The organism is Variovorax sp. BGA-UO-ETr-C22 (assembly GCF_059567965.1).
Genome location: NZ_JCAQPA010000007.1, coordinates 671,887 through 725,803 on the forward strand (window position 1 = coordinate 671,887; position 53,917 = coordinate 725,803).

Here is a 53,917-nt window from a genome sequence, read left to right on the forward strand (position 1 = left end):
GCGCGCTTCGGCGACGCGAAGCTGGAGCGTGGGGGCGGTCATGGTTCGGGTCCCTTCAGGCCAAGGCGTGCTGCACCAGCGCGGCCTGCAGCTTGTGGCCGTGTTCGTCGGCGAGTGCCGCGTCGCGCAGTTCGCGCAGGGTGGCGGGCGCCAGCGCGGCACCCGCACGCTCGAACGCGCGCATCACGGTGTCGTAGTTGCGCAGGCCGCGCTCGTGCGTGTCGCTGTAGCCCTTGACCAGGCGCTGGCACTGGGCGAGTTCGACGGCGAGCGCGGGGTTGCGTGGCGCGGTGGCGGCGATGCGTTGCAGCCACTCCTCGATGCGGCGGTTTTCGTCGGCGTAGCGCATCGTCGAGCGGCGCCAGCCCTTGCAGGCCGCGACCATGCGCAGCATCAGGTAGCCGCGCAGCGAGCTGGTGCGGATCACGCGGCCGTGCTGCGTGAAGCGCTCGACGATCTTCCTGGGCAACGTGGAATGCATGAGCCAGCGGCCGAGGCCGCCGGGCAGCGTCTCGCAGATTTCCTGCAGGCGCGGGTGCATGTACTCGTGGATGGCGAGCAGCTGGCCCGGCTGCACGCCTGCCTCGCCGTGCACGCGCTCGAAGCGGGTGGCGCGGGTCTTCAGGGCGGCGACGCGGGCCGTGTCTTCGTAGGACATCCACAGCGCGAGGTGGCGCGCGGTTTCGCGCAGCAGGCGGTGGGCGTCGTCGGGCAGCTTGGCAACGGCGTCCATGCGGTCGAGGTAGAGGCCGGCGTAGGCCAGGTCCTGGTAGTCGATGAGGCGGCGCACGCCTTCGAGCAGGAAGTCGTGCGCGGGCAGCGGAAAGTCGCGCTGCACGCGCTCGACCAGCGCGCGCACGGCCGGGTGGCGCGGTTGCGGTGCGGGCGTGGCGGCCGGTGCGACCTTCGCGGGTTCGCCGTCGTCGCCGTCCTGCGCGCGATCGAATGCTGCGCCGAAGGCCTTGAGGCTGGGCTTCACGCCCACACCGCCGCGCTCGATGGTGGCCTCGAACTGCGCACGGCCGAACGGCAGCACGCCCGAGCCCGCGAGCGTGCCGAAGAGCACAGCGCTGATGACGCTGCCCGAGGCTTCGGCGGCCTGCGCCATGTCGAAGCGGATGAAGCGCTTGGCGGCGCGCGCGGTATGGGCAAGCAGCTGCTCGCTGTCGACACGGCCGTCGCCCATGGCGCTCTTTTCGGCGATGGAGAAAACGCGGTGCGTGGAGGCGATGAGCGTGGTGCGGTCGCGCGTGACCAGCCCGCGCTGCACCGCGCGGCCGGCTTCCATGAGCTCGGAGGCGAGCACCACGTCGACGTCGCCCGGCAGCGGCATCAGCGCGAGCACCGGGCGACCGCCGTCGGACTGCGCTTGCGCGTCGGGGTACAGCTCGACGTAGTAGATGGTCGCGCCGGTGCGCTGGGCCACGCCGGGCACCGAGGTGGTCTGGGCGACGTAGCCGTTGGCTTCGCCCATGTCGACGATCCAGTCGGCGAGCACGCCGCCGCCCTCCCCGCCCATGGCGAGGATGGCAATCTTGATGGGTTGAACCTTGTTCGTCATGGCGTCAGAAGGCATAGGCGTCACGGCGGCGCGCGTCACCGCGCTGCAGCCAGCCGATGACGGTGGTGCGCACGCGCTGGCGGAAGCGGTCCCAGGCGGTCGGGTTGCTCACGACCTGCGCCTTGTAGAACGAGGGGCACAGCACAGCGGCGTGCGAGACGTCGCCGCAGTTGCCGCAGCCCACGCAGCTGTCGAGCACGGTGGCGACGGGGTCGATGCGCAGCGGATCGGGGTTCGGCTTGATCGAGAGCGACGGGCAGCCCGACAGGCGGATGCACGAGTGGTCGCCGGTGCAGGTGTCGGCATCGACGCCGAACTTGTCGCGCACCATGCGCTTGCCGTCGGCGATGGCCTTGCGTACCAGCGGCTTCTCGCGGCGCTGCTTGTTGAGCATGCACTCCGACTGCGCGATGAGGACCTTGGGGCCCTTCTTGGTGGTGGTGAGTGCGTCTTTCAGCGCGTCGCGCATGCCGGCGACGTCGTAGGTGCGGCGCATCGTCTTCACCCACTCGACGCCCACGCCGCGCACGGCGCGCTCGATCTCGTGGCCGGTGCTGCGCGTCTTGTTGACGGCGGTCGACGAGAGGATGTCCTGCCCGCCCGTGGCCGAGGTGTAGTTGTTGTCGACGATGATGGTGAGGTTGTCGCTCTTGTTGAAGACCGCGTTGGCCACGCCGCTCGTCAGGCCGTTGTGCCAGAAGCCGCCGTCGCCCATCATCGAGATCGCGCGCTTGCCGGCCGGTGCGTTGAGTGCCGAAGCGCCTGCACCGCCGAGGCCGTAGCCCATGGTGGTGTTGCCGATGTTGAAGGGCGGCAGGATCGAGAACAGGTGGCAGCCGATGTCGGCGCTCACGTGGTGCGCACCGAGTTCGCGCTCGACCAGCTTCATCGCGCTGAAGATGGGGCGTTCGGGGCAGCCGGTGCAAAAGCCCGGTGGACGCGAATGCACCACGTCGCCAAGTGCGCTCGACGGCTCGGCGGGTTCAGGCGCGGCATCGACGCCGATCGCCGCCACTTCCTTCAGCGGAATCACCTTGCGCACCGGTGCAGGCACGGGCAGCGGCGCAAGGCGTTCGTAGCGCTCGCAGAAGGCGCGCGTGCCCTTGAGCAGTTCGAGCGTCGTGTACTCGCCGGCCACGGGCAGCATGTCCTTGCCGTGCAGCGCGGTGGTGGAGCCGGCCTGGCGCAGGATGGTCGCGAGGTTCTGCTCGACGAAGTTGGGCTGGCCTTCTTCCACGATGAGCACGGCGCGCTTGCCTTCGCAGAAGCGGATGACTTCGCTCTCGATGACGGGGTAGGCCACGTTCATCACATACAGCGGCACGCGGGTCTCGCCGTACACGTCGGCCAGGCCCAGGCGTTCGAGCGCACGCAGCAGCGTGTTGTAGCTGCCGCCCTGCACGATGATGCCGATGTCGTCGGCGTCTTCGGAGAAGAACTCGTTGAGCTGGCGCTCCTCGATGAAGCGCACGGCGGCGGGCCAGCGGTCCTTCACCTTCTCTTGTTCATGCACGAAGCTCGCGGGCGGCAGCACGATGCGGCTGACGTCGCGCTGCGGGTTCTCCAGCGCGTCCTTCAGCGTGAACTTGGCGCGCTTGTTGTCGCCGGCGATGAAGTGGCCGTGCACGTGGCAGGCGCGGATGCGCAACTGGAGCATCACGGGCGTGTTGCTGGCCTCGGAGAGATCGAAGCCGGTCTTCACCGCATCGACGATGCTCGGCAGGTTGGGCCGCGGATCGAGCAGCCAGATCTGCGACTTCATGGCGAACGCATGGCTGCGCTCCTGCATGATCGACGAGCCTTCGCCGTAGTCCTCGCCCACGATGATGAGCGCGCCGCCGGTGACGCCGCCCGAGGCCAGGTTCGCCAATGCATCGGACGCCACGTTGGTGCCCACGGTCGCCTTGAAGGTGACGGCGCCGCGCAGCGGGTAGTTGACGGAGGCGGCCAGCGTGGCGGCGGCGGTGGCTTCGCTGGCACTGTTCTCGAAGCGGATGCCGTGGTCGGCCAGGATGTCCTGCGCGTCGGCCAGCACGTCCATCAGGTGCGAGATGGGCGCGCCCTGGTAGCCCGCCACATACGACACCCCCGACTCCAGCAGGGCCTTGGTGACGGCCAGAATGCCTTCGCCACGGAACACTTCTCCACCAGTAAGTCTCAGCTTCTTGACTTCTTCGACGAACGAACGCTCAGCCATGGATGTCCTTCTTCTTTCTCGTGGGAGGATGCGGCCCCGGGGTCACATCACGGTTCCTATAATGTTTAGAAATGAATGTATCCACAATCATGAATTACCCTAGCCATGCAATCCGCATGCCTGCGGCAAACAGGAGGCGCCTTCATGTCTGAACCGCTCAAGGAAACGCATCGCTTCGTCGATGACTACCTGCCCGCGCTGCTGGCGCAGGCCAGCCAGCTGATCTCGTCGGAGTTCCACGAAGTGGCGCGGCAGCAGGGGTTTTCGGTGTCGGAGTGGCGCGTGATGGCGTCGCTGGCGGGCAGCGACGCGGTCAGCATCGGCCAGCTCGCGCAGGTGACGGTGACCAAGCAGCCGACGGTGACGCGGCTGCTCGACCGCATGGAAGCGCGCGGCCAGGTCGAACGCCTGCCCCATGAAAGTGATCGCCGCATCACGCTGGTGCGCATCACGCCCGCGGGGCTGAAGGCGGTCGAACACCTGATGGAACTGGCGCGCGAACACGAGCGCCGCGTGCTCGAACCCTTCGGCCTGCGACGCGCCGAAGAGCTCAAGCAGACGCTGCGGCAGATGATCGACCTGCATGTGCATGTGCCGGTCGAGGTGCCGGACGAAGACTGAGGCGCGGGGCCCGGCTAGGGCACGAGCACCGCGCGACCGCGATGGCCGCGTTGGGCGATCCAGTCGAGCGCGAGGGCTGCATCGGCGAGCGCGAAGGGCTGCACGTCGAGGTGCAGGCGGCCGTCGGCCAGCCTCGCAAGCAACTCTGGAGCGGCTGCGCGGCCCGCGGCTTCGCGCCTGAACATGTTGAGCGGCAGCAGCGCCACGTCGCGCTGCAGGAAGTGCGCGATGTCCAGGTGCAGCGTTGGGCCAGCCGTGTAGCCGACCAGCACGGCGCGGCCACCGGGGCGCACGGCAGGCAAGGCGGCGGCGAGCACGTCGCCGCCGACGGTGTCGATGAGCAGGTCGGCGCTGGCGACTTCAGGCGGTGCGGCCTTTGGATCGACAGGCGTTGCGGTGCAACCTGCATCGCGTGCCAGCTGCATCACCAGAGAACCCACTGCGCCGCTTGCGCCCGTCACCAACACTTGCTCTCCAGACTGCAATCGGGCGACCTCATGCAAGGCGACCCACGCCGATGTGGTGGGCGAGAAGAACGCCGCGCCGAGTGGCATCGGCACCGCATCGGGCAACACGCCGAGTGCGTCGTCAGGCGCATCGATCAGCTCGCACCAGGTGCCGTCGAACAGCGTGCCCAAGCCACTGCCGCGCAACCACACGCGTTGCCCTTCTGCATACCGCTCGCTCGCGACGACAACGCCCGCCGCTTCGACGCCCGGCGTGTAAGGCAGCGGCGGATGCTGCAGGAAGCGGCCTTGCCACACGGTGCGGTCGATGTGGCCCACAGTGGCGGCCTGCATGCGCACGAGGGTGCGGCCGGGTCGCGCCGCGGGGTCAGCCACGTCTTCGAGCACCGGCGCGGCATCGAAGCCATGGATGCGAACGGCCTTCATGGCCGTGTCGCCAGGAAGTCGAGCACCGTGCGCGCGAAGGCCTCAGGCATCTGGTCGGGCAAGGGCACCATGCCGCCGTCGATGTCGACGATGCGCGCCTGCGGCAGCTGGTGCTGCAGCTCCGCCGCATGCGGTGCGGCGAAGGGGTCGAGCGTGGCGCGCACGATGAGCGTCGGCTGCGTCACGCGGCCGATGCGCTCTTCCATGCGGTACGAGGCCACGGCGCGGTGCCCTTCTTCCACGCGGTGGCCGACCTTCATCGCATCGCGCACGAAGGCCTCGAGCAGGTCAGGGCGTCCCGGCGGATAGAAGGCCTGCCGCTTCTGCCACAGCGCGGCGAGGTGGCTGCCATCGTCGCTGGGCGCCACTTCGTCGATGGGCGGACGCTGCGCGCGGGCGCGGCGAAACACCTCGTCGGTGTACGGCGTGGACGAGAGCACGAGACTGCGCACGCGCTCGGGAAACGCCGCGGCCAGCTCGATCGCGATCACGCCGCCGGTATGGTGCCCCACCACGTCGGCCTGCGCGATGCCGAGCGCATCGAGCAGCTCGCATGCGACGCGCGCCCACTGCGCAATGCTTGCCGGCACGCCGCCGTCGGCTGAATCGCCGAAGCCCGCCGTGTCCATGGCGATGGTGCGGTAGCCCGCGCCGGCGATCAGCGGCAGTACCTCGCGGTACTCGGCCCAGCTGCGCGGCGACTGGTGCAGCAGCAGCACGGCCGGCGCCTGCGCATCACCGCACACGGCGTGGTGCACCTGCCCCACCGACAGGTCGGCGAAGGCGCGGCGGATCGTCATGACAGCGTCTCGTCGGCTGGCGCGCGCCACAGGCCCGCGTGCTTGAGTTCGCCGAGCGTGCGCGAGAGCACATCGCGCCGGTAGGCGGCGGTGTCGCGGCCCGCGTAGTCGTAGAAGCCGCTGCCGCTCTTCAGGCCCAGCCGCCCTTCCTCGACCATGCGCCCGACGATGGCCGGCGCGGTGTAGCGCCCTGCGTCGAGCGAGGCCGACATCTCGCGGCTCGCGTGGTGCAGGATGTCGCAACCGCCGAAGTCGATGAACTCGACCACGCCGAGCGCCGCGAAGCGCAGGCCCAGGCCGTAGCGCGTGGCCTTGTCGATTTCTTCCGCTGTGGCAGCGCCTTCTTCGATCATGCGGGCCGCCTCGTTCATCACGAGCGCCTGCAGGCGCGGCACGATGTAGCCGGGCGAGGCGCCGCAGACCACGGGCAGTTTGCCGATGGCCTCCATCAGTGCCTTGGTGCGTGCGAGCACGCCGGCGTCGGTGCCGGGGTGGCAGCTCAGCTCGACCACGGGAATCACGTAGGCCGGGTTGAGCCAGTGCATGTTCAGGAAGCGCTCGGGCCGGCGCACCAGCGCGGCCAGCTGCGTCACGAGGATGCTGCTGGTGGTCGAGGTGAGGATCGCGTCGTCGCGGCAATGGCGGTTGAGCTGCTCGAAGGCCTCGCGCTTGGCCTCCGTGGTTTCGGGCACGCCTTCGAACACGAGCTCGGCAGCGGCCAGCGCGCGCGGTGCTTCGGCTGCATTCACGAAATCCACGCGCGCGGCGATGCGTTCGACCTGCGAGGCATCGATCACACCGAGCTGTGCAAGGCCTGAGAGGCTCGCAGTGATTTCCGCCTGCGCCTCGTCGCGCAGCCGCTGCCAGGCCTCGGGCGTGCGCGGGCGCAGGTCGATCAGCGCGATGCGGTGGCCCGCATAGGCGAACGCGATGGCGATGCCGCGCCCCATGCGGCCGGCGCCCACGGCGGCAAAGCGCGGCAGCGCGGGCTCATTCGCCATCGTGCAGCCTCTGCTTGAGTTGGCTCGCGCTCAGGCTGGCCAGGCCCAGGCTCTCGAAGGTGCGCGGGCCCTGGCGCAGGTCGCGCCCGAGGAAGCCGCCGACGATGGCCAGCAGGCCGTGCGCAATGGGCGCATCCACGCCCGCATGGCGCGCGGCCGAGGCCAGGAAGGCGAGCCCGAGCTCCGTGTCTTCGGTGATGTAGCGGTGCGTGTGCAGGTCGATGTTCTCGCGCCAGTCGCCCGACTTGACGAGCTGCTTGTGGGCGTCGCCGTACATCCACTGGTCGTTGTTGTAGTGGTCGGCCAGCGGGTAGTGCGGCGCGCCCTGCCCGAAGGCCTCGCGCACGGCCATGCGTTCGCGGTCGAGCCGGTCGGTCACGTCGCGCACGGCGCGCTGCGTGCCTTCGTTGTGGATGTCCCAGCGCTCGAAGTGCTGCAGCGGCGCGGCGTTCATCACCATCAGCGGCGGGTGGATGACGGGGCCGGCGTTCATCAGCGCGCCCGAGAGCGCGTCGCCGCAGCCGTGCACGGCCGGGTAGGCGCGGCGGATCACCTCGATGGCCTGCGCCTCCTTGCGCGCCGGGTAGACGCCGGTGGGCAGTCGGATCGCGCGGATGGTGACGTTGACTTCGCGCTCGCCATGCTTGCGCGCAAGGTAGGGCAAGGTGCCGGTCTCGGCCCAGGCCACGTCGGCGCGGTTGCCGGCGGCCTTCACCGCCTGTGCCATCACGTAGCTGCCGAAGGTGCCCGGCGGCAGGAACACGACCTGGCCGTCGACCAGGTGCGGCGCCATGGCCAGCGCGATGTCGTGCTGGGCGATGGCGGGCGTGGGAATGACGATGAGTTCGGCGCCCTTCAGCGCGGTGCCGATGTCGGCAGTGGCCAGCGCGACGGGCACTTCGCGCGCACCGGCAAGGTCTTTCAGCGTGATCGCGCCGGCCTGCACGACGGGTTCGAGCGCGGCGGCGTCGCGGCGCCACAGGCGCACTTCATGGCCGGTTTCAGACAGGTCCGCGGCGGCCGCATAGGCGCCGTGGCCACCCCCAAGAATCGCAATTTTCATGATCGAAAGTCGAGAACAGGTGTCGATGAACCGGCAGCCGCGAACGGACCGGGGAGAAGCAATGCGCTATTACATTACTTTTCATCGATTCAGATGTCAACCAACTTCATGGGCGCCGGAGTGCTCGGAAACCCGACAACGAAAAAGCCCGCGTTCGTGAGAAGCGCGGGCTTTTTGGGGGGAAGCAGCCCTTTTCAGGGCCGTTTGCGGGGGCGATCAGCGGCTGGGCTTGAACGCGCGCTTTTGCGCGTCACGGGGCACGAACACCTTGCCCGGGCCACCGTGGCCGGCGCCGTTGCCGCGCGGTGCGAAACCTTCGCGGGGTGCAAAGCCTTCACGGGGTGCGAAACCGCCGTCGCCGCGACCGCCGCCATGGCCGTGGCCGCCGCGCGGGGCGCTGTCGCCCCAGCCCGGCTTGCGACCGTAGCCGCCGCCATTGCCGCCTTCGTCACGACCGCCGCCGAAGCCGGCGTTCTGGCCGCCCTGGAAGCCGCGCGGGCCTTGGCCCTGGGCCGGGCCGCGCGAATTGCGGTCGTTGAAGCCGCTGGCGCCGGCATAGCCGCCACCGTTGTTGTTGCCGCGGTAGCCACCGCCGCCGCCCGCACCGCCGTTGCCGAACTTGCGATCGCGCGAGAAGTTGTCGCCGCGGCCGCCGCGGTACTCGCCCATCGGGGGGCGCGATTGCGGCATGCGCTGTTGCGGCTCGAGGCCGGCAACCACTTCCGCCTTGAACTGCTGGCGGCTGTAGTGCTCGATGTCCATGATCTTGCGGCGATCGCGGAACTCGGCGAACGTGATGGCCAGGCCATCGCGGCCGGCACGGCCGGTGCGGCCGATGCGGTGGGTGTAGTCCTCGGCCTTCATCGGCAGGCCGAAGTTGAAGACGTGGGTGATGGTCGGCACGTCGATGCCGCGGGCGGCAACGTCGGTGGCCACCAGGATCTGCACCTGGCCCTGGCGCAGTGCCATCAGGCGGCGGTTGCGCAGGCCCTGGCTCAGGGCGCCGTGCAGCGCGACGGCGCTGAAGCCTTCTTGCTGCAGGTCGTTGGCGAGGCCGTCGCACTCGACTTGCGTGCTGGCGAACACGATCGCCTGGTTGATGCTGGTGTCGCGCAGCCAGTGGTCGAGCAGCTTGCGCTTGTGCTGGCTGTTGTCAGCCCAGTACAGCGACTGCTTGATGTTGGCGTGCTTCTCTTGCGGGCTGTCGATGGTGATGCGCTGCGGCTCGCGCATGACGCGCTGGGCCAGCTGCTGGATGCGCGGCGCGAAGGTGGCGCTGAACATCATGGTCTGCTGGCGCTCGATGGTGAGCTGGTTGACTTCAGCCAGGTCGTCGGCAAAGCCGAGGTCGAGCATGCGGTCGGCTTCGTCGACGACCAGGAACTTGACCTGGTCGAGCTTGAGCTGCTGCGAGCGCTGCAGGTCGAGCAGGCGGCCCGGCGTGGCAACCACGAGGTCGGCGTTCTGCAGCTTGGCGATCTGCAGCTGGTAAGGCATGCCGCCCACCACGTTGGCAACGCGCAGGCCGCGGCAATGGCGCACCAGTTCGATGGCGTCGTGTGCAACCTGCTGCGCGAGTTCGCGCGTCGGGCACAGGATCAGGGCGCCGGGGGTGGCGGCCTTGAAATGACGGGCGTTGGTCGGGTCCTTGCGCTTGGGCTTCTTGAGCGGCGCTTCGCCGCGGGCAGCGGCTTCAGCGGCCAGGCGCTGGAACTCGGCCTTGGCTTCGGCTTCGGCTTCGGCCTGGCGCTTGATCAGCGTGTGCAGCACGGGCAGCAGGAAGGCGGCGGTCTTGCCCGAGCCGGTCTGGCTCGAGACCATCAGGTCAACGAAGCGGGCCGAACCGGCTTCGCCCATGGCGATCGGCACGACCTTTTCCTGCACGGTGGTCGGCTGGGTGAAACCCATGTCGGCCACGGCGGCGATCAGTTCGGGGGCGAGGCCCAGTTTGATGAAACCGTTGGGCGCGGCGGGCGCCTCGGCTTCGGCTGCCTCGGGGGCTGCGGCGTCCAGTGCGTCGAGGATCGGAGCCTCGGACACGGTTTCCGCGACAGCGGTGAATTCGTTGTGGGTAGCGGATTGCACAGGCGCGAGTTCGCCCTGCGCTTCAAAAGCGTCGGTCATGAATATCAATCTCAAACGCGAGCGCTGCCGTAGGCGGCGCCCCGTTGGTGGTTAAAAACATCAACCATCCAACGACATTCAACTTCCGGCTTTCGTCGGAGGCTGCGGCCCTTTTTGATCAGCGGATGCGATCGGGCGCGGTGTGCAAGATAGGGAGATGCGAGAGACGCTGATCTGTGTCCAAAGACGCGTTCAAATCAGCGAAGCCTGCAATTATGGCACGGCTTCGGGTTTTTACCTAATTGTTGTCAATCCGCCAAGCGCAGGAAGGTTTCCCGGTAGTGCGCCAGCTCCTCGATGGACTCGTGCACGTCGGCCAGCGCGGTGTGCGCCTGCTGCTTCTTGAAGGCAGCGTAGGCCGCCGGCTTCCAGCGCTTGGCCAGCTCCTTGAGGGTGCTGACGTCGAGGTTGCGGTAGTGGAAGTACGCCTCGAGCTTGGGCATGAACTTGACCAGGAAGCGCCGGTCCTGCCCGATGGTGTTGCCGCACATCGGCGAGCCGCTCCTGGGGATGTACTTGGCGATGAATTCGAGCAGCTGCTGCTCGGCCGCGGCTTCGTCCAGCGTGGAGGCTTTCACCTTGTCGATCAGGCCGCTGCGGCCGTGGGTGCCCTTGTTCCAGGCGTCCATGGCGTCGAGCACGGCGTCGCTCTGGTGAATGACGAGCACGGGGCCGTCGATGCGGGGCGTGAGGTCGGGGCCGGTGACGACCACGGCGATCTCGAGCAAGCGCTCTTTCTCGGGGTCGAGGCCGCTCATTTCGCAGTCCAGCCAGACCAGGTTCTGGTCGCTTTTCTTCAGGGTGGGGGCGGCTGCGGGGGGCGTCGGGTCAAGGGATTCGGGCATCGCAGGATTGTCGTCGAAGGCCTGCACCCCCATGGGCCGCGGACTAAACTCGCCGCTTCATGATGTCTTATTCGCTCATCTTCACCCTTGCCTTCGCGGCGGCGCTCGTGGCGGGCCTGCTCGTGAAGTTCTGGCTGGCCACCCGCCAGGTGCGCCACGTGGCGCGTCACCGCGGCGCCGTGCCGGCCGCCTTCGCCAGCACGATCACGCTGGCCGCCCACCAGAAGGCGGCCGACTACACCATCGCCAAGGCGCGCTTCGGGCTCGTCGAGATGGCCTGGGGCGCCGCCCTGCTGCTGGGCTGGACGCTGCTCGGCGGGCTCGACCTGCTGAACAAGCTGCTGCTGGTGTGGCTGGGCGGCGGCATGGTGCAGCAACTGGCGCTGCTGGCGGCCTTTGCCGTCATCGGCGGGCTGCTGGAGCTGCCGTTCACGCTGTGGCAGACCTTCCGGCTCGAGGAGCGCTTCGGCTTCAACAAGATGACCTGGAAGCTCTGGCTCACCGACACCGTCAAGTCGACGCTGCTCGGCGCGCTGATCGGGCTGCCGATCGCGGCGCTCATCCTGTGGCTCATGGGTGCGGCCGGCACGCTCTGGTGGCTCTGGGCCTGGGGCGCGTGGATGGGCTTCAACCTGCTGCTGATGCTGATCTACCCGACCTTCATCGCGCCGCTGTTCAACAAGTTCAAGCCGCTGGACGACCCGACGCTCAAGGCGCGCGTCACGGCGCTCATGAAGCGCTGCGGCTTCGCCGCCAAGGGCCTGTTCGTGATGGACGGCAGCACGCGCAGCGCGCACGCCAACGCCTACTTCACCGGCTTCGGCGCCAGCAAGCGCGTGGTGTTCTACGACACGCTGCTGCGCCAGCTCAACGCCGGCGAAGTCGAGGCCGTGCTCGCGCACGAACTGGGCCACTTCAAGCACCGCCACATCGTGAAGCGGCTCATCGCGATGTTCGCGCTGAGCCTGGCCGGTTTCGCGTTGCTGGGCTGGGTCTCGACGCAGGTCTGGTTCTACGCCGGCCTGGGCGTGCAGCCCAACCTGTCGCCGGCCGCGCCCAACAACGCGCTGGCGCTGCTGCTGTTCATGTTGGCCGTGCCGGTGTTCAGCTTCTTCGTCGCCCCGCTGCCGGCGCGCCTGTCGCGCAAGCACGAGTTCGAGGCCGACGCCTACGCCGTGGCGCAGACCAGCGGCGCCGACCTGTCGGCCGCCCTGCTCAAGCTCTACCAGGACAACGCTTCGACGCTCACGCCCGACCCGGTGTTCGTCAAGTTCTACTACTCCCACCCGCCCGCCTCCGAGCGCCTTGCGCGCATGACCGCGACGTGACCCTCGACCCACCTTTTCAGCGAAGCCCCTCATGAGCAGCATGTTCAAACCCAAGGACTGGAAGAACCTTCCGCCCCGCAAGGCCTTGAGCGCCACAGAGATCGTCTCGGGCCTGGCCCAGCTCGACGGCTGGAAGCTCACCGGCGACGGCGCCGATGTCGCCATCGAGAAGACCTTCACCTTCGCGAACTACTTCGAGACCATCGCCTTCGTGAACGCGCTGGCGATGGTGGCCCACACGCAGGACCACCACCCCGACCTGTCGGTGCACTACAACCGCTGCGTGGTGCGCTTCAACACGCACGATGTGAACGGTCTGTCGATCACCGATTTCGATTGCGCTCGGCAGGCCGACGCGCTGGTTGCGAGCCCCGCCGCATGAGGACACGCGCCTGTGGCTAAGCCGGGCCGCGCCGCCTTCACCCCCGCTGCGCACAACACGGGGAAGGCGCACCACGACGGCCTCGTCGTCGCCAGCCACGGGCGTCACTGCCTCGTCGAAACGCCCACGGGCGAGCGGCTGATCTGCCATCCGCGCGGCAAGAAGAGCCAGGCCGTGGTCGGCGACCGCGTGCGCTGGCAGGCCACCGAAGACGAAGGCACCATCGAAGAGGTGCTGCCGCGGCGCAACCTCTTCTACCGGCAGGACGAGATCCGCACCAAGTCGTTCGCGGCCAACCTCGACCATGTGCTGATCCTGATCGCGGCCGAGCCCGAGTTTTCCGAACACCAGCTGGCACGCGCGCTGATCGCGGCCGAGGCCGAGCGCATCACGCCCATCATCGCGCTCAACAAGAGCGACCTCGTCGAACCCTTTGCGCGCGCCTGGGCCAAGCTGGCGCCCTACCGCCGCATGCACCACGGCGTGCTGCCGCTGTCGCTCAAGGCCTCGGGCGAGGCGGACTACGCCTCGCTGATGAAGCTGCTGGCAGGCAAGTCGACCCTGGTGCTCGGCCCGTCGGGCTCGGGCAAGAGCACGCTCACCAACCTGCTGGTGCCCGGTGCGAGCGTGCTGACACAAGAGATTTCGCAGGCGCTCAACTCGGGCAAGCACACGACCACCAGCACCACCTGGTACTGGATCGACGAGGCCCGCACCACGGGCCTCATCGACTCGCCGGGCTTCCAGGAATTCGGCCTGAACCACATCGAGCCGATGCAGCTCGCCGGCCTCATGCCCGACATCGCCGAGCACACGGGCGACTGCAAGTTCTACAACTGCACCCACCTGCACGAACCCGGCTGCGGCGTGATCTCGAACGTCGAAACGGCGACGCAACCCGGACCGATCAGCGCCTCGCGCTACAAGATCTACGGCGAACTGTTCGCCGAGCTGAGCCAGACGCGCTACTGATGCAGCACCGAGGGGCTGGTCGCGCTCAGGCCAGCCAGGTGCGGTACGACTTCCAGGTCGGGTCGAAGACCAGGGCCAGCGTCACCGGTAATTCCAGCGCTTCCTGCACCGATTGCGCATGCGCAATGGCCGCCTGCGGATCGGCCACATGGAAGTGCACGGTGCGAACACCCTCTTCCAGCACGATGTGCGTGCAGCAGCCTTCGCCGTGCGTCTGCAGCAGCGCGGTCAGCCGGTCTTCATAGACACGGGCCTCGTCCAGTTCCTCGCCCGATTCGACGGGGATGGCGGCCGAGAGCCGATGGCCCAGGTCGGCACGCCCGAGCAGCGCGTTCGCGGCGTCGTTTCGCATCACGACCGCCTCGACCTCGCTGCCGTCCTCGGCGGTGCGCGTGGCAGTCAGGCCGGACCAACCGTGCTCACCTGCGGGAAACACGCCGGTGTGGCCCAGATCCTCGCGCCAGCACGCATCGAACAGAGGCACGAAGCCATCGAGCGGCACGCCATCGAAATCCGCTTGCGCATCCGCCTCGACGTGATCGACCGGCCCGACCTTCACCGCGAAGTCGTACTCGCCCAGGATGTGGTCGAGCATGATCAGGCTCATGTGGCGCGCGTGATCCTGCATGTCCATCGGAATGGGCTTGGCAAAGCCGATCTCCAGCGCCACCCGCCCCTTGTAGGGCTCGTGCTTCACGAGAACGTCCGAGCAGGCGAGTTCGAAGTCGTTCATGCGCATGCTGAAACCTTCGCGCATGCGCTGCCGGAAGGCCTCCACCTCGACCTGGGGCAACGCCGGCGCGCTGCGCACCAGCGCCATGAGGTCTTCGAAATCGTCTTCGGCGCCGTGCGCCGTCAGCACGAGCGTGAAAGCCGGCGGGTCGCCCAGCACTTCGGCCGCCAGGTTCGGAAAGAAGGGCTGCAGCAGCGCATTCAACGCCTCCACCAGCGCGTGGCCCGACAAAGCATGCAGGCTCTCGAGCCTGTCGCTCAAGGCTTGCCAGAACGATGCGCAGGCCACGGCGCGCGGATCGGCGTGAAGGGTCGGCATGGACTTTCCTCGGGATGTCAGGCCAGGATGTCCTGCAGGCACTGCACGAGCGCGCTGCACTGGTCCCGCGTGCCGATGCTGATGCGCAGGTACTGCGCGATGCGCGGCTGCCTGAAATGCCGCACCAGCACCGCGCGCTCACGCAGCGAGGCAGCCAGTTCGGCCGCGTCGCGCTGCGGGTGGCGCGCGAACACGAAGTTGGCCTGCGACGGCAACACCTCGAAGCCCAGGTCTTCGAGCTGAAGGCTCAGGCCTTCGCGCGTGTCGACGACCTGGTCGCGTGTCTTGCGGAACCACGCCTCGTCGTCGAGCGAGGCCACGGCACCGGCCGAGGCCAGCCGGTCGATCGGGTACGAATTGAAGCTGTCCTTGACCCGCACCAGCGCGTCGATCAGGTGCGCCTGCCCGCAGGCGAAACCGACCCGCAGGCCGGCCAGCGAGCGCGACTTGGACAGGGTCTGCACCACGAGCAGGTTCGGATACCGACTGATCAGCGACAGCGCGCTCTCGCCGCCGAAATCGACATAGGCCTCATCGACCAGCACGACGCGATCGGGGCAGGCAGCAAGCAGCTGCTCGATGCGCGCCAGCGGCTGGCCGATGCCGGTCGGCGCGTTCGGGTTGGCGATGACGATGCCGCCGCAGCCCTGGCGGGCGCGCGCCGCGAACGCATCGATGTCGATGCGCAGGCCGTCATCGACCGGCAACTGCTCGCAGGCGATGCCGTAGAGCTGGGCATAGACCTTGTAGAAGCTGTAGCTCACGTCGGGCATCAGCAGCGGCTGCGCCTGCTGGAAGAAGGCGAAGAACGCGTGCGCGAGCACTTCGTCCGAGCCATTGCCCGCAAACACCTCGCCCACCTGCAGGCCGTGGCGGCGCGCCACGGCTTCGCGCAGCGCGAGCGACGTGGGGTCGGGGTAGCGTTCGAGGCCGTCGGCCGCCGCGCGCTGGATCGCCGCGATGGCGTCCGGCGACGGTGGGTACGGGTTCTCGTTGGTGTTGAGCTTGACGAGGTTGGCGATGCGCGGCTGCTCGCCGGGCACGTAGGGCTCGAGCGCGCCAATGCGCGGGCTCCAGAAGGCCGGTACGGGCGGGGTGTTCATGGGGTCAGCCGAGCAAGCGCGCGAGCGTGAGCAAGGCCAGCAGCACCATCCACATCACGACCGAGCGCCAGACCAGGCCGACCACGCTGCGCAGGTGGCCGGGCTCGGGCTCGCGGCCCGGTGTGCTGCCGCTGTCCAGGCGCCGGCCGACGCTCGGCGACTCGCCGGCCTGCGCGCGCGGCAGCGGATCGGCCACCGGGATCGGGCTCAGCGAGCCGCCGCCCAGGCGCACGTTCACCGCGCCGGACGTGGCCGCGAGGATCACGCCGTCGTTCTCGTTGGGGAAGCGCCGCGCGTCGTTGCGCCAGCAATCGATGGCTTCCTCGAAGCTGCCGACCACGGCGAAGCCGAGCGCCGTGATGCGCGCGGGCAGCCAGTCGACGGCGTGCCAGGCGCGCTCGGCGGCGTCCTGCACCGCCACGCTCGAAGGCTGCACCGGTGCGCCGTTCTTGTGGGCCCAGTAGCGCGCGACGAACTCGCTCATGCGATAGAACACCGCGCCCGCCGGCCCCAGGCCGAGAGCCGCAAGCACCGAGAACCAGGCCAGCACGCCGAAGACATGGCGGTGCGCCGCAATGACCGAATGCTCGATCACGTGGCGCACGATTTCGCTGCGCGGCAGCTCGGCGGCATCGACGCCCTGCCAGTGCGCCAGCAACGAGCGAGCGAGCGGCTCGTCGCCCTCGTCGAGCGCATCGCGGATGTCGGTGAAATGGTGGCTGAACTGGCGAAAGCCCAGCGTCATGTAGAGCACCGCGACGCTCCACAGCACGGCGAACGGCAGGCCCAGCGTGAGCACCAGCAGCCAGTGCACGCCCAGCGACAGCAGCGTGGGCACGAACACCGCGAGCCCCCAGGCGATCCATCCGTGGTGCGGCTTGCCCGCATCGAAATTGCGGCTGGTCCAGCGCGTCCACGCCAGGACGCCGCCGTACACGGGGTTGTGCGGGCCCAGCGGCCGCACCTGCTCGATCAGCAACGCGCACAGGATGGCAAAGAAGCTCATCCTTCGATGATAGCGAGAGCACCTGAAGGTTTTGGCCCCAGGTGGCGCCCGATCCGGCTCAGGCGGCGAGGAAGCGGTAGAGGTTGCGCAGCATGCCCGCGGTGGCGCCCCAGACAAAGCGCTCGTGCGGGCCATCGACGTACGGCATCGAGTACCACTCGCGACGGACCCCATCGGTGGCGCTGACCGCATGGCGGCGGTGATTGGCCGGGTCCATCAGCCAGGCCAGCGGCACCTCGAAGGCCTCGGCCACCTCGAACGGGTTGATGTCGAGCACGAAGTCGGGCTGCACCAACGCGACCACCGGGGTCACGACGAACGAAGTGACGGTCGTGTAGGTCGGCAAGGTGCCGAGCACCTCGATGAACTGCGCCGACAGGCCGACCTCTTCCCAGGCTTCGCGCAGGGCGGCGGCCTGGATGTTGGCGTCTTCAGGGTCGACGCGCCCGCCGGGAAAGGCCACCTGCCCCGAATGGGTCGACAGATGGGTGGTGCGCTCGGTGAGCAGCACGGTCGCGCCTTGCGGGCGCTGCACGATCGGCACCAGCACGGCGGCCTGGGCCGGCACGCGGTCGGTCATGCGGGGCTCGCGGCGAAGCTCGGGCGTCCAGATGGGCGGCGAGGCAAAGCGCGCGCGCAGGGCCGTTGCCGTCAGCTGCGCCGGCACCACCGCCGGCAGACCGTCGCTTCCGTCCACGAAAGGCGCCTGGCGCGGGTCGATCTGCAGCAACGCGGGCGGCACCACGGCATTGACGGGTTCGACGACGGCGGAGGACGTGGGGGCGGAAGTGGATGAGGTCAAGAGAGGATGCGGCCTGTGGCGGAATGAAAGGAGTAGAGCGTAAAAATGGAAAACTGTCTTGAAGCGCGGCGCCAACGCAAAAAGCCGCCAGAGCGGCGGCTTTTTGAGCAGAAAGGACGGCGGCTGATTAAGCGGCCGACGCAGCCTTCTGCGACTTGCCCGGCAGCTTTTCCTTGATGCGTGCCGAACGACCGCTGCGCTCGCGCAGGTAGTACAGCTTGGCACGGCGCACGTCGCCGCGGCGCTTGACTTCGATGCCGGCGATCAGCGGGCTGTAGGTCTGGAACGTACGCTCCACGCCTTCGCCGCTGGAGATCTTGCGCACGGTGAAGCCGCTGTTGAGGCCACGGTTGCGCTTGGCGATCACGACGCCTTCGTAGGCCTGCACGCGCTTGCGGCTGCCTTCGACGACGTTCACGCTGACGATGACCGTGTCACCGGGCATGAAATCGGGGATGGTCTTGCCGAGACGGGAAATTTCTTCCTGCTCGAGGGTCTGGATGAGGTTCATGATTTCCTGGATATCGATCGTTTCGGGCTGCACTAAAGGCGCCGTGGCTTTGGCGGAAGAACCGCTAGAAAACCGGGCGCGGCCGGACAGAGGATCGGGGAACCGCGGATTATAGCTTTTTTTTCAGCGCGGCCTCATCGGCCTTGTTCAGCTTGCCAGCCGCCCTTGCGGCATCGATCAATTCGGGGCGCCGTGCGGCCGTGATGGCCAGGCGCTGGTCGCGCCGCCAGCGCTCGATCTGCGCATGGTGGCCCGAGAGCAGCGGCGCCGGAACGCCCTGCCCGTTCCACTGCTCGGGCCGGGTGTAGTGCGGGCAGTCGAGCAGGCCGTCGAGCGCCGGGTTGAAGCTGTCCTGCACATGGCTGGCCTCGTCGCCCAGCACGCCGGGCTGCAGCCGGGCCACGGCGTCGAGCAATGCCATCGCCGCGATCTCGCCGCCCGACAGCACGAAGTCGCCGAGGCTGACCTGGTGCGTGACGCGCGCGTCGATGAAGCGCTGGTCGATGCCTTCGTAGCGTCCGCAGACCAGCACCGCACCCTCGCTCGCCGACCAGCGCTCGACGGCCTCGTGGCGCAGCGCCTCGCCGATGGGCGAGAACAGCACCACCGGCGCCAGTGTGCCGCGGGCAGCCAGCGCGGCATCGAGGCAGGCCGTCAGCGGCTCCGCCATCATCACCATGCCGGGTCCGCCGCCGAAGGGGCGGTCGTCCACGCGCTTGTAGTTGCCCTGCGCGAAATCGCGCGGATTCCACAGCACGACCTCGACCTGCTTCGATTCGTAGGCGCGGCGCGTCACGCCGCTGGCCATGAAGGCCGCGAACAGTTCGGGAAAGAGCGTGAGGACGTCGAAGCGCATGCGCGCGCGGCCCGGGTCAGAAATCGGGTTGCCAGTCGACCGTGATGAGGCGGCCGGGCAGGTCGACCTTGTCGACGAAGACCGAGACGAACGGCACCATGCGCTCGATGGTCTTGCCGTCTTCTTCGGCCGTCAGCACCAGCGTGGTCTGGGGACCGGTGGCGAGCAGTTCGCGCACCGTGCCGAGCACGACGCCTTCGCGGTTGACGACCGACAGGCCGATCAGGTCGACCCAGTAGTACTCGTCGTCGCCGGCGGTCGGGAAGCTCGAGCGCGGCACGAACACGCGCGCGCCGCGCAGCGCCTCGGCCGCATTGCGGTCGGGCACGTCCTCGGACGAGGCGACGATGCAGTCGGAATGTTCTTTGGCTTCGCGGACCGCGAGCCGGAAAGCGGCGGGCGTGGAGGCTCCGGGAGCCTGCAGGAACCAGCGCTTGGAAGAAAAAAGCGCCTCGGGCTGGGCGCTGTGGGGCAGGACCTTGAACCAGCCCTTGATGCCCCAGGCATCGGCGATGCGTCCGACCTCGATCGCATCCGCCGGCAGTTCGGCGGCTTCGAGTGTGGACAGCATCGCCGTGCGGGCGGCTTAGGCGGCCGCCTTGGGAGCCGCGGCAGCGGCTTGCTTGATCAGGCGCAGCACCGTGGGCGAAGCCTGGGCACCGACGCTCTTCCAGTACGCGAGGCGGTCCTGGGCGATGCGGATGCTTTCTTCGTTTTCCTTGGCGGTCGGGTTGTAGAAACCCAGGCGCTCGATGAAGCGGCCATCGCGGCGAACGCGCTTGTCCGACACGACGATGTTGAAGAACGGACGGCCTTTGGAGCCGCCGCGGGAGAGTCGAATGACGACCATGATTTATCCTTGGGTGGTCAGCGAGCCAGTTCAAATAGAAAGAGGCCCGCTCACGATGTTCTTCCAGCGTCGAGACACGCGACATGGCCACCCGGCCAGCGCACGCTGAAAAGCCCACGATTATAGCCCGACCCGGGTTTTTCTCCGAATTCCGGCCCCGCGCCGCCGCCCTCACCCGCATGACCCTCACCCTCCGCCCCAGCCGCGACGAAGACATCGCAGCCATCACGGCCATCTATGCGCACCACGTGCTGCACGGCACCGGCACCTTCGAAACCGAGCCCCCGTCCGAGGCCGACATGGCCGCCCGGCGCGCCGATGTGCTGGGCAAGAACCTGCCCTACCTCGTCGCTGAAGAAAACGGCGAAGTGTTGGGTTTTGCCTACTGCAACTGGTTCAAGCCCCGGCCGGCCTACCGGTTTTCGGCCGAAGACTCGATCTACATGTCCGAAGCCGCGCGCGGCAAGGGTGTGGGCGCACAGCTGCTGGCGGCGCTCTCGCAGGCGGCCGAGGCGGTCGGCGTGCGCAAGCTGATCGCGGCGATCGGCGATTCGGCCAACGCCGGTTCGGTCGGCGTGCACCGCAGCCAGGGCTTCACGCACGTGGGCGTGCTGAAAGACTGCGGCTGGAAGTTCGACGCCTGGCGCGATGTGGTCCTGATGGAAAAAGTACTCGGCGAAGGCAGCCGCACCAAACCCGAATGATGTGATGAAAAAGATGAAAAGCAAGACCGTGGCCGCCTGGCTCTCCTTCCTCGGGGGCCCGCTGGGCCTGCACCGCTTCTACCTGCGCGGCATGGGCGACTGGCTCGGCTGGCTGCTGCCCATTCCCACGGCGCTGGGCATCTACGGCATCGAGCGCTTGCGCATGTACGGCGTGGACGACGGCGTGAGCTGGGCGCTGATTCCGCTGCTCGGCTTCACGATCGCGGGCTGCGCCTTGATGGCGATCATCTACGGCCTGATGACGCCCGAGAAATGGAATGCCCGCTTCAACGCCGGCGCAGCGCCCGACGCCGCGCCGGGCCAGACCAACTGGCTCACGATCGGCGCCGTGGTCGCGTCTTTGTTCTTCGGCAGCTCGATCCTGATGGCGAGCATCGTGTACAGCTTCCAGCACTACTTCGAGCACCAGATCGAAGAGGGTCGAAAGATCTCGCAGTAGCCGGATCAGGCGCGGCGGCCTCTGCGAACGAGGCGCCGACGCTTCAGTGCTTCAGTGCTTCAGAAAATCTGCCAGCTGAACCAGTAAGCCATCGCCGCGACGAAGGCCGAGGCGGGAATGGTCAGGACCCAGGCCCAGACGATGTTCCCCGCCACGCCCCAGCGCACCGCGCTGGCGCGCTGCGTGGCACCGACGCCGACGATGGCGCCCGTGATGGTGTGCGTGGTCGACACCGGAATGCCCAGCGCGGTGGCCAGGAACAGGGTCAGCGCCCCGCCGGTCTCGGCGCAGAAGCCGCCCACGGGCTTGAGCTTGGTGATCTTCTGGCCCATGGTCTTCACGATGCGCCAGCCGCCGAACATGGTGCCCAGCGCAATGGCGGCGTAGCAGCTCACGATGACCCAGGTCGGCGGCACCGCGTCGCTGGCCGAGGCGTAGCCGGTGGCGATCAGCAGCATCCAGATGATGCCGATGGTCTTCTGCGCGTCGTTGCCGCCGTGGCCCAGGCTGTAGGCACCGGCCGAGACCAGCTGCAATCGCCGGAACCACCGGTCCACCCGAGAGGGCGTGGCACGTCGGAAGCCCCAGGCCACCACGATCATCATCAGCGAGCCCAGCAGGAAGCCCAGCAGCGGCGACACGAAGATGAAGGCCACGGTCTTCCAGATGCCGGAGGCCACGAGGCCGCTGGTGCCGGTCTTGGCGATCACGGCGCCCACGATGCCGCCGATCAGTGCGTGCGACGAGCTGCTCGGGATGCCGTAGTACCAGGTGACGAGGTTCCAGCTGATGGCGCCGATGAGCGCCCCGAACACCACGTGCACGTCGACCACCCCGGGCTGGGCGATGCCCTTGCCCACGGTGGCCGCCACGCTCAGGTGAAAGACGAAGATCGCGATCAGGTTGAAGAAAGCCGCGAACACCACGGCCTGCCCCGGCTTGAGCACGCCGGTGGACACCACCGTCGCGATCGAATTGGCGGCATCGTGGAAGCCGTTCATGAAGTCGAACAGGATCGCGAGCGCGACCAGCACCACCACCACCCAGAGGGCGACCTGCACCGTTGTCATCGGCTGCTACCCGCTCAGGAATTCTCGAGGACGATGCCCTCGATCACGTTGGCCACGTCCTCGCACTTGTCGGTGATCGTCTCGAGCAGCTCGTAGATCGCCTTGAGCTTGATGACCTCGCGCACGTCCGGCTCCTCGCGGAACAGCTTGCTCATGGCGCTGCGCATCACGCGGTCGGCGTCGGATTCGAGGCGGTCGATTTCCTCGCAGGTCTTGAGCGTGGCCTCGGCCACGGCCGGGTCGGCGATCTTGCCGAGGTACTTCACGGCGTCCTTGAGGCGGTCGCAGCACTTCACGCTCAGGGCCGTGAGGCGCACGATCTCGTCGGTCATGTGGCGCACGTCGTACAGCGCCATGGTCTCGGCCGAATCCTGGATCAGGTCGGCCACGTCGTCCATCGTGTTGATGAGCTTGTGGATCTGCTCGCGGTCGATGGGCGTGATGAAGGTCTTGTGGATCAGGCGGTTGACGTCGTGCGTCACGCGATCGGCGGCGCGCTCGGCGTTGTCGACGTCGCGGTTGTACTGTTCGCGCAGGTGCACGTCCGCATAGTGGGTGACGAGCTGCTCGAACGCACGCGCCGCCTCCACGATGCGCTCGGCATGCTGGTTGAACATTTCAAAAAAATTGCCCTCTCGGGGCAGCAGCTTGCCGAACATGGAAAAAACTCCTGGGACGCGCCAATCACAATTTCATGACGCCTTCGTGAAAACTTCCCGAGTTTAACGGGCGCGACCGGAACGACCGGTCGGGCCGACCTTCGGGCCCCGGCGCGACAGGCCCGCTCAGGCCGGCAGCCGCAGTGCCACGACCAACCGCACGCACGCGGCAACGCCGGCGAGATCGGGCAGTTGCGGCCGCATGCCGGCGCCCCCCCGAGGGTCAGCGGATTTTCTGGATGACCTGGCCGGTCACGCGCGCCAGCGCGGCGCGTGGCACCTTGTCGGGTGCGATCTCGGCCAGCGGCTTGAGCACGAAGGCGCGCTCGCGCATGCGCGGATGCGGCAGGGTCAGCGTGGGGCTCTCGATCACCGAGTTGCCGTGCATCAGCAGATCGAGATCGAGCGTGCGCGGCGCATTGGGAAAGGGCCGCTCACGGCCGGCCAGCGTTTCCAGGCGCTGCAGCGCGATGAGCAGCTGCTCCGCGTCCAGCCCGGTGCGCACGGCCACCACGGCGTTGATGAAATCGGGGCCTTCGGCCTCGACCGGCGCACTGCGGTAGAGCGACGAGCGGGCCGTGACCTGGGTGCGCTGCAGCGCACCGATGGCGGCCATGGCCTCCTTCACGGTCGCCTCGGCATCGCCCAGGTTGGCGCCGATGGCGACGAAGGCCTGCACGGTCGGGTAGTCCTCGCGCGGACCGCGTGGACGCGAAGGCGCGCGGCGTGCGGGCGGTCCACTCTTGCTGCCTGCCGATGGCGGCTTGCTTCCCGCACGCGGCGCGGGCTTGCCCCCTTTTGCGGCCTTGGCAGCCGGGGCGCTCTTCTTGCCGTCCTTCGGCCGGTCGGGCGTGCTCATTCGCCTGCGGCGCTCCCGCCGCCCTCGCTGCCGCCACCACCGCTACCGCCGCCCACGGGGCGCGGCTTGCGCCGGCGCTTGCGCTTGCGCGGCGCGGCGGCTTCGCCGTCCGGCGGCACGGCGTCGGCCTCGATGTCGGGGCCGTCGCCTTCGTCCAACTCGGCGGCGGCTTGCTTCTGGCGCGCCGGCTGCTCGCTGCGCGGCTTGGGCGCAGCGGCCGGATCGCGCAGGCGCACGCGCTGGCGCACCTTCTGTTCTTCGCGGACCTGTTCGAGCAGGTCCTGGCGGCGCAGGTCGTCGGCGGTGCTGAACTCTTGCCACCACTCGGCGATGGCTTCACCGACCTCGCCCACGTCGGCACGCAGGCGCATGAAGTCGAAGGCGGCGCGGAAGCGCGCCTGCTCGACCAGGCTGTAGGGCGTGGAGCCGGTGCGCTTGTCGAAGCGCGGCTGCATCATCCAGATCTCGCGCATGTCGGCGGCCAGCTTGCCGCGGCCGGACACATCGCCGATGCGCGAGTTGAACACGTCGTCGATGGCGTCCTGCAGCGCCGGGAACGGCGGCTGCGGGCGCTGGCCGTGACGGCCTTCCTGGCGCTGGGCCCAGCCGTCGCGCACGTCGGCCCACAGCACGCAGGCCAAGAGGAAGCTGGGCGCCACGGGCTTGCCTTCGCCGACGCGACGGTCGGTGTCCTGCAGGGCGGCCTTCACGAAGGGCTGGTCGGCGCGTTCCACCACCACGTCGAGCAACGGGTAGATGCCGGTGGCGAGCCCCAGCTTGCGCAGCTGCTCGACCGTGGCGATGGCGTGGCCGGTCTGCAACAGCTTGAGCATCTCGTCGAACATGCGGCTTTGCGGCACGTCGGCCAGCAGCTTGCTCGATTCGATGAGCGGCGCGGCGGTCTTGGCTTCCATCTTGAAACCGAGCGCGGCCAGCTTGGCCGAGAAGCGGATGGCGCGAATGATGCGCACCGGGTCTTCGCGGTAGCGCGTGACCGGGTCGCCGATCATGCGCAGCGTGAGCTTCTGGGCGTCCTTGATGCCGTTGTGATAGTCGACCACGACCTGGTTGGCCGGGTCGTAGTACATGGCGTTGACGGTGAAGTCTCGGCGCGCCGCGTCTTCTTCCTGCGGGCCCCAGACGTTGTCGCGCAGCACGCGGCCGCTGGCATCCACCGCGTGCTTCATGCTCGCGAGCTCGCCCTTGCTGGTGCGTTCGTTGCCGGCCACCTGCTCGGCGGCGGCGCTGTCCATATAGGCGCGGAAGGTCGAGACCTCGATCACCTCGTGCTCGCGGCCCCGGCCGTACACCACGTGCACGATGCGAAAGCGCCGGCCAATGATGAAGGCGCGGCGAAACAGCGACTTGACCTGCTCGGGCGTGGCATTGGTGGCCACGTCGAAGTCCTTGGGGCGCAGGCCCAGCAGCAGGTCGCGCACCGCGCCGCCCACCACGTAGGCCTCGTAGCCCGCTTGCTGCAGCGTGGTGACCACGTTCTTCGCGCGTTCGTCGACCAGGGCGGGATCGATCTTGTGAACCTCTGCCGGCACCTCCTGGCGCTTGCCGAAGCGGCTCTTGCCCTGCGTGCCGCCGGCGGACTTGCCGAGCAGCTTGTCGATGAATTTCTTGATCATTGGTTGTTTTTCGAGGAGGAGCAGGCGCTTCTTCTTATCTGTCTATTCGTTTTCGAGCATGGAGCGGATCAGCGGAATGGTGATCGCGCGTTGGGTCTGCAGGGCGTAGCCGTCGAGCTGCGACAGCAGCTCCATCAGGCTGCCCAGGTCGCGGCTGAAGCGGTGCAGCATGAAGTCGAGCACGTCGTCGGACAGCATCACGCCGCGCGCGTCGGCCGCCTGGCGCAGCACCGCGCGGCGTTCGCTTTCGCTCAGCACCTGCAGGTGGAAGACATGGCCCCAGCCGAGGCGGGTGCGCAGGTCTTCGCGCAGCGGCAGGTCGGCCGGCGGCAAGGCGCCGGCGGCGACCACGCCGCGCTGCAGGGTCTGGGCGTTGACAAACCAGTTGAAGGCCGCGTGCTGCTGCACCGCGGTGTAGAGGTGGACGTCGTCGAGCAGGACGGCGCCCCAGCGCTCGTCGAACTCGGGCGGCTCCAGCAGGCCGGCGTGCAGCCAGCCCACGCTGGCGCCCTGCTCGGCCAGTGCGACACGCACGGATTCGAGCAGGTGGGTCTTGCCACTGCCGCTGTCGCCCCAGAGGTAGGTCGGCACCGGCGAGTGCAGCGCGGGGCTGCCGTCGGCGCCGCCCACCCACACTTGCAGGTGTCGCAGCGCCGCCTCGTTGGGGCCGGCAAAAAAGGCGTCGAAGCTGGGGCCCGTCGCAATGCCGATATCGAGCGCGAGCTGTTTCATCCCGGGAAGGTTCATGGAGGGGGCCCGGAGGGCCCTTAAAATCGTGAGGAATTCTATCGGCCCGGCCGCCTCGGTCGCCGGCGCCTCCCCTGCCCGCCCTTCCTCGCTGCTTCGCGAACCTTTTCGCTCCTTCTTCTCGACACCGCCCGCCCATGACCTCCTCCACGCCCACCCCGCTCAGCTACAAGGACGCCGGTGTCGATATCGACGCAGGCGACGCCCTGGTCGACCGCATCAAGCCGCTGGCGAAGAAAACCATGCGCGAAGGCGTGCTGGCCGGCATCGGCGGCTTCGGCGCGCTGTTCGAAGTGCCCAAGCGCTACAAGGAACCCGTGCTGGTCAGCGGCACCGACGGCGTGGGCACCAAGCTCAAGCTGGCCTTCGAATGGAACATGCACGACACGGTCGGCATCGACCTCGTGGCCATGAGCGTCAACGACGTGCTGGTGCAGGGCGCCGAGCCCCTGTTCTTCCTGGATTACTTCGCCTGCGGCAAGCTCGACGTGGACACGGCCGCGGCCGTGGTCGGCGGCATCGCCCGCGGCTGCGAAATCTCGGGTTGCGCCCTCATCGGCGGCGAAACCGCCGAAATGCCCGGCATGTACCCGGCCGGCGAGTACGACCTGGCCGGTTTTGCGGTCGGCGCGGTCGAAAAGTCGAAGATCCTCACGGGCCAGAACGTCAAGCCCGGCGACGTGGTGCTGGGCCTGGCCTCGGCCGGCGTGCATTCCAACGGTTTCAGCCTCGTGCGCAAGGTGATCGAGCGCGCCGGTGCCGACCTGCCCGCCACCCTGGACGGCAAGCCCTTCCGCGAAGCCGTGATGGAGCCCACCCACCTGTACGTCAAGCCCGTGCTCGAAGCGCTGGGCAAGCACCCGATCAAGGCCCTGGCCCACATCACCGGTGGCGGCCTGCTCGAGAACATCCCGCGCGTGCTGCCCGAAGGCACCGCCGCCCACCTGAAGAAGGGCAGCTGGCCGCAGACCGAGCTCTTCGCCTGGCTGCAGAAGGTGGCCGGCATCGACGACATCGAGATGAACCGCACCTTCAACAACGGCATCGGCATGGTCGTGGTGATCGACGCGGCCGAAGCCGCCGCCTGCGCCGCCACGCTGCGCGCCGCCGGTGAATCGGTGCATGAGATCGGCGTGATCGCCGAGCGCGGCGACGGCGCGGCCGTGGTCGTCGCCTGATCGCGCGCCCGTTCTTTTTTCTTTTTCTCACCGCACGCCCCGTTCCCCGGATGGCCACGCCGCTGCCCGACGCCACCCTCGCCGCCCCGCCCCCGGCCGCCGCCTCCCGCCACGTGGTACTGGCCAGCTACCTGCTGATGCTCGCGGGGCTGATGCTCGTGATGTGGCAGCACCTGCTGCCGGGGCTGCTGTGCGTGTGCATCGGCTTCCTGGTCGCACGCTGGTTCGCCCGGCTGCTGGGCGGCTGGCTGTCGCGCCTGAAGCCCCTGCGTTCCGCCGCCGGCAGCCTAGCCCGGGTGGTGGCGGTCACGCTGGTGCTGCTGGGCCCGATCGGCCTGGTCACGCTGGGGTTCTCGCAGGCGCGCGAGTACGTGCTCGATGCGCCCGACCAGTACCGCGAACTGCTCGACTACACGGCCCGCACGGTGCTCGAACTGCGCTCCAAGCTGCCGGCCGACATCGCCGTCTACCTGCCGGAGGGCGCGGCCGAGGTGCAGCGCATCGTCGCCAACTACCTGCGCACGCAGGCCGGCTCGCTCGCCATGGCCGGGCGCGCCTGGCTGGGCGGGCTGCTGTTCGCCTACGTGGGCCTGATCATCGGCGCGCTGGCCGCCGTGGCGCCGGCGCCAGCCCAGCGCCGGCCGCTGGCGCAGCAGATGTTCCAGCGCATCACCACCTTCGGCGAGGCCTTCGGCCAGATCGTCGCGGCACAGTTCTGGATCGCCGCCTTCAACACGCTGCTGACCGCGATCTTCCTGCTGTTCCTGATGCCGCTGTGGGGCCTCGAGCTGCCCTACACGCCCGCGCTCATCACGCTGACCTTCGTGGCGGGGCTGGTGCCGATCGTGGGCAACCTGGTCTGCAACTCGGTGATCACGCTGGTGGCGCTGTCGGTGTCGCCGGTCACGGCCGCGGCCTGCCTGGCCTTCCTGATCCTGATCCACAAGGCCGAGTACGTGATCAACGCCAAGGTGGTCGGCGCGCGCACGCAGATGCGCGTGTGGGAGCTGCTGTCGGTGATGTTCGTGGCCGAAGCGGTGTTCGGCCCCGCCGGACTGGTGGCGGCGCCGCTGTACTACGCGTACCTGAAAAAAGAACTGCACGCAGGCGGCCTGGTCTAGGGCCGGCTGATGTCCTGATCTGATCGGTTCCGGTCCGCATCGGCACGGACGAAGCGCTGGCGGCGTCCAAGAATAGGCGGCATCATCCACTTTGCCTTGCCCGCCGCCGCCATGACCACCTGTCTGATTGTGATCGACGCCCAGGAATCGTTCCGCCACCGCCCCTACTGGAACGCCGCCCTGCTCGCGCCCTACCTCGAGGCCCAGAACGCGCTGATCGCCGGCGCCGTGGCGGCCGGACTGCCGGTGGTGCGCGTCTTTCACATCGATGCGCCGGCATCCCCCGCCAACCCCTTCGCGCTCGAATCGGGCCATGTGCGCCCGATCGAGGGCCTCGCGCCCTTCGAGGCGGCCGCCACCTTCACCAAGCACCGCCACAGCGCGCTGGTCAACAGCGGCCTGGACGTGTGGCTCACGCAGCACGGCATCCGCCGCCTGATCGTGAGCGGCATCCGCACCGAGCAGTGCTGCGAAACCACCACGCGCCACGCCTCGGACCTGGGCTGGGAGGTCGACTACGTGACCGACGCCACCCTCACCTTCGACATGGTGCAGCCCGACGGCCGGCCGCTGTCGGCCGCCGACATCAAGACGCGCACGGCGACCGTGCTGGACGGGCGCTTCGCCACGGTCTGCGGCGTGGCGCAGGCGCTTGAGCGCGCCACGGAAGGCGCGACGACATGACCCCGCTGCGCGTGCGCATCCTGGCCTACGACGGTGTCGAGGCGCTCGATTTCGCCGGCCCCTTCGAGGTCTTCACCACCGCCGCCCGCGTCCACCAGCGCCTGCAGCCGGGAGCGCCCGCGCCGTTCGAGGTCGCCTCGGTCGCCCACGCCCGCGCCGGGGAACCGGTGCAGGCGCGCGCCGGCCTGCGGCTGCTCGCCGACCACTCGCTGGCCGATGCCGCCGCCACCGCCGACGTGCTGGTCGTCCCCGGCGGCGTGGTCGATGCACCCATGGCGAGCCCCGACACCCTGCGCTGGATCGCGCAGTGCGCGGCCGGCGCGCAGCTGGTCGCCTCGGTCTGCACCGGCGTCTTCCTGCTGGCGCAAAGCGGCGTCGTGACGCGCGAGGCGGTCACCACGCACTGGGAAGACCTCGCCGACCTGCGCGCCCAGTTCCCGCAGCTCGACGTGCGCGACGGCGTGCGCTGGGTCGACACCGGCCGCATCGTCAGTTCGGCCGGCATCAGCGCGGGCATCGACATGAGCCTGCACCTGGTCGAACGCCTGGCCGGGCGCGAACTGGCCGAGCGCACCGCGCGCCAGATGGACTACGCATGGACCCGCAACGAGCCCCCCTCCGCGTAGTCTTCGTGCTCCTGCCCGACAGCCTGGTGCTCGACTGGGCCGGGCCGGCCGAGGCGCTGCGCATCGCCAACCAGCGGCTGCGCGCGGCGGGCCAGCCCGAACGTTTTGTCATCGAGTTCGCAGGGCCGCGGCCGAGCATGAGGGGCTCGGTCGGCGTCGCGCTTTCGGGGTTGTCGCCGCTGCCGACGCAATGGGACGGCCCGGGCTGGGTGGTGCTGGTCGGCCTGCCGGGCGACACCATCGCGACCGACACCCCCGAGGCGCAGGACCTGCTGCACTGGCTGCGCGGCCAGCGCTTCACGCGCGGCGGCGTCGAACTGGTCACGGTCTGCGCGGGCGCCCTGCTCGCGGCGCACGCGGGCGCGCTCGCGGGCCGGCGCGTCACCACGCACCACCATCACCTGGATGAGCTGCGCGCCGTGGAACCGCGCTGCGAGGTGGTGAGCAACCGCGTGTTCGTGATCGACCCGCCGGTCTACAGCAGCGCGGGCGTCACGACGGGCATCGACCTGATGCTGCACCGCATCGCCGACACCTGCGGCGAGGCGCTGGCCGCCCAGGTGGCGCAGGCGATGGTGGTCGCGCTGCGGCGCGGCCCGCACGACCCGGAGCTGTCGCCCTTTCTCGCCTACCGCAACCACCTGCACGCCGCGCTGCACCGGGTGCAGGACGCGGTCAGCGAACAACCGCAGGCCGACTGGAGCGTGCCGCGCATGGCCGAGGTCGCCCACACCTCGGCGCGGCATCTGACGCGCCTGTTCGTCGAGCATGCGGGCGTGGCGCCGCTGGCCTACCTGCGCCGGCTGCGGCTGGCCGCCGCGCAACTGGCGCTGGCCTCGGGCGCCAGCGTGACGCGGGCGGCCGAGCTGTCGGGCTTCGGGTCGGACACGCAGCTGCGCCGCGCGTGGCACCAGTTCGGGTTGCCGGGCTCGCCTTCCGCGGGCTCATCGGCGCCCGTCCGCTAAGGCTTGTCGCCGCAGGCCTCGGCGCGCGCCCGCAGCAGCGCCTGCTCGCGCGTGTTGCGCGTGAGCGAGGCGGCGCGCTGGAACTCCCGGCGCGCCTCGTCGCGGCGGCCCAGCTTGAAGAGCAGGTCGCCGCGCACGGTCGGCAGCAGGTGGTAGCCCTTCAGCGCGGGCTCGTCCTGCAGCGCATCGACCACCTCCAGCCCGGCCGCCGGCCCGAAGGCCATCGACAGCGCGACCGCGCGGTTCAGCTCGACGATGGGCGACGGCGACAGCGCGGCCAGCGCGTCGTACAGCGCCGCGATGCGGGCCCAGTCGGTCTCGTCCGCGGTGCGCGCGCGGGCGTGGCAGGCGGCGATGGCGGCCTGCAGCGCGTAGGAGCCGAGCGCGCCGCCCAGCGCTTCGGCGCGCGCCAGCGCCGCCAGGCCGCGGCGGATCAGCATCGGGTCCCAGCGCGCGCGGTTCTGGTCGAGCAGCAGCACCGGCTCGCCCGAGGCGCCCACGCGCGCGGCGGTGCGCGAGGCCTGGATTTCCATCAGCGCGACCAGCCCGTGCACCTCGGCCTCGCCGGGCACCAGCTCGGCCACGATGCGGCCCAGGCGCAGCGCTTCGTCGCACAGCGCGGGGCGCATCCAGTCGTCGCCGGCGGTGGCCGAATAGCCTTCGTTGAAGATCAGGTAGAGCACCTCGAGCACCGAGGCCAGCCGGGCTTCGAGCTCGTGGCGGCGCGGCACCTCGAAGGGCACGCGCGCCTCGGCCAGCGTGCGCTTGGCACGCACGATGCGCTGCGCCACGGTGGCCTCGGGCACGAGAAAGGCGCGCGCGATCTCGTCGGTCGTGAGGCCACCCATCAGCCGCAGCGTGAGCGCCACGCGCGCCTCGGTCGAGAGCACCGGATGGCAGGCGGTGAACACCAGGCGCAGCAGGTCGTCGCCGATGTCGTCGTCGAGCGCCGCATCCACCGCCTGCGCGAAATCGGCCTGGGCCATGGCGTGCAGCGCGTCGAGCTCGCGGCCGATCTCGGGCGCCTTGCGCTCGGCCAGCTGCACGTGGCGCAGGCGGTCGAGGGCGCGGTGCTTGGCCACCTGCGTGAGCCAGGCGGCGGGGTTGTCGGGCACGCCGTCGACGGGCCACTGCTCGAGCGCGGCCACCAGCGCGTCCTGCGCCAGCTCTTCGGCCAGGCCCACGTCGCGCACCTTGCGCGCGAGCGCGGCGATGATCTTCGCGGACTCGATGCGCCAGACCGCCTCGATGGCGCGGTGGATGGCGGCGGTGTCTGGTCCGCTGCTCATGCGGCCTCGCTGCGGCCCGGCGGGCCGGATAGCATGCGGCCATGACACCACGCCTCGTCTTGTGGAGCCTGGGTTTCGCGTTCGGCCTCGCCTGCGGCGGCGCCCGGGCGGACGACCTCGCCGTGGAACGCAACAGCCTGGGCATGGCCTTCGTGCGATTGCCGGCCGGCGAATTCCTCATGGGCAGCGACGAGGCGCCCGAGGCGCTGGCACGCGACTACCCCCAACTGCCCAAGGAGCGCTTCACCCAGCTGGCCGACGAAGGGCCGGTGCACAAGGTGCGCATCACGCGGGCGTTCTGGATGGGCCGGCACGAGGTGACGGTGGGCCAGTTCCGGCGCTTTCTCGAAGCCTCGGGCCACGTGCCCGAATCGGTGGCCGACGGCACCGGCGGCTACGGCTGGCGCGCCGACTACGACCCCGCCACCACGCGGCGCGGCGACGCCTTCGAGGGCCGCGACCCGCGCTACTCGTGGCGCAACCCGGGCTTCGCGCAGGGCGACGACCACCCGGTCGTCAACGTGAGCTGGAACGACGCGCAGGCGCTGGCCGCCTGGCTGAGCAAGACGGAGGGCCGGCGCTACCGCCTGCCGACCGAGGCCGAGTGGGAGTACGCCTGCCGCGCCGGCACGCGCACGCGCTACAGCACGGGGAACGATCCGGCCACGCTGCTGCGCGGGGCCAATGTGTTCGACACGCGCAGCGCCGCCCACTGGCCGCGCTGGCGCGCGATGGCGCTCGCGGGCGACGATGGCTTTGCCTTCACCGCCCCGGTCGGCAGCTTCGCGCCGAACGCCTGGGGCCTCTACGACATGCACGGCAATGCGTGGGAGTGGGTGGCCGACTGGCATGGCGACGAATACTACGCGCGCTCACCGGTCGACGACCCCCAGGGCCCGGCCACGGGCACCGTGCGCGTGCGCCGCGGCGGCTCCTGGCACACCTGGGCTTTCTATGCCCGCTCTTCGTACCGCAACTGGAATGCGCCGGACACGCGCTACACGCTGGTGGGCATCCGGCTGGTGCGGGACGACTAGGGTCGACTCACTTCTTCAGGGTCTGCTGCATCGACGTGAACTCGCTCGCCACGTCCTGCACCTCGGGCGAGAAGTCCTCCATCTCCTGTACCTGGCGGATCTCGATGACCTCGTCTTCGCTGCCCGGGCAGCGGCTCGCCCATTCGATGGCCTCGGCGCGCGAGGCGACATCGATCAGCCAGTAGCCGCCCAGCACTTCCTTGGCCTCGGCGAAGGGACCGTCGACAACCTTCGGCTTGCCGCCCGGAAAGCTCACGCGCGCACCCATCGACGGCGGGTGCAGGCCCTCGCAGCCGATCAGCACGCCGGCCTTCTGCAGGGACTCGTTGAAGGCCATCATCGACCCCACGCGTTCGACGTCGTCGGGCACGGTGCCGGGCGCCGCGCTTTCGTAGCCATGGGGAATCATCAGCAGCATGAATCGCATGATCGTTTCTCCTTCGAGGAATGGATGAGGTTCAGCGGCCGGCCTTGGCAGCCGACTCGGCGCGCAGGCGGTCTTCCTGGGCCAGCAGCTCGGGCGTCATGGCGTCGCCGAAATCGGTGGCTTCGAAGACCTGGCGGATCTCGATCTCGCCTTCCTGGAACGGGCTGCGCTTGATCCACTCGATGGCCTCTTCCTTCGACTTGACCTGCAGCAGCCAGAAGCCCGCGAGCAGCTCCTTGGTCTCGGTGAAGGGGCCGTCGATGACGGTGCGCTTCTTGCCTTCGCAGCGCACACGCGCGCCCTTGGACGACGGGTGCAGCCCCTCGCCCGCCAGCAGCACGCCGGCCTTGACCAGTTCCTCGTTGAACCGGCCCATCTCGGTGAGGATTTCGGTGCTCGGCATCACGCCGGCTTCGGAATCCTTGCTCGCCTTGACCAGAACCATGAATCGCATGTCGTTTCTCCTGAAAATGGGTGGGGATCGGGAGACGCCGGAATCTGCGTGCTCCTGTTCACACGTCGCGCGAGCGGGCCACGGATCGACACGGCCGCATCGATCTGCTTGTAATTTTGTGTTTCAGAGATAGCCGCAGAACCGCAGCACGTGGCCGTCGGGTTCGCGGATCGCGAATTCGCGCAGGCCCCAGGGCTGGGACGTGGGCGGCTCGATGATGGTCACGCCGCGCTTCACATAGGCGGCATGCAGGCCGTCGATGTCCTTGCCGACGTGGATCACGATCTCGCCGCGCCAGGGCCGGGCTTCGCGGCTGCCGCATTGCCACAGGCGCAGGTACACCGGGTCGCCATAGCTGCGGTCGCCCTTCATCACGCGGGCGTAGCTGGGCGGCTCGCCGGCGATGAAGTCGATCTCGAACCCCAGCACCTCGGAAAACCAGCGCGCGGCGCGCGAGACGTCGGACACCGGCAGCACCGGCTGCACGCCGTGGAATTCGTGCAGCGTGCCCAGGTCGGGCGCCGCGCTCACGCCGGTGCGGGTGTCGGTCATGGCGTTGGGGCGGTCAGTTGGCCAGGCGCCGCAGCAGCGCCACGCGCTCGGCGATCGCGTCGATGTCGAGCGCGTCTTCGGCGTTGGCGAGGTAGGTTTCGAGGTCGCGCACGGCCAGCGCCGCATGGCCCTGCTCGGCATGCGCCACGCCGCGGTCGCGGTGCTCGCCCCAGGCGGTGGGCAAGAGGGCAATGAGGCGGTTCTGCACCGCGATGTAGCGCGGCCAGTCTTCCTGGGCGTGGTGCACTTCCTTCAGGTTGCGCAGCATGCGCGCGATGATCTCGCGCGGGCTCGCGGGCTGCAGGTACAGGCCCAGCGGCACGTCGAATTCGCCGACCAGCCCGTTGCCGCGCTTGTAGGGCTCGAGCCGCTCGCCCAGCTCTTCGCGCGAGAGCGACTTGCCGGTGAACGGATCGATCACGACCTGCCCCTTGGGCAGCGTGACCTTGACCATGAAATGCCCCGGGAAGCTGATGCCGCGCGTCTGCAGGCCCAGGCCCTGGGCCAGCTCCATCCACAGCACGGCCAGCGAGATCGGAATGCCGCGGCGGGTGCGCAGCACGGCGTTCAGGTAGCTGTTGTCGGGGTCGTAGTAGTCGTTGACGTTGCCGCCGAAATTCAGGTCGCTGAAGAAGAACTGGTTCAGCGCGCGCAGCCGGGCCAGCGGCGCGGCGTCGGCCGGCAGGCGGCGCTTGAGGCGCGCGAGCAGCTGGTCGACGTCGCCCAGCACCTGCTGCACGTCGAGTTCGGGGTATTCGTCCTGCGCGATGCTGGCGGCCGCTTCGAGCAGCGGAAAGTGGTCATCGCTGCCGACCAGCGACTCGAAATATTCCAGTGCCGTGGGAACCTGGTAGCTGAACGTCATATGGCTTTGTAGAGGAGCCCGCAGGGAGCGTCAAGGCAGTGTTTTCCGGCTCGCCAACGGCGCTTCAGCGGCGCATGAAACTGCGCAGGCGCACGCCCGCGGCGGTGAGCACGGCGAAATAGAGCAGCGCGGCGCCGGCGATGAGCGCGGCCAGCAGGCCGATGCGGTGCAGGCGCTGCGCGCGCAGGCCGACCCAGTCGAAATAATGCGCGCCCCAGGCCAGCAGGGCCGCCAGCACCACGGTGCCCAACAGCACCTGCAGCGCGAACTTGCCCCAGCCGGGCTCGGGGGTGTAGCTGCCGCGCCGGATCAGGCCGATCAGCAGCCACAGCGCATTGACCAGCGCACCGATGCCGATGGTCAGCGTCAGCGCCGCGTGCTGCAGCAGCGGCACCAGGAAGAAGTTGAGCACCTGCGTGAACACCAGCACCGTCACGGCGATCAGCATGGGCGTGCGGGTGTCGTGCTTGGCGTAGTAGCCGGGCGCGAGCACCTTCACGGCCACGAGGCCGACCAGCCCCACGCCGTAGCCCATGAGCGCCACGGTGGTGCGGCCCACGTCCTCGCCGGTGTAAGCGCCGTTGTGGAACAGCACCGCCACGAGCGGCTTGGCGAACAGCAGCAGCGCCACGGCGCACGGCGCCGCCAGCAGCACCACGAGGCGCAGGCCCCAGTCGAGCAGCGAGGAGTAGCGCGCGTCGTCCTTGGCGGCGCGGGCGCCCGCGAGCTGCGGCATCAGCACCACGCCCAGCGCCACGCCGAGCATGGCGGTGGGGAATTCCATCAGCCGGTCGGCGTTGGTGACCCAGGTCACGCTGCCGGTGGCCAGGTGCGAGGCGATCTGCGTGTTGATGAGCAGCGAGATCTGCGCCACGCTCACGCCCAGCAGCGCCGGCAGCATGAGCTTCATGACCTTGCGGGTGGTCGGATCGGTCCACGCGGCGCGCAGCGCCTTGAAGCTGGCGCCGATGCGCGGCAGGAGCCCCAATGCGCGCAGCGCCGGGATCTGCAGGGCCAGCTGCAGCACGCCGCCGACCATCACGCCCACGCACTGGGCGTAGATCGGCTCGATGCCATAGCGGCGAAACAGCGGCGCGCCGATGGAGATCGACAGGATCAGCGCGATGTTGAGCAGCACCGGCGACGCCGCCGGCACGGCGAACTTGCGCCAGGTGTTGAGGATGCCGCCCGCCAGCGCCACCAGCGACATGAAGCCGATGTAGGGGAACATCCAGCGTGTCATGACCACGGCGGCGTCGAAGCCCTGCAGGCCGCTGGCCATGGCCCAGACCAGCAGCGGCGCGCCGGCCACGCCGGCCACGCACAGCACCACCAGGGCCCAGGTCAGCAGCGTGGCGACGTGGTCGACCAGCTCCCGGGCGCCCTCCTGCCCCGCCTCGGTCTTGCGCGCGGCCAGCACCGGCACGAAGGCCTGGCTGAAGGCGCCTTCGCCGAACACGCGGCGAAACAGGTTGGGGATGCGAAAGGCGACGTTGAAGGCGTCGGTGAGCGCGCTGACGCCGAACACCGAGGCAAACAGCACGTCGCGCACGAGGCCCGTGATCCGCGAAGCGAGGGTCAGCAGGGAGACGGTGGAGGCGGATTTGAACAGGGACACGGGGGCGAGTGTAGGGCTGCGAAAGGTGGCAAAAGCAGGCAATTCGGCAAAAACCGGAACCCGGCCTATAATGGAGGGCTTTGCTGCATCATCCTCAGACACCTAAGGAACACTAAATATGGCATCCGCCAAGCCCAAGAAGAAGAACCCGCGCCTCGCGTCGGGCCGCAAGCGCGTCCGCCAGGACGTCAAGCTCAACGCTGCGAACACCTCGCTGCGCTCCAAATACCGTACCGCTGTCAAGAACGTCGAAAAGGCTGTTCTGGCTGGCGACAAGACCAAGGCAAGCGAACTGTTCGCGAAGGCCCAGAGCATCGTCGACACCGTCGCCGACAAGGGCATCTTCCACAAGAACAAGGCCGCCCGCGACAAGAGCCGCCTGTCGGCCAAGGTCAAGGCCCTCGCCCTGGCGCCTGAAAAGGCCGCCGCCTGACACCTGTCAGGCAAGCCCGGACCGGAATCCTCCGGTCCGCCGTTTGATCGGGGTGCGCTGCAGCAAGCAAAAGTGAAAAACCGCCTTCGGGCGGTTTTTTCATGGGCGCTCGAAAAGTACCCAGGCCAGAGCGACCCGCCTAGAAAAGAAAAAGGCCTGGAAGTCAGGCCTTTTTGGGAGGGGGCGGCGTGTCCGCCGGGTCGGGCACCAGGCAGGCCTCGGCCACCTGGAGGTTGTTGTCTTTGGCGAAGTTCACGCAGAAGTCCCAGGCCATGGGCTCGGCGTCGCGCAGGGCGCGGTTCACCACCACGCATTTCACGCCGTTGATGGTCGTGGGAATGCACCAGGGCGAATAGCTCAGGTGGCTGCCCGGGTAGGCGCCGCCGGGGCGGAAGGAGCACATGACGCCGGCGAGGCGTTCGGCCCAGTCGCTGGGGCGAAAAGTGCGGCCATCGTGGGTGATGCCCTGGATGAAGATTTCTTTGGCGTTGGGGGAAATCATCGTGAAGTGAGGCGACCGGAACAGGTGCTGCGGTGCAGCAAGCGATTGTATCCGGGGCCCTTTTTGCATCCTGAATGGGGGGCATTGCTGTGATGCGGAATCCTCAACGAAGCCGTCAAACCGCACGCCTAGAATTCGCGTTCCCTATCTGGAGAACCGAATGAGCGCCACCGCCCAGCAACCCACCTCGCCCCACGTCATGAACACCTACGGTCGCCTGCCGATCGCGCTGTCGCACGGCCAGGGCTGCCAAGTCTGGGACACCACGGGCAAGGCCTACCTCGACGGCCTGGGCGGCATTGCCGTGAACACGCTGGGCCACAACCACCCCGAGCTGGTGCCCGCGCTGCAGGACCAGCTGACCAAGCTGATCCACAGCTCCAACTACTACCACGTGACCGGCCAGGAACAGCTCGCCACCAAGCTCACCGAGCTGTCGGGCCTGACCAACGCCTTCTTCTGCTGCACCGGCCTGGAAGCCAACGAAGCCGCCCTGAAGCTGGCCCGCAAGTACGGCCACGACAAGGGCATCGAGCGCCCCGAGATCGTCGTCTACGAAGCCGCCTTCCACGGCCGCAGCATCGCCACGCTGTCGGCCACCGGCAACCCCAAGGTGCAGGCCGGCTTCGGCCCGCTGGTCGAAGGCTTCATCCGCGTGCCGCTGAACGACATCGAGGCGCTGAAGAAGGCCACCGAAGGCAACCCCAACGTGGTCGCCGTATTCTTCGAAACCATCCAGGGCGAAGGCGGCATCAACCCGATGCGCGTCGACTACCTCAAGCAGGTGCGCCAGCTGTGCGACGAGCGCGACTGGCTCATGATGATCGACGAAGTGCAGTGCGGCATGGGCCGCACCGGCAAGTGGTTCGCTCACCAGTGGGCGGGCATCAAGCCTGACGTGATGCCGCTGGCCAAGGGCCTGGGCTCGGGCGTGCCGATCGGCGCCGTCGTGGCCGGCCCCAAGGCCGCCAACATCTTCGGCCCGGGCAACCACGGCACCACCTTCGGCGGCAACCCGCTGGCCATGCGCGCCGGTGTGGAAACCATCCGCATCATGGAAGAGCACAAGCTGCTCGAGAACGCCGCCACCGTGGGCGCGCACCTGAAGGCCGCGCTGGAGCGCGAAATCGGCAGCCTGCCCGGCGTGAAAGAGATCCGCGGCCAGGGCCTGATGCTGGGCATCGAGCTCGACCGCCCCTGCGGCGTGATCCTGAACCGCGCCTGCGACGCCGGCCTGCTGCTGAGCGTGACGGCCGACAAGGTGATCCGTCTCGTGCCGCCGCTCATCCTGAGCATTGCCGAAGCCGACGAGATCGTTGCGATCCTCGCGCCGATCGTCAAAACCTTCCTCTCGGAGCCCGTTGCGCAATGACGACCGCCGCCGCACCGAACGCCCTGCGCCACTACCTGCAGTTCTCGGACCTCACGGCCGATGAGTACGTCTACCTCTTCGATCGCATGGCGATCATCAAGAAGAAGTTCAAGACCTACGAAAAGCACCAGCCGCTGGTCGACCGCACGCTGGCCATGATCTTCGAGAAGGCCAGCACGCGCACCCGCGTGAGCTTTGAGGCCGGCATGTACCAGCTCGGCGGCAGCGTGGTGCACCTGACCACGGGCGACAGCCAGCTGGGCCGCGCCGAGCCCATCGAGGACAGCGCCAAGGTCATCAGCCGCATGGTCGACCTGGTGATGATCCGCACCTACGAGCAGACCAAGATCGACGCCTTCGCCGCGCACTCGCGCGTGCCCGTCATCAACGGCCTGACCAACGAGTTCCACCCCTGCCAGATCCTGGCGGACATCTTCACCTACATCGAGCACCGCGGCTCGATCCAGGGCAAGACCGTGGCGTGGGTCGGCGACGGCAACAACATGGCCAACACCTGGCTGCAGGCCGCTGAAATTCTTGGCTTCACCGTGCACGTGAGCACGCCCAGCGGCTACGAGGTCGACCAGTCGATCGCGGGCATCCGCTCGGGCGACAGCTACAAGGTCTTCCAGGACCCGATGGAAGCCTGCCGCGGCGCCGACCTCGTCACCACCGACGTGTGGACCAGCATGGGCTACGAGGCCGAGAACGAGGCGCGCCGCAAGGCCTTCGCCGATTGGTGCGTCGATGAGGACATGATGCGCATCGCCCAGACCGACGCCCTCTTCATGCACTGCCTGCCCGCGCACCGCGGCGAGGAAGTGCAGGCCGAGGTCATCGACGGCCCGCAGTCGGTCGTGTGGGACGAGGCCGAGAACCGCCTGCACGCGCAAAAAGCGCTGATGGAGTTCCTGCTGCTCGGCAGGCTCTGACAGACACCCGACCGCTGACCGACCCAGGCGCCGCATGGAGCTGATGAACCGCTACCTGCCGCGCTACCAGTTCGCGGAGACGCACAGCCTCCACGTGCCCGCATCGCCCGCGCGCGTGCTCGACGTGGCGGCCCGCCCCGAGATCACCGACGACCCCGTGGCGCGCAGCCTGATCGCGCTGCGCGAACTGCCGAACCGCCTGGCCAGCCGGCTCGGCCTGGCCGCTCCCACGCTGCGCCAGCGCGAGGCCTTCGGTTTTGCCGACTTCACGCCGCTGGGGCGCGACGGCGAGCGCGAACTGGCCTTCGGCCTGGCCGGCCGCTTCTGGCGCTTCGACTACGGCCTGGTCCCGCTGGCCGACGGCCCGGCCTTCGCCGCGCTCGATGCCACGGGCCTGGCCAAGCTGGTGCTTCACTTCACGGCAGAGCCCGAAGGCACGGGCACGCGCCTCACCACGCGCACCCGGGTCTGGTGCGGCGATGCCGCCGCGCAGCGCCGCTTCACCGCCTACTGGCTGCTGATCCGCCCCGCGAGCGGGCTGATCCGCCGCCGCATGCTGCAGCGCGTGCGTGACGCCGCGCTGCTCCCCTCATGAATCCCTGCCAGACCTGCGGCGCCTGCTGCGCCAGCTACCGCGTCGACTTCAGCGTGCACGAGCTCGACGACCACGGCGGCCGCGTGCCCTCGGGCCTGGCGGTCGACGTGAACGACGCCCTGTGCCGCATGCGCGGCACCGACCACACGCCGGCGCGCTGCGCCGCGCTCACCGGCAAGATCGGCCAGTCGGTGGCCTGCGGCATCTACGAATGGCGCCCCAACCCCTGCCACGAGCTGCAGGCCGGCAGCGACGCCTGCCAGCGCGCGCGCCTGCGGCATGGGCTGCCGATGCTGTCCGACGAACTGCACTGACGACAGGCCGACTCAGGCCACGGGCACCGGCAACCCGCCCAGTTGCCCCTTGAACTCCTGCAGCGAGAAATGCGTCTGCACATGGCGCACGCCTGGCAGGCGGTGCAGCTTGCGCTGCAACAAGTCGGAATACGCATCGAGGTCCTTCGCGACCACCACGAGGATGAAATCCGCCGGCCCCGAGATGCCGTGGAACATCACCACCTCGGGAATCGCGCACACCGCGTCCTCGAAGGCGCGCGACGAGATCTCGGTCTGGTGGTCGATGCCGACCATCACGAAGGCCAGCACGCCGAAGCCCAGCGCGCGTCGGTTCAGGCCCGCGTGGTAGCCGCCGATCACGCCGTCGTCCTCCAGCTTCTTCACCCGGCGCCAGCACGGCGACTGCGACAGGTGCGCCATCTGCGCCAGCTCGCCCGAGGTCAGGCGGGCGTTGTCCTGCAGCGCGCGCAGCAGCTGGAGGTCGGTTCGATCGAGGTCGGCTTGCATGATTTGTTCTCCATTTCCTGTCGATTGAATAGATTATTCAATCTTTCGATGATTGATGGATAACTTCTCGACGCAAGGCAGCCACTGCGCATAGCATTCGGCACCCGCCGGCCCCTTGTGGACCGACTCCAACCGGCCCACACTGCCCTTTTTCTTCCTTCGCCCTGCCGCCCGCCATGACCGCCCCGCTCCGACTCTGGGACATCTCCGCCCCCGTGCACGCCGGCAGCCCGGTGTTCCCGGGCGACACGCCGTATTCGCAGCAGTGGTGCGCCACCATCGGCCCCGGCTGCCCGGTCAACGTGAGCGCGATCACGCTGTCGCCGCACGTGGGCACCCATGCCGACGCGCCGCTGCACTACGCCCCCGAGGGCCAGACCATCGGCCAGGTCGACCTCACGCCCTTCCTCGGCCCCTGCCGCGTGATCCACGCGATCGGCCGCGGCCCGCTGGTCACCTGGGAGCACATCGCGCACGCCGTGAACGACACGCTGCCCCCGCGCGTGCTCGTGCGCACCTACCCGGCCATGCCCGTCGACCGCTGGGACCCGCAGCTCGCGGCCTACGCGCCCGCCACCGTCGAGCGCCTGGCGGCCATGGGCGTGAAGCTCATCGGCATCGACACCGCCAGCATCGACCCGGCCGACAGCAAGACCCTCGACAGCCACCAGCGCATCCGCCACCTCGACCTGCGCGTGCTCGAGAACCTCGTGCTCGACGACGTGCCCGAGGGCGACTACGAACTCATCGCGCTGCCGCTCAAGCTGACGAGCGCCGATGCCTCCCCCGTGCGCGCCGTGCTGCGCGAACTTCCCCGCTGAAACCCTCCCTTCCATGACGACGACCCTCGCCGACTGCCGCGCCCTCGACGCGCAAGACCCACTGCGCGCCCTGCGCGACCAATTCACCCTGCCCGAGGGCGTGCTCTACCTCGACGGCAACTCGCTCGGCGTGCTGCCCAAGGCCGCGCCCGCGCGCATCGCCGAGGTGGTGGCCAAGGAATGGGGCGAAGGCCTCATCCGCTCGTGGAACACCGCGAGCTGGTTCGACCTGCCGCAGCGCCTGGGCGACAAGGTGGCCCGCCTGATCGGCGCCGCGCCGGGCGAAGTGGTGTGCACCGACAGCACCTCCGTCAATCTCTACAAGGTGCTGTTCGCCGCGCTCTCGCAGCAGAAGGCGAGCGGCCGCAAGCTGGTGTTGAGCGAGCGCAGCAACTTTCCCACCGACCTGTACATCGCCGAATCGCTGTGCCGTGAACGCGGCTTCACACTGAAGCTGATCGATGCAGCCGAGCTGCCTGCGGCGCTGACCGACGAAGTCGCCGTGCTCATGCTCACGCACGTCAACTACCGCACCGGTGCCATGCACGACATGAAGGCCGTCACCGCCGCCGCGCACGCCGCGGGCGCGCTCACCGTGTGGGACCTGGCGCACAGCGCGGGCGCCGTGCCCGTCGCGCTCAACGACAGCAACGCCGACTACGCGATCGGCTGCGGCTACAAGTACCTCAACGGCGGCCCCGGCGCGCCGGCCTTCGCCTGGGTGAACACGAAGCACGCGGGCCAGTTCGAGCAGCCGCTGTCCGGCTGGTGGGGCCACGCGGCGCCCTTCGAGTTCACGCCGCACTACCGCCCTGCCCCGGGCGTCGGCCGCTACCTGTGCGGCACGCAACCGGTCATCGCGCTGGCCGGCCTCGAATGCGGGCTCGACACCGTGCTCGCCGCCGAAGCCTTCAACGGCACCGGCGGTGCAATGGCTGCGCTGCGCGCCAAGTCGCTCGCGCTCACCGACCTGTTCATCCGCCTCGTCGAAGAACGCTGCGCCGGCCAGGGCCTGTCGCTCGTCACCCCGCGCGACCACGCACTGCGCGGCTCGCAGGTGTGCCTCAGCCGCGAGGAAGGCGCCTACGCCATCGTGCAGGCCCTGATCGCACGCGGCGTGATCGGCGACTACCGCGCCGGCGATTCGCAGATGCCCGACATCCTGCGCTTCGGCTTCACGCCGCTGTACCTCGGCTTCGAGGATGTGTGGCACTCGGTCGAACACCTCGTGCAGGTGCTTGAGACCGGCGAGTGGCGACGCGCCGAATTCAACCGCAAGAACGCAGTGACATGAGCACCGACAACGACAACAACAAGACCCCCGAGTCCATCGTCCACGAAGAGAAGGCGCAGCTGGACTTCAGCAAGTCCATGAGCTACGGCGACTACCTGCACCTCGACGAAATCCTGAACGCGCAGCATCCGCTGTCGCCCGCGCACGACGAGATGCTGTTCATCGTGCAGCACCAGACCAGCGAACTCTGGATGAAGCTCATGCTGCACGAGCTGCACGCCGCCGTGCGCTGCATCGCGCAGGAGCAGTTGCCCGACGCCTTCAAGATGCTCGCGCGCGTGAGCCGCATCATGGAACAGCTGGTGAGCGCGTGGACCGTGCTCTCGACCATGACGCCGCCCGAATACACGGCGATGCGCCCCTACCTCGCCAACTCCAGCGGCTTCCAGAGCGCGCAGTACCGCTGCATCGAGTTCCTGCTCGGCAACAAGAACGCCGCCATGCTCAAGCCCCACGCGCACCGCGCCGACCTGCTCGCGCAGGTGGACGCGGCCTACCGCGCGCCCTCGCTGTACGACGAGTCGCTGCGCCTGCTCGCACGCCACGGCCTGCCCGTGCCCGCCGACCGACTGGAGCGCGACTGGACCCAGCCCTACGAATCGAGCGACGGCGTCGAGGCCGCCTGGCTCACGGTCTATCGCAACCCGCACGACCACTGGGACCTGTACCAGCTCGGCGAAAAACTCACCGACCTCGAAGACGCCTTCCGCCTCTGGCGCTTCCGCCACGTGACCACCGTGGAGCGCGTGATCGGCTTCAAGCGCGGCACCGGCGGCACGGGCGGCGTGAGCTACCTGCGCAAGATGCTCGACGTGGTGTTGTTCCCCGAGATCTGGAAGCTGCGCACCGATCTGTAGTGCGTCATGCAGGGGCTTGCAGCAGCCCCGGGCGAACGAGGGTTGCTCCCTCGGCGCAAAGCGCTACATTTTGGAGAACACGGAGGCTGCCGCCATGAACAACAACACCTCGTTCTCTGCCGAAGAGCTCTCCACCCTGCGCGAACATGGCGTCGTACTGTTCGCCGATCGCGTGATCTTCGACGCGCAGCCGCCGATGCCGCAGCAGCAGATCGATGCGGTGCAGGCCCTGTGCGCCGGCCCGCTGCCCGAAGCGCTGGTCGCGCTGTGGCAGCACACGGCGGGCGGGCGCCTCGACTACGACCTGGCGTTGCCGATGAACGGCAACGTCGAGAGCGTCAGCTGGTCGGAGCTGTTCTGGGACGGCAGCGATGGCTACCGCGACCTGCAAGGCTGGATCGAGCACGAACAGGAACTCGCCGAGGAAGCGGCCGAAGACAGCGGCACGCCCTGGAGCGGCAAGCTCACGCACCTGCCCTTCGGCGGCTTCGAGTACTGCGACCGCGTCTACGCGGTGGTCGAGCCCGGCGCCACGCACGGCCAGGTCATCGCGTGGAAGCAGGGCCTGCCGCCGGCCTGGACGCACGCGCTGCACGAAGACGGCCTGAGCCCCGTCGCGGCCGACCTGTACGGCGCCTTCGCGGCGCTGCATCTCGACGAAGACCCGCTGGCGCCGACGGGCGACTACTTCTCGGGGCAGGCGCTGCTCGCCTACCTCGACGACCGCCACGAAGGCTACGGGCTGGACCTCGACCTGATGGACAAGCTGGTCACCTTCTATTGCCGCGCCATCGTCGACTGGCGCACCCCGCTTGCAGACGGCACGCTGCGCCATCACCCGGCGCTCGCACGCGCGGCACTGCGCCACGCGATTGCCACCGACGACGCTGCGCTGGTCGCCGAACTTGCCGCCGCAGGCCTGAACTTCGAAGGGCCGCATGAAGGCAGTGCACTCGCCACCGACGTGGCCGTGGGACACAGCGCCTTCGCCGCCGCGGCAGCGCTGGTGCGCGCAGGCGCGCCGGTGGCATCCGACGTGCTGCGCAACATCGACGGTCAGATCTCGCCCGAACTCACGAGCGCCCTGCTGGACAATGGCGCCGAGCCGACCGTGGCGGCCATCGTGAAGTGCGCGGCCTGCGGCGCGCCCGCCAGCGCGCACCTGATCGCCGACGCCTGCACGCAGATCGGCATCGACGTGCCGCCGGCCTTCGTGGCGGATCGCGATGCGATGCTGGTCGAGCTGGAAACCACGCTGGCGCAGATGCGCGATGGGACGCATGGGCATTACCTGGGGCAGGAAGGCTTGGCCGAGCGCATCGAGCATCTGCAAACGTTCCGGCTCTGATTTTTCAGGGCGACGCTCACGCCGACGGGGCACCTTGCTCCGCGAATGTCCCCCGGCCTGCGGCCTCCTCCTTGATTTCGCTGCGCAAGGCACCCCATCGACGTGAGCGTTGGGCAGTGCGGTCGTTGATCGGCCAGCACAACGACCGCGCCCATCGTGCCCAGGACACTGGGTGCTTCCCGCAGCGAAATCAAGGAGGAGGGGCGAAGCCCCGGGGGACATTCGCGGAGGGAAGTACCCGGTGGCCTGGGCACGCGCCCTGAATCAGCCGCCGTACAACCAGGGCTGATCGAGCAACCGGGAGCCCAGCAAGCGCATCGCCATGTCGCGCCCGAAGCGCACCGCACCGGTGGCATGAAAGATCTCGCCATTGCGACGCGCCCGCGCCTGCACCTGCGCATTGCGTTCCCAACGCGCCTCGGCATAGCGTGCAAACGCAGCTGGCACACCCAACGCCGAGGCATCGCCCAAGGCATCCGCCAACGCGACCGCATCCTCGATCGCCATGCCCGCCCCTTGCGCAAGGTACGGCACCATTGGATGCGCGGCATCGCCCACCAACGCGACACGCTCATGCGCCATGTCGCCAGGACCAGCCACGGGCGCGCGATCGCTCAACGTCCACGCGCGCCAGCTCGGCATCGCATCGAGCAGCGCCTGCAGACTCGCACAGCTGCGCCCCATCGCCTGCTTCAGCGCGACAAGGCTGCTGGCCTGATCCCAATCGCGCGCATCGCCCGCAGGTGCAGATTCGGCAATCACGACAACGTTGAGCGCATCCCCCGCGCGCACCGGGTACGCGACCGCATGCAAACGCGGCCCGAGCCACACATCGACGCGCGAGCGACGCAGCGCCGCAGGCAGGTCGGCCTGCCGCACCAACGCACGCCAGGCCGTGTGTCCCGTCACGCGCGGCGGCGCTTCGGCGGATGCGGATTCAAGCTGCGCCCGCACCAGGCTCCACAGGCCGTCGGCGCCTACGAGCGCCTCGCCCTCCCACGCACGCGCGTCGGTGCTCGAGACGCAGACCAAGTCGTCGCTGGTCTCGACCTGGCGGATGCGCGCGGCCGTGACCAGCGAGCCCGTGCCCTGCGCGCGCACGGCATCGAGCAGCAGCGTGTGCAGGTCGGCGCGGTGCACGCAGCAGTACGGCGCGCCGTAGCGCTGCTGCATGGCATCGCCCAGCGACATGCGGGCCAGTTCGGCGCCGCTGCCGGCACTGTGGACCACCAGCGCCTCAGGGCGCGCCGCAATGGCTGCGAGGCCGCGGCCGAGGTCGAGTTGTTGAAGGCGGCGGGTGGCGTTGGGGCCGAGCTGCACGCCGGCGCCGATTTCGCCGAAGTCGGCGGCCTGTTCGAAGACGTCGGCGCGGTGGTGGGCGCGGGACAGCGCCAGCGCCGTGGCCAGCCCCCCGATCCCGCCCCCGGCGACGAGGATGTGCGCGGGCATCGGACTCAGCGTCCGGTGCTGGGCGTGGTGGAAGTCAGCGCGGGGCTGCTGTGGCTGTCGGCCGGGTCGGCGCCAGCGGGTTTCTTGGGGGCACAGCTGCCGCAGCTGTCGCACGAGCCGCAGCCCGAGGTCTTGGCCAGCGAGGCGGCGAGTTGATCGGCGCGGGCCTGATCGATGAGGCCCGCGCGCTGCGTGCCGGCCGCGAACTTGCGCGCGGCGCCACGGCGCCAGCCGGCAGGCATCCAGCGCCAGACCGCGTAGAGCGCGGCGGCCGCGACGATCAATCCGACGATCAGTTGCTGTGTCATGTCTTCTTCAACCCTTTCCCTGTGGTTTTACCCCGCGCCGAAAGCGAGTGCAATGCGATAGGTCAAGAAGCATGCCACGTATGCCAGGGCGAACAAGTAGCCCGCCATGATCCACACGTATTTCCAGGAGCCGGTTTCACGCTTCACGGCCGCCAGCGTCGAGATGCACTGCGGTGCGAACACGTACCAGACCAGCAGCGACAGCGCGGTCGCCAGCGACCAGCTGCCGGCGATGAGCGGCTCCAGCGCGCTGGCCACGTCGTCGCCGGTGGCCGAGAGCGCATACACCGTGCCCAGCGCGCCCACCGCGACTTCGCGTGCAGCCATGCCCGGCACCAGCGCGATCGATATCTGCCAGTTGAAGCCGATGGGCGCGAAGATGTGCTCCAGCCCGCGGCCGATCATGCCGGCCAGGCTGTATTGAATGGCGGGGCCGGCCGCGCCTTCGGGCGGCGACGGGAAGGTCGACAGGAACCACAGCAGGATCGTGAGCGTGAGGATGATCGTGCCCACGCGCTGGATGAAGATCCAGGCCCGCTCATACAAACCCAGCAGCAGGTTGCGCGGGTTCGGCCAGCGGTAAGCCGGCAGTTCCATCAAGAGCGGCGAGTGCCGTGTGCTGTCGCGAAAGCGCTTCATCACCCAGGCCACGGCCATCGCCGAGACGATGCCGAACACATACAGCGCGAACAGCACCACGCCCTGCAGGTTGAAGATGCCGCCCACCTCGCGCGCCGGAATGAAGGCCGCGATCAGCAGCGCATACACCGGCAGCCGCGCCGAGCAGGTCATGAGCGGCGCGATCATGATGGTCGTGATGCGGTCGCGCCAGTTGCTGATGGTGCGCGTGGCCATCACGCCCGGAATGGCGCAGGCAAAGCTCGACAGCAGCGGAATGAACGAGCGGCCCGACAGGCCCACGGTGCCCATCAGGCGGTCGAGCAGGAAGGCCGCGCGCGGCAGGTAGCCGGAGTCTTCGAGCGCGAGGATGAACAGGAACAGGATCAGGATCTGCGGCAGGAACACGATCACGCCGCCCACGCCCGCGATCACGCCGTCGACCAGCAGGCTCTGCAGCATGCCTTCGGGCATGTGCGTCTTGATGAGGTTGCCCAGCCCTTCGGTGCCGGCCTTGATGGCGTCCATCGGCACGTTGGCCCAGCTGAACACGGCCTGGAACATCAGGAACATGGTGACGGCCAGCACCAGCATGCCCCACACCGGGTGCATCACGACGCGGTCGATGCGGTCGCTGGTGTCCAGGCTGCCCACGGGCTCCTTCACGGCCAGGCCGAGGATGCGGCGCACCTCGCGCTGCGTGGCGAGCACGTCGTCCAGCCCGGGCGCCTTCCAGGGCTGGGGCGCCGCGGCGGCGACCGGTGCGTCGAGCGCCTCGAGCAGGTTCTTCGCGCCGCCGGTGTGGACACCCACGGTCTCGATCACCGGCACACCGAGTTCGCGCGAGAGCACGGCGGTGTCGACCGCAATGCCCTGCTTCTTGGCCATGTCGGTCATGTTGAGCGCCACCACCATCGGCAGGCCGAGCTGGCGCGCTTCGAGCACCAGCCGCAGGTTCAGGCGCAGGTTGGTGGCGTCGGTCACGCACACGAGCAGGTCGGGCAGAGCTTCCTGCGCCTGGCCGGTGACGATGTCGCGCGTGACGGCTTCGTCGGCGCTCAGCGCGTTCAGGCTGTAGGCGCCCGGCAGGTCGAGCACGAACACGCGGCGGCCGGTGGGCGTGCGCAGCGTGCCTTCCTTGCGCTCGACGGTCACGCCGGCGTAGTTGGCCACCTTCTGGCGGCTGCCGGTCAGCAGGTTGAAGAGCGCGGTCTTGCCGCAGTTGGGGTTGCCCAGCAGCGCGATGCGCGCGGGCTGCGCGGTGGCGCCGAGACGGCCCGGCCCCTGGATGACGGCTTCAACCATGGTTCGCGGCCCCCGGCGTGACGTGGATCAGCGCAGCCTCGTGGCGGCGCAGCGCGAAGGTGGTGTGGCCCAGGCGCACGGCCAGCGGCTCGCGGCCCGGGGTGCCGGTGGCGACGATGCGCACGGCCTCGCCCGGCACGAAGCCGATTTCGGTCAGGCGCAGCACCAGCTCGCGGTCGTCCGCGCTGTCGGGGCGAGCCACGTCGAGCACGGTGGCCCACTGATGGGACGGAAGCTGGTCGAGGCTCAGCGCGGTGGTGGTCGGCGCTGCGCCGAGGTCGTTGTTTCGCACGGTGGAGGTGCGCCCCCCGGAAACCCCGGGGCACGCCAGTAAGCAAAAGCCAGATGCTAGCAATTCTCACTCGCGAAAACCTGACCAACCCCAAAAAGTCCCGGGTCAGCCGGAAATGAGCGGGTCCCCCGGGGCCGGACTCAGTTCAATCCGAGCATCCCGCGCAGCTTGGACAGGTCTTCGGCCAGCGTGTTCACCCGGCCGGCCAGCATCTTGCGGTCGCGCTCGGTGAGCTTCGAATAGGTTTCGAAGCCCCCGTCGGCCGTGCGGTACTTGGCCAGCGTGTCGAACACCACCTTGAAGTTGGCGTCGGCCTTCTCGGCGAACGGCTTGTCCTGCTTCACGACCAGTGGGCGCAGCAGCTCGACGATCTTGTAGGCGCCCTCGAAGTTCGACTGGAAGTCCCACAGGTCGGTGTGGCTGTAGCGGTTTTCCTCGCCGGAGATCTTGGTGGCGGCCACCTCTTCCATCAGCACGGCGGCGCCGCCCACGACCTTCTCGGGCGGGAAGGTCAGCGCGCCCAGGCGCTTTTGCAGCTCGAGCACATCGGCCAGCAGCTTGTCGGCCACGGGGTTCAGGTCCTTGGTGCTCTTGAGCGTCCACAGGCTGTACTCGATGCGGTGGAAGCCGATGAAGGCCGGGTCTTTCTCGGCCTTCTCGTGGTCGTCCGCGCGCGAGTCGATCGACTGGTCGAGGTCGGTGAACAGCTCGGCCACGGGCTCCACGCGTTCGTAGCTGGTGCGCGTGGGCGCATAGAGCTTCTTGGCCTTCTCGATGTCGCCGGCCTTCACGGCGGCGGTGAACACGCGCACGTCGGCGGCCAGCTTGCGCACGTTCTGCGTCACGTAGATCTTGTAGTCCGAGATCGGACCGACCAGCTCGAGCGGCGACACGGCGGCCTGCGCGCCGACGGCGTAGAGCCCGGCAAAGCCTGCGACGAAAACGGCGAGAAAGCGGCGGCGGAACTGCACGGTCATGGATCTCCTTGGGTGCGATGCGTTGGTGATGAAAAGGGTGAGCTCAGGCCGCCAGCAGGCTGCGCCCGAGCCAGTCGTCGGCGCCCTGCACGCCGGGCAGCGTGAAGAAGAAACCGCCGCCGATGGGCTTGATGTATTCCTCGAGCGGCTCGCCGTCGAGGCGGGTCTGCACGGCGACAAAGCCCTTCTCGAGGTCGGCCTGGTAGCAGATGAACAGCAGGCCCATCTCGAGCTGGCCCGACTTGGTGACGCCGTTCGAATAGTTGAAAGGCCGGCGCAGCATCAGGTTGGCGTCCGAGGCCTTGGTCCGCGGGTTCGCCAGGCGGATGTGCGCGTCCATCGGCGTCGCCTTGCCTTCGGGGTCCTTGGTGTAGTCGGGCACGTCGTGCTCGGTCTTGCCGCCGTCCAGTGGCGCGCCGCTGGGCTTGAGGCGCCCCATGATGGCCTCCTGCTCCTGCAGCGGCGTGCGGTCCCAGCGCTCGACGAAGTTGCGGATGATGCGCACCGCCTGGTAGCTGCCGCCCACGGCCCAGGCGGGCTCGTCGCCGCTCGGCTGCACCCAGACGTGCTTGTTCATGAGCGTGTCGTCGGCCGAATCGGGGTTGGCCGAGCCGTCGCGAAAGCCGAGGAAGTTGCGTGCGCTCTCTGCCGGCTGGCCCGCCACCGCCGGGATCGGCGGCACGGAGCCTTCCTGCTTCCAGTGCAGCACCAGCAGGTCGGGCGTGTTCTTGATGATGTCGCGCAGCGCGTGGATGTTGGTGTCGGGCGTGTTGGCGCAGAACTGGATCGACAGGTCGCCGTGGCACAGCGCCGCATCGAGCGCGTCGTTCGGATGGCGCTGCATCGGCTTCAGGCGCAGCGGCTTTTTCTTGTCGAGGCCGAAGCGCTCGTCGAACAGCGAGGCGCCGACCGACACCGTCACGGTGAGCCCGTCGGGCTGCACCACCGGGCCGAGGATGCCGGAGCCCGCGGGCGGCAGCTTGGGGTCGGGGTCGGTCTGCGGGCCGCCCTGCGTGAGGAAGGCGATGCGCTCGGTGAGCGTGCGCATCAGCCGCTCCAGGTCGGCGCGGTTCTCGGCCAGCACGTAGAACGAGGCGATCATGCCGGCCGTCGGACGCGGCGTGACGACGCCTGCCTGGTGCTTGCCGCGGAAGGGCACGCGGTCTTGCGTGTGGGTACTCTGCGGCGCGTCGGTGACCTGCGCGCCGGTGTCGGGCGGGCCCGGAATGGCCGCGCCGGCGCGCGCGCTGGCGGCGAGCCCGGCAAAGGCCACGCCCGCGGCGCCGAGCATGCGGCGGCGGTGCGGCGAGGCAGGAGCGGTGTCGTTCTTCTTCGTCGGTTCCATGGGGTCGTCGTTCTCTCTCAACTCATTCCAGACCGAGCGCGGCGTTCACCTTGCCCAGTTCCTCGGCCAGCGCACGCACCGGCACGGCCAGTGCCTGGCGCTGCGCGTCGTCCAGCGGCGCGGGCTGGAAGCCTTCGCCGGCACGGTACGGCGCCAGTGCGGCGTCGAAGGCGGCAAAGCGCTCGTCCACGGCCTTCTGCTGCGCGGGCGCGGCCTTCACGAGCAGCGGCTGCAGCAGGTCGGCGATCTTCTTGGTGCCTTCGTAGCTGCCCTGCAGGTTCACCAGCTCGGCATGGCCGTAGTGGTCTTCGCCGCCGGCCGGCAGGTTGTCGGCCACGCGGCGCAGCAGCTTCGAGGCGGCGCTGGCGAGCCGCTCGGGCGGCACGCTCAGTGCACGCAGCCGCGTCTGCAGCGTCTCGATGTCGGCCAGCAGCTTCTCGAGGACCGCGGCCAGTGCTTTGGGATCGCCCTGGCCGTACAGCGCGTACTCGATGCGGTGGAAGCCGCTGAAGCCCGGGTCGGCCTCGCGCTTCTCGAAGTAGTCGGCGCGGGCGTTGATGCGCGCGTCGAGGTCGGCGAACAGCTCGGCCATCGGCTCGATGCGCTTGTAGGCCTGGTGGGCCGGCGCGTAGAGCGCGCGCGCCTGCGCCAGGTCGCCGGCCTTGACGGCATCGGCCAGTGCGCGCACCGCGTCGTCGAGCGTGGCGGCCTCCAGCCGCAGGAACACCTGGTACTCGGCCAGCGCGCCCACGTAGTTGACGAGCGAGGGCCGCGCCTCCTCGGCCAGCGAGGCCGCCGACGGCGTGACGTGCAGCTTGCCGCGCGGATTGCTCAGCAGGCCGCAGGTGATGGCGAAGTCGCCCGGCGAGAGCTTGACCGTCATGGTCTGCGAGAAGCCGGGCGCGATGTTCTCGCGCTCTTCCACCACCATCACGCCGTCGAGAATTTCCCACTCGAGCGCGCGGTTCGACTGGTTCACGATGGTGAAGGTCGTGCGGCCTGCGGGCACGGTGATCTCGTTCGGGTCGCAGGCGTTGCCGCGGATCGTGACGGTGACGGCGTGGTCGACCGCCTTGGGCGGCGCCTTGCGCGCCTGGTTCGAGGCGTACCAGAAGGCCGCGAGGCCGGCGACGACCAGCAGCGCCGAGGCGCCCACGGCGACGCGCATGAGCGTCGATGACGAAGAAGGAGAGGAAGAGGACATGGAGGAAAGAAATCAGCCGGCGGTGGCCGTGCGCGGTGCCGGCGCGGCGGCCGGGCGCAGGAAGAAGAACAAGGCCACGGCCAGGAAGGCCAGGTAGACGATCACCTCGCCCGCCACGGGCGCGGCCTGGTAGCCCAGCAGGCCCGACAGCACGGCGCCCACGGGGCTGTCCATCGGCAGGGTTTCGCTCATGTCGAACACCACGGTCTGCAGCTGGTTCCACACGCCGGCCTCGTGCAGCTTGCGCAGCACGCCCGCCAGCAGCCCGGCCGCGACCAGCAGGATGAACAGGCCCGTGAAGCGGAAGAAGCGGCGCAGGTCGAGCCGCACGCCGCCCGAATAGATGCCCCAGCCGACCACCACCGACACGGCGATGCCCGCGAGCGCGCCCACGGGCGCTTCCCAGCCGGTGCTCTGCTGGAACACGGCCAGCAGGAAGAAGACCGACTCCAGCCCCTCGCGCGCGACCGCCAGGAACACCATGCCGATGAGCGCCCAACCCTGCCCGTCGGCATGCTGTGCCAGCGCCTTGTCGATGGATGCATGC

The 53,917-nt window shown here is 68.9% G+C and carries 59 protein-coding genes (2 of these 59 running past the window's edge); 21 read left to right on the plus strand and 38 right to left on the minus strand.

Annotated features, from left to right (window positions below; translation table 11 throughout):
• The 3 genes in view from AC57B8_RS07125 to AC57B8_RS07135 are tightly spaced (at most 13 nt apart) and all read right to left on the minus strand, a layout consistent with a single transcriptional unit that may run on beyond the window.
• Positions 1-42: the beginning of a PDR/VanB family oxidoreductase gene (locus AC57B8_RS07125; RefSeq protein ID WP_496479078.1), read on the minus strand. Its footprint begins 945 nt before the window's first position; the window shows 42 of its 987 coding nt (coding positions 1-42); the start codon lies at positions 40-42; its stop codon lies beyond the left edge, outside the window.
• Positions 43-55: 13 nt separating this feature from the next.
• Positions 56-1,561, minus strand: a complete 1,506-nt coding sequence (locus tag AC57B8_RS07130) for an indolepyruvate oxidoreductase subunit beta family protein (protein WP_496479079.1) — start codon at positions 1,559-1,561, stop codon at positions 56-58.
• Positions 1,562-1,565: 4 nt separating this feature from the next.
• The gene (locus tag AC57B8_RS07135; RefSeq protein WP_496479080.1) at positions 1,566-3,758 is read right to left on the minus strand and encodes a thiamine pyrophosphate-dependent enzyme; all 2,193 of its coding nucleotides are present in this window, start codon (positions 3,756-3,758) and stop codon (positions 1,566-1,568) included.
• A gap of 144 nt (positions 3,759-3,902) precedes the next feature.
• On the opposite strand from AC57B8_RS07135, the gene AC57B8_RS07140 reads away from it, so the two are divergent.
• Positions 3,903-4,379, plus strand: coding sequence for a MarR family winged helix-turn-helix transcriptional regulator (locus AC57B8_RS07140; protein ID WP_099791754.1), 477 nt, complete (start codon positions 3,903-3,905; stop codon positions 4,377-4,379).
• A gap of 14 nt (positions 4,380-4,393) precedes the next feature.
• Here the strand turns inward: AC57B8_RS07140 and AC57B8_RS07145 are convergent, their stop codons facing one another.
• The 6 genes from AC57B8_RS07145 to orn form a co-directional block, all read right to left on the minus strand.
• Complete coding sequence (locus tag AC57B8_RS07145) at positions 4,394-5,272, minus strand: quinone oxidoreductase family protein (protein ID WP_496479081.1); 879 nt, start codon at positions 5,270-5,272, stop codon at positions 4,394-4,396.
• Positions 5,269-6,072, minus strand: coding sequence for an alpha/beta fold hydrolase (locus tag AC57B8_RS07150; RefSeq protein WP_496479082.1), 804 nt, complete (start codon positions 6,070-6,072; stop codon positions 5,269-5,271). The genes AC57B8_RS07145 and AC57B8_RS07150 overlap by 4 nt, the downstream gene beginning before the upstream one ends.
• Positions 6,069-7,073, minus strand: coding sequence for a 3-hydroxybutyryl-CoA dehydrogenase (locus AC57B8_RS07155; protein ID WP_496479083.1), 1,005 nt, complete (start codon positions 7,071-7,073; stop codon positions 6,069-6,071). Before AC57B8_RS07155 ends, AC57B8_RS07150 begins: the two co-directional genes overlap by 4 nt.
• On the minus strand, positions 7,063-8,136 hold the full coding sequence (locus AC57B8_RS07160) for an NAD/NADP octopine/nopaline dehydrogenase family protein (protein ID WP_496479084.1): 1,074 nt from the start codon (positions 8,134-8,136) through the stop codon (positions 7,063-7,065). Before AC57B8_RS07160 ends, AC57B8_RS07155 begins: the two co-directional genes overlap by 11 nt.
• Positions 8,137-8,352: 216 nt before the next feature.
• Positions 8,353-10,260, minus strand: coding sequence for a DEAD/DEAH box helicase (locus AC57B8_RS07165; protein ID WP_070062330.1), 1,908 nt, complete (start codon positions 10,258-10,260; stop codon positions 8,353-8,355).
• A 248-nt stretch (positions 10,261-10,508) separates the two neighbouring features.
• On the minus strand, positions 10,509-11,105 hold the full coding sequence (gene orn / locus AC57B8_RS07170; RefSeq protein ID WP_496479085.1) for an oligoribonuclease: 597 nt from the start codon (positions 11,103-11,105) through the stop codon (positions 10,509-10,511).
• 62 nt (positions 11,106-11,167) lie between these two features.
• Here orn and AC57B8_RS07175 point away from each other — a divergent pair, with 62 nt between their 5' ends.
• Genes AC57B8_RS07175 through rsgA form a run of 3 tightly spaced genes read left to right on the plus strand, consistent with a single transcriptional unit; the run spans position 11,168 to position 13,787 of the window.
• Positions 11,168-12,433 carry a M48 family metallopeptidase gene (locus AC57B8_RS07175; protein WP_070062594.1) on the plus strand — a complete coding sequence of 422 codons (1,266 nt, stop codon included), beginning with the start codon at positions 11,168-11,170 and terminating at the stop codon, positions 12,431-12,433.
• A 31-nt stretch (positions 12,434-12,464) separates the two neighbouring features.
• The gene (locus tag AC57B8_RS07180) at positions 12,465-12,815 is read left to right on the plus strand and encodes a 4a-hydroxytetrahydrobiopterin dehydratase (protein ID WP_095746391.1); all 351 of its coding nucleotides are present in this window, start codon (positions 12,465-12,467) and stop codon (positions 12,813-12,815) included.
• A 12-nt stretch (positions 12,816-12,827) separates the two neighbouring features.
• Positions 12,828-13,787: a ribosome small subunit-dependent GTPase A gene (gene rsgA / locus AC57B8_RS07185; RefSeq protein WP_083259283.1), complete on the plus strand. Its 960-nt coding sequence runs from the start codon at positions 12,828-12,830 to the stop codon at positions 13,785-13,787.
• Positions 13,788-13,812: 25 nt separating this feature from the next.
• Here rsgA and AC57B8_RS07190 read toward each other — a convergent pair whose 3' ends face one another.
• From AC57B8_RS07190 to rpsP, 8 genes are all read right to left on the minus strand, one after another.
• Positions 13,813-14,838, minus strand: coding sequence for a hypothetical protein (locus tag AC57B8_RS07190; protein ID WP_496479086.1), 1,026 nt, complete (start codon positions 14,836-14,838; stop codon positions 13,813-13,815).
• 17 nt (positions 14,839-14,855) lie between these two features.
• The gene (gene hisC, locus AC57B8_RS07195; protein WP_496479087.1) at positions 14,856-15,941 is read right to left on the minus strand and encodes a histidinol-phosphate transaminase; all 1,086 of its coding nucleotides are present in this window, start codon (positions 15,939-15,941) and stop codon (positions 14,856-14,858) included.
• Between the two features lie 4 nt (positions 15,942-15,945).
• Positions 15,946-16,947: a CobD/CbiB family protein gene (locus tag AC57B8_RS07200; RefSeq protein WP_062475069.1), complete on the minus strand. Its 1,002-nt coding sequence runs from the start codon at positions 16,945-16,947 to the stop codon at positions 15,946-15,948.
• A 58-nt stretch (positions 16,948-17,005) separates the two neighbouring features.
• Positions 17,006-17,749, minus strand: a complete 744-nt coding sequence (locus AC57B8_RS07205) for a CoA pyrophosphatase (RefSeq protein WP_495260974.1) — start codon at positions 17,747-17,749, stop codon at positions 17,006-17,008.
• A gap of 127 nt (positions 17,750-17,876) precedes the next feature.
• Positions 17,877-18,260, minus strand: coding sequence for a 50S ribosomal protein L19 (rplS, locus tag AC57B8_RS07210; protein WP_056572437.1), 384 nt, complete (start codon positions 18,258-18,260; stop codon positions 17,877-17,879).
• 109 nt (positions 18,261-18,369) lie between these two features.
• Entirely contained in the window at positions 18,370-19,116 is a 747-nt protein-coding gene (gene trmD / locus AC57B8_RS07215) for a tRNA (guanosine(37)-N1)-methyltransferase TrmD (RefSeq protein WP_496479088.1), read from the minus strand.
• A gap of 16 nt (positions 19,117-19,132) precedes the next feature.
• A complete protein-coding gene (rimM, locus tag AC57B8_RS07220; RefSeq protein WP_496479089.1) occupies positions 19,133-19,687 on the minus strand; it encodes a ribosome maturation factor RimM in 555 nt (184 codons plus the stop codon).
• Between the two features lie 15 nt (positions 19,688-19,702).
• Positions 19,703-19,966: a 30S ribosomal protein S16 gene (rpsP, locus tag AC57B8_RS07225; RefSeq protein WP_007831311.1), complete on the minus strand. Its 264-nt coding sequence runs from the start codon at positions 19,964-19,966 to the stop codon at positions 19,703-19,705.
• Between the two features lie 179 nt (positions 19,967-20,145).
• Between rpsP and AC57B8_RS07230 the strand changes: the two genes are divergently transcribed.
• Both AC57B8_RS07230 and AC57B8_RS07235 read left to right on the plus strand, forming a co-directional pair.
• Positions 20,146-20,670 carry a GNAT family N-acetyltransferase gene (locus AC57B8_RS07230; RefSeq protein ID WP_496479090.1) on the plus strand — a complete coding sequence of 175 codons (525 nt, stop codon included), beginning with the start codon at positions 20,146-20,148 and terminating at the stop codon, positions 20,668-20,670.
• A 13-nt stretch (positions 20,671-20,683) separates the two neighbouring features.
• Positions 20,684-21,130 (plus strand): TM2 domain-containing protein, encoded by a 447-nt coding sequence (locus AC57B8_RS07235; protein WP_070062592.1) that lies wholly within the window; start codon positions 20,684-20,686, stop codon positions 21,128-21,130.
• 59 nt (positions 21,131-21,189) lie between these two features.
• Here AC57B8_RS07235 and AC57B8_RS07240 read toward each other — a convergent pair whose 3' ends face one another.
• The 5 genes from AC57B8_RS07240 to hda all read right to left on the minus strand — a co-directional run bounded on the left by AC57B8_RS07240 (position 21,190) and on the right by hda (position 26,084).
• Positions 21,190-22,200, minus strand: coding sequence for an inorganic phosphate transporter (locus AC57B8_RS07240; protein ID WP_062475084.1), 1,011 nt, complete (start codon positions 22,198-22,200; stop codon positions 21,190-21,192).
• Between the two features lie 14 nt (positions 22,201-22,214).
• The gene (locus AC57B8_RS07245) at positions 22,215-22,859 is read right to left on the minus strand and encodes a DUF47 domain-containing protein (RefSeq protein ID WP_056571891.1); all 645 of its coding nucleotides are present in this window, start codon (positions 22,857-22,859) and stop codon (positions 22,215-22,217) included.
• Between the two features lie 223 nt (positions 22,860-23,082).
• Positions 23,083-23,718 carry a 2-amino-4-hydroxy-6-hydroxymethyldihydropteridine diphosphokinase gene (gene folK, locus AC57B8_RS07250; RefSeq protein WP_496479091.1) on the minus strand — a complete coding sequence of 212 codons (636 nt, stop codon included), beginning with the start codon at positions 23,716-23,718 and terminating at the stop codon, positions 23,083-23,085.
• Positions 23,715-25,352 (minus strand): polynucleotide adenylyltransferase PcnB, encoded by a 1,638-nt coding sequence (gene pcnB, locus AC57B8_RS07255; RefSeq protein ID WP_496479092.1) that lies wholly within the window; start codon positions 25,350-25,352, stop codon positions 23,715-23,717. Before pcnB ends, folK begins: the two co-directional genes overlap by 4 nt.
• Positions 25,353-25,394: 42 nt before the next feature.
• On the minus strand, positions 25,395-26,084 hold the full coding sequence (gene hda, locus AC57B8_RS07260) for a DnaA regulatory inactivator Hda (RefSeq protein ID WP_056571899.1): 690 nt from the start codon (positions 26,082-26,084) through the stop codon (positions 25,395-25,397).
• Positions 26,085-26,236: 152 nt separating this feature from the next.
• Between hda and purM the strand changes: the two genes are divergently transcribed.
• From purM to AC57B8_RS07285, 5 genes are all read left to right on the plus strand, one after another.
• Positions 26,237-27,277 (plus strand): phosphoribosylformylglycinamidine cyclo-ligase, encoded by a 1,041-nt coding sequence (gene purM, locus AC57B8_RS07265; protein ID WP_062475090.1) that lies wholly within the window; start codon positions 26,237-26,239, stop codon positions 27,275-27,277.
• Between the two features lie 50 nt (positions 27,278-27,327).
• A complete protein-coding gene (locus tag AC57B8_RS07270) occupies positions 27,328-28,398 on the plus strand; it encodes an AI-2E family transporter (RefSeq protein ID WP_496479093.1) in 1,071 nt (356 codons plus the stop codon).
• A 111-nt stretch (positions 28,399-28,509) separates the two neighbouring features.
• A complete protein-coding gene (locus AC57B8_RS07275) occupies positions 28,510-29,082 on the plus strand; it encodes an isochorismatase family protein (RefSeq protein ID WP_496479094.1) in 573 nt (190 codons plus the stop codon).
• Positions 29,079-29,708, plus strand: a complete 630-nt coding sequence (locus tag AC57B8_RS07280) for a DJ-1/PfpI family protein (protein ID WP_496479095.1) — start codon at positions 29,079-29,081, stop codon at positions 29,706-29,708. Before AC57B8_RS07275 ends, AC57B8_RS07280 begins: the two co-directional genes overlap by 4 nt.
• Positions 29,678-30,673, plus strand: coding sequence for a GlxA family transcriptional regulator (locus AC57B8_RS07285; protein WP_496479096.1), 996 nt, complete (start codon positions 29,678-29,680; stop codon positions 30,671-30,673). The genes AC57B8_RS07280 and AC57B8_RS07285 overlap by 31 nt, the downstream gene beginning before the upstream one ends.
• On the opposite strand, the gene AC57B8_RS07290 is transcribed toward AC57B8_RS07285, so the two are convergent.
• A complete protein-coding gene (locus AC57B8_RS07290) occupies positions 30,670-31,962 on the minus strand; it encodes an RNA polymerase sigma factor (RefSeq protein WP_496479097.1) in 1,293 nt (430 codons plus the stop codon). The genes AC57B8_RS07285 and AC57B8_RS07290 overlap by 4 nt on opposite strands.
• Positions 31,963-32,105: 143 nt before the next feature.
• Between AC57B8_RS07290 and AC57B8_RS07295 the strand changes: the two genes are divergently transcribed.
• Positions 32,106-32,999, plus strand: coding sequence for a formylglycine-generating enzyme family protein (locus AC57B8_RS07295; RefSeq protein WP_496479117.1), 894 nt, complete (start codon positions 32,106-32,108; stop codon positions 32,997-32,999).
• A 7-nt stretch (positions 33,000-33,006) separates the two neighbouring features.
• On the opposite strand, the gene AC57B8_RS07300 is transcribed toward AC57B8_RS07295, so the two are convergent.
• The 5 genes from AC57B8_RS07300 to murJ form a co-directional block, all read right to left on the minus strand.
• Positions 33,007-33,426 carry a YciI family protein gene (locus tag AC57B8_RS07300; RefSeq protein ID WP_159275680.1) on the minus strand — a complete coding sequence of 140 codons (420 nt, stop codon included), beginning with the start codon at positions 33,424-33,426 and terminating at the stop codon, positions 33,007-33,009.
• A gap of 31 nt (positions 33,427-33,457) precedes the next feature.
• Complete coding sequence (locus AC57B8_RS07305; protein WP_139706500.1) at positions 33,458-33,880, minus strand: YciI family protein; 423 nt, start codon at positions 33,878-33,880, stop codon at positions 33,458-33,460.
• A 123-nt stretch (positions 33,881-34,003) separates the two neighbouring features.
• A complete protein-coding gene (locus AC57B8_RS07310) occupies positions 34,004-34,432 on the minus strand; it encodes a bleomycin resistance protein (RefSeq protein ID WP_056571928.1) in 429 nt (142 codons plus the stop codon).
• 13 nt (positions 34,433-34,445) lie between these two features.
• Positions 34,446-35,297, minus strand: coding sequence for a SirB1 family protein (locus tag AC57B8_RS07315; RefSeq protein ID WP_062477211.1), 852 nt, complete (start codon positions 35,295-35,297; stop codon positions 34,446-34,448).
• A gap of 64 nt (positions 35,298-35,361) precedes the next feature.
• Positions 35,362-36,915 carry a murein biosynthesis integral membrane protein MurJ gene (murJ, locus tag AC57B8_RS07320; protein ID WP_070062311.1) on the minus strand — a complete coding sequence of 518 codons (1,554 nt, stop codon included), beginning with the start codon at positions 36,913-36,915 and terminating at the stop codon, positions 35,362-35,364.
• A gap of 118 nt (positions 36,916-37,033) precedes the next feature.
• Here murJ and rpsT point away from each other — a divergent pair, with 118 nt between their 5' ends.
• On the plus strand, positions 37,034-37,348 hold the full coding sequence (gene rpsT / locus AC57B8_RS07325) for a 30S ribosomal protein S20 (RefSeq protein WP_056571937.1): 315 nt from the start codon (positions 37,034-37,036) through the stop codon (positions 37,346-37,348).
• A 163-nt stretch (positions 37,349-37,511) separates the two neighbouring features.
• Here rpsT and AC57B8_RS07330 read toward each other — a convergent pair whose 3' ends face one another.
• Positions 37,512-37,850, minus strand: a complete 339-nt coding sequence (locus AC57B8_RS07330) for a DUF3579 domain-containing protein (protein WP_119558463.1) — start codon at positions 37,848-37,850, stop codon at positions 37,512-37,514.
• Between the two features lie 160 nt (positions 37,851-38,010).
• Between AC57B8_RS07330 and AC57B8_RS07335 the strand changes: the two genes are divergently transcribed.
• From AC57B8_RS07335 to AC57B8_RS07350, 4 genes are read left to right on the plus strand one after another with little or no spacing between them, the layout of a single operon-like run.
• Positions 38,011-39,222: an aspartate aminotransferase family protein gene (locus AC57B8_RS07335; RefSeq protein WP_496479098.1), complete on the plus strand. Its 1,212-nt coding sequence runs from the start codon at positions 38,011-38,013 to the stop codon at positions 39,220-39,222.
• Complete coding sequence (gene argF / locus AC57B8_RS07340; RefSeq protein WP_139706507.1) at positions 39,219-40,154, plus strand: ornithine carbamoyltransferase; 936 nt, start codon at positions 39,219-39,221, stop codon at positions 40,152-40,154. Before AC57B8_RS07335 ends, argF begins: the two co-directional genes overlap by 4 nt.
• A gap of 34 nt (positions 40,155-40,188) precedes the next feature.
• The gene (locus tag AC57B8_RS07345) at positions 40,189-40,749 is read left to right on the plus strand and encodes a hypothetical protein (protein ID WP_307637422.1); all 561 of its coding nucleotides are present in this window, start codon (positions 40,189-40,191) and stop codon (positions 40,747-40,749) included.
• Positions 40,746-41,063, plus strand: coding sequence for a YkgJ family cysteine cluster protein (locus tag AC57B8_RS07350; protein ID WP_062477195.1), 318 nt, complete (start codon positions 40,746-40,748; stop codon positions 41,061-41,063). The genes AC57B8_RS07345 and AC57B8_RS07350 overlap by 4 nt, the downstream gene beginning before the upstream one ends.
• Before the next feature lie 12 nt (positions 41,064-41,075).
• On the opposite strand, the gene AC57B8_RS07355 is transcribed toward AC57B8_RS07350, so the two are convergent.
• Positions 41,076-41,552: an Lrp/AsnC family transcriptional regulator gene (locus tag AC57B8_RS07355; protein WP_062477192.1), complete on the minus strand. Its 477-nt coding sequence runs from the start codon at positions 41,550-41,552 to the stop codon at positions 41,076-41,078.
• Between the two features lie 176 nt (positions 41,553-41,728).
• Between AC57B8_RS07355 and kynB the strand changes: the two genes are divergently transcribed.
• From kynB to AC57B8_RS07375, 4 genes are all read left to right on the plus strand, one after another.
• Positions 41,729-42,373, plus strand: coding sequence for an arylformamidase (gene kynB / locus AC57B8_RS07360; protein ID WP_159273237.1), 645 nt, complete (start codon positions 41,729-41,731; stop codon positions 42,371-42,373).
• Between the two features lie 13 nt (positions 42,374-42,386).
• Complete coding sequence (gene kynU, locus AC57B8_RS07365; protein WP_496479099.1) at positions 42,387-43,667, plus strand: kynureninase; 1,281 nt, start codon at positions 42,387-42,389, stop codon at positions 43,665-43,667.
• Positions 43,664-44,524, plus strand: a complete 861-nt coding sequence (gene kynA, locus AC57B8_RS07370; RefSeq protein ID WP_369646120.1) for a tryptophan 2,3-dioxygenase — start codon at positions 43,664-43,666, stop codon at positions 44,522-44,524. Before kynU ends, kynA begins: the two co-directional genes overlap by 4 nt.
• Before the next feature lie 94 nt (positions 44,525-44,618).
• Positions 44,619-45,872: an SMI1/KNR4 family protein gene (locus AC57B8_RS07375; RefSeq protein ID WP_496479100.1), complete on the plus strand. Its 1,254-nt coding sequence runs from the start codon at positions 44,619-44,621 to the stop codon at positions 45,870-45,872.
• A 264-nt stretch (positions 45,873-46,136) separates the two neighbouring features.
• Here AC57B8_RS07375 and AC57B8_RS07380 read toward each other — a convergent pair whose 3' ends face one another.
• The 8 genes from AC57B8_RS07380 to efeU form a co-directional block, all read right to left on the minus strand.
• On the minus strand, positions 46,137-47,321 hold the full coding sequence (locus AC57B8_RS07380) for an FAD-dependent monooxygenase (protein WP_487848960.1): 1,185 nt from the start codon (positions 47,319-47,321) through the stop codon (positions 46,137-46,139).
• Between the two features lie 5 nt (positions 47,322-47,326).
• Positions 47,327-47,629, minus strand: coding sequence for a DUF6587 family protein (locus AC57B8_RS07385; protein ID WP_062477175.1), 303 nt, complete (start codon positions 47,627-47,629; stop codon positions 47,327-47,329).
• Between the two features lie 27 nt (positions 47,630-47,656).
• Complete coding sequence (gene feoB, locus AC57B8_RS07390; RefSeq protein ID WP_496479101.1) at positions 47,657-49,552, minus strand: ferrous iron transport protein B; 1,896 nt, start codon at positions 49,550-49,552, stop codon at positions 47,657-47,659.
• Positions 49,545-49,844, minus strand: coding sequence for a FeoA family protein (locus tag AC57B8_RS07395; protein WP_070062301.1), 300 nt, complete (start codon positions 49,842-49,844; stop codon positions 49,545-49,547). Before AC57B8_RS07395 ends, feoB begins: the two co-directional genes overlap by 8 nt.
• Positions 49,845-49,984: 140 nt before the next feature.
• Entirely contained in the window at positions 49,985-50,821 is an 837-nt protein-coding gene (gene efeO, locus AC57B8_RS07400) for an iron uptake system protein EfeO (protein ID WP_493193419.1), read from the minus strand.
• Between the two features lie 43 nt (positions 50,822-50,864).
• Entirely contained in the window at positions 50,865-52,166 is a 1,302-nt protein-coding gene (gene efeB / locus AC57B8_RS07405) for an iron uptake transporter deferrochelatase/peroxidase subunit (protein ID WP_492732743.1), read from the minus strand.
• A 22-nt stretch (positions 52,167-52,188) separates the two neighbouring features.
• Entirely contained in the window at positions 52,189-53,370 is a 1,182-nt protein-coding gene (gene efeO / locus AC57B8_RS07410; protein WP_496479102.1) for an iron uptake system protein EfeO, read from the minus strand.
• 12 nt (positions 53,371-53,382) lie between these two features.
• Positions 53,383-53,917, minus strand: partial view of an iron uptake transporter permease EfeU gene (gene efeU, locus AC57B8_RS07415; protein WP_496479103.1) — the 3' portion only. 302 nt of this gene lie beyond the right edge of the window; 535 of the gene's 837 nt are visible here — the last part of the coding sequence; its start codon lies beyond the right edge, outside the window; its stop codon occupies positions 53,383-53,385.

What these genes read in the sequence shown, in the direction of transcription:
- hda (WP_056571899.1), bottom strand. Translation starts at nt 26,084, where the DNA reads ATGAAACAGCTCGCGCTCGATATCGGCATTGCGACGGGCCCCAGCTTC.
- efeO (WP_493193419.1), bottom strand. Translation starts at nt 50,821, where the DNA reads ATGACCGTGCAGTTCCGCCGCCGCTTTCTCGCCGTTTTCGTCGCAGGC.
- kynA (WP_369646120.1), top strand. Translation starts at nt 43,664, where the DNA reads ATGAGCACCGACAACGACAACAACAAGACCCCCGAGTCCATCGTCCAC.
- AC57B8_RS07385 (WP_062477175.1), bottom strand. Translation starts at nt 47,629, where the DNA reads ATGACACAGCAACTGATCGTCGGATTGATCGTCGCGGCCGCCGCGCTC.
- AC57B8_RS07145 (WP_496479081.1), bottom strand. Translation starts at nt 5,272, where the DNA reads ATGAAGGCCGTTCGCATCCATGGCTTCGATGCCGCGCCGGTGCTCGAA.
- AC57B8_RS07305 (WP_139706500.1), bottom strand. Translation starts at nt 33,880, where the DNA reads ATGCGATTCATGGTTCTGGTCAAGGCGAGCAAGGATTCCGAAGCCGGC.
- AC57B8_RS07180 (WP_095746391.1), top strand. Translation starts at nt 12,465, where the DNA reads ATGAGCAGCATGTTCAAACCCAAGGACTGGAAGAACCTTCCGCCCCGC.
- orn (WP_496479085.1), bottom strand. Translation starts at nt 11,105, where the DNA reads ATGCCCGAATCCCTTGACCCGACGCCCCCCGCAGCCGCCCCCACCCTG.
- AC57B8_RS07375 (WP_496479100.1), top strand. Translation starts at nt 44,619, where the DNA reads ATGAACAACAACACCTCGTTCTCTGCCGAAGAGCTCTCCACCCTGCGC.
- rpsT (WP_056571937.1), top strand. Translation starts at nt 37,034, where the DNA reads ATGGCATCCGCCAAGCCCAAGAAGAAGAACCCGCGCCTCGCGTCGGGC.
- folK (WP_496479091.1), bottom strand. Translation starts at nt 23,718, where the DNA reads ATGAGCACGCCCGACCGGCCGAAGGACGGCAAGAAGAGCGCCCCGGCT.
- AC57B8_RS07345 (WP_307637422.1), top strand. Translation starts at nt 40,189, where the DNA reads ATGGAGCTGATGAACCGCTACCTGCCGCGCTACCAGTTCGCGGAGACG.
- AC57B8_RS07160 (WP_496479084.1), bottom strand. Translation starts at nt 8,136, where the DNA reads ATGAAAATTGCGATTCTTGGGGGTGGCCACGGCGCCTATGCGGCCGCC.
- rimM (WP_496479089.1), bottom strand. Translation starts at nt 19,687, where the DNA reads ATGCTGTCCACACTCGAAGCCGCCGAACTGCCGGCGGATGCGATCGAG.
- AC57B8_RS07290 (WP_496479097.1), bottom strand. Translation starts at nt 31,962, where the DNA reads ATGAGCAGCGGACCAGACACCGCCGCCATCCACCGCGCCATCGAGGCG.
- AC57B8_RS07135 (WP_496479080.1), bottom strand. Translation starts at nt 3,758, where the DNA reads ATGGCTGAGCGTTCGTTCGTCGAAGAAGTCAAGAAGCTGAGACTTACT.
- pcnB (WP_496479092.1), bottom strand. Translation starts at nt 25,352, where the DNA reads ATGATCAAGAAATTCATCGACAAGCTGCTCGGCAAGTCCGCCGGCGGC.
- AC57B8_RS07165 (WP_070062330.1), bottom strand. Translation starts at nt 10,260, where the DNA reads ATGACCGACGCTTTTGAAGCGCAGGGCGAACTCGCGCCTGTGCAATCC.
- AC57B8_RS07275 (WP_496479094.1), top strand. Translation starts at nt 28,510, where the DNA reads ATGACCACCTGTCTGATTGTGATCGACGCCCAGGAATCGTTCCGCCAC.
- purM (WP_062475090.1), top strand. Translation starts at nt 26,237, where the DNA reads ATGACCTCCTCCACGCCCACCCCGCTCAGCTACAAGGACGCCGGTGTC.
- AC57B8_RS07230 (WP_496479090.1), top strand. Translation starts at nt 20,146, where the DNA reads ATGACCCTCACCCTCCGCCCCAGCCGCGACGAAGACATCGCAGCCATC.
- feoB (WP_496479101.1), bottom strand. Translation starts at nt 49,552, where the DNA reads ATGGTTGAAGCCGTCATCCAGGGGCCGGGCCGTCTCGGCGCCACCGCG.
- AC57B8_RS07200 (WP_062475069.1), bottom strand. Translation starts at nt 16,947, where the DNA reads ATGAGCTTCTTTGCCATCCTGTGCGCGTTGCTGATCGAGCAGGTGCGG.
- AC57B8_RS07235 (WP_070062592.1), top strand. Translation starts at nt 20,684, where the DNA reads ATGAAAAGCAAGACCGTGGCCGCCTGGCTCTCCTTCCTCGGGGGCCCG.
- AC57B8_RS07350 (WP_062477195.1), top strand. Translation starts at nt 40,746, where the DNA reads ATGAATCCCTGCCAGACCTGCGGCGCCTGCTGCGCCAGCTACCGCGTC.
- AC57B8_RS07240 (WP_062475084.1), bottom strand. Translation starts at nt 22,200, where the DNA reads ATGACAACGGTGCAGGTCGCCCTCTGGGTGGTGGTGGTGCTGGTCGCG.
- rplS (WP_056572437.1), bottom strand. Translation starts at nt 18,260, where the DNA reads ATGAACCTCATCCAGACCCTCGAGCAGGAAGAAATTTCCCGTCTCGGC.
- AC57B8_RS07335 (WP_496479098.1), top strand. Translation starts at nt 38,011, where the DNA reads ATGAGCGCCACCGCCCAGCAACCCACCTCGCCCCACGTCATGAACACC.
- AC57B8_RS07295 (WP_496479117.1), top strand. Translation starts at nt 32,106, where the DNA reads ATGGCCTTCGTGCGATTGCCGGCCGGCGAATTCCTCATGGGCAGCGAC.
- AC57B8_RS07300 (WP_159275680.1), bottom strand. Translation starts at nt 33,426, where the DNA reads ATGCGATTCATGCTGCTGATGATTCCCCATGGCTACGAAAGCGCGGCG.
- AC57B8_RS07280 (WP_496479095.1), top strand. Translation starts at nt 29,079, where the DNA reads ATGACCCCGCTGCGCGTGCGCATCCTGGCCTACGACGGTGTCGAGGCG.
- argF (WP_139706507.1), top strand. Translation starts at nt 39,219, where the DNA reads ATGACGACCGCCGCCGCACCGAACGCCCTGCGCCACTACCTGCAGTTC.
- hisC (WP_496479087.1), bottom strand. Translation starts at nt 15,941, where the DNA reads ATGAACACCCCGCCCGTACCGGCCTTCTGGAGCCCGCGCATTGGCGCG.
- AC57B8_RS07285 (WP_496479096.1), top strand. Translation starts at nt 29,678, where the DNA reads ATGGACCCGCAACGAGCCCCCCTCCGCGTAGTCTTCGTGCTCCTGCCC.
- AC57B8_RS07150 (WP_496479082.1), bottom strand. Translation starts at nt 6,072, where the DNA reads ATGACGATCCGCCGCGCCTTCGCCGACCTGTCGGTGGGGCAGGTGCAC.
- AC57B8_RS07190 (WP_496479086.1), bottom strand. Translation starts at nt 14,838, where the DNA reads ATGCCGACCCTTCACGCCGATCCGCGCGCCGTGGCCTGCGCATCGTTC.
- AC57B8_RS07270 (WP_496479093.1), top strand. Translation starts at nt 27,328, where the DNA reads ATGGCCACGCCGCTGCCCGACGCCACCCTCGCCGCCCCGCCCCCGGCC.
- kynB (WP_159273237.1), top strand. Translation starts at nt 41,729, where the DNA reads ATGACCGCCCCGCTCCGACTCTGGGACATCTCCGCCCCCGTGCACGCC.
- kynU (WP_496479099.1), top strand. Translation starts at nt 42,387, where the DNA reads ATGACGACGACCCTCGCCGACTGCCGCGCCCTCGACGCGCAAGACCCA.
- AC57B8_RS07175 (WP_070062594.1), top strand. Translation starts at nt 11,168, where the DNA reads ATGTCTTATTCGCTCATCTTCACCCTTGCCTTCGCGGCGGCGCTCGTG.
- rpsP (WP_007831311.1), bottom strand. Translation starts at nt 19,966, where the DNA reads ATGGTCGTCATTCGACTCTCCCGCGGCGGCTCCAAAGGCCGTCCGTTC.
- AC57B8_RS07155 (WP_496479083.1), bottom strand. Translation starts at nt 7,073, where the DNA reads ATGGCGAATGAGCCCGCGCTGCCGCGCTTTGCCGCCGTGGGCGCCGGC.
- efeB (WP_492732743.1), bottom strand. Translation starts at nt 52,166, where the DNA reads ATGGAACCGACGAAGAAGAACGACACCGCTCCTGCCTCGCCGCACCGC.
- AC57B8_RS07140 (WP_099791754.1), top strand. Translation starts at nt 3,903, where the DNA reads ATGTCTGAACCGCTCAAGGAAACGCATCGCTTCGTCGATGACTACCTG.
- efeO (WP_496479102.1), bottom strand. Translation starts at nt 53,370, where the DNA reads ATGTCCTCTTCCTCTCCTTCTTCGTCATCGACGCTCATGCGCGTCGCC.
- trmD (WP_496479088.1), bottom strand. Translation starts at nt 19,116, where the DNA reads ATGCGCTTCGACGTCCTCACGCTCTTTCCCGAACTGTTCGCGGCCTTC.
- AC57B8_RS07130 (WP_496479079.1), bottom strand. Translation starts at nt 1,561, where the DNA reads ATGACGAACAAGGTTCAACCCATCAAGATTGCCATCCTCGCCATGGGC.
- AC57B8_RS07245 (WP_056571891.1), bottom strand. Translation starts at nt 22,859, where the DNA reads ATGTTCGGCAAGCTGCTGCCCCGAGAGGGCAATTTTTTTGAAATGTTC.
- AC57B8_RS07315 (WP_062477211.1), bottom strand. Translation starts at nt 35,297, where the DNA reads ATGACGTTCAGCTACCAGGTTCCCACGGCACTGGAATATTTCGAGTCG.
- AC57B8_RS07380 (WP_487848960.1), bottom strand. Translation starts at nt 47,321, where the DNA reads ATGCCCGCGCACATCCTCGTCGCCGGGGGCGGGATCGGGGGGCTGGCC.
- AC57B8_RS07355 (WP_062477192.1), bottom strand. Translation starts at nt 41,552, where the DNA reads ATGCAAGCCGACCTCGATCGAACCGACCTCCAGCTGCTGCGCGCGCTG.
- AC57B8_RS07310 (WP_056571928.1), bottom strand. Translation starts at nt 34,432, where the DNA reads ATGACCGACACCCGCACCGGCGTGAGCGCGGCGCCCGACCTGGGCACG.
- AC57B8_RS07330 (WP_119558463.1), bottom strand. Translation starts at nt 37,850, where the DNA reads ATGATTTCCCCCAACGCCAAAGAAATCTTCATCCAGGGCATCACCCAC.